General features: G+C 68.5%; 57 protein-coding genes and 1 tRNA gene (1 of these 58 cut by a window edge). 33 read left to right on the forward strand and 25 right to left on the reverse strand.

What is annotated here, in order from left to right:
- From Q7J39_RS14580 to Q7J39_RS14595, 4 genes are all read right to left on the reverse strand, one after another.
- On the reverse strand, nt 1-176 hold the start of the coding sequence (locus Q7J39_RS14580; RefSeq protein WP_304826438.1) for a glucose 1-dehydrogenase. Its footprint begins 625 nt before the window's first position; 176 of the gene's 801 nt are visible here — the first part of the coding sequence; the start codon lies at nt 174-176; its stop codon lies beyond the left edge, outside the window.
- A 218-nt stretch (nt 177-394) separates the two neighbouring features.
- Nucleotides 395-574, reverse strand: coding sequence for a hypothetical protein (locus Q7J39_RS14585; protein ID WP_215341417.1), 180 nt, complete (start codon nt 572-574; stop codon nt 395-397).
- A gap of 173 nt (nt 575-747) precedes the next feature.
- The gene (carB, locus tag Q7J39_RS14590) at nt 748-4,035 is read right to left on the reverse strand and encodes a carbamoyl-phosphate synthase large subunit (protein WP_304826442.1); all 3,288 of its coding nucleotides are present in this window, start codon (nt 4,033-4,035) and stop codon (nt 748-750) included.
- Between the two features lie 437 nt (nt 4,036-4,472).
- Complete coding sequence (locus Q7J39_RS14595; RefSeq protein WP_293497834.1) at nt 4,473-4,679, reverse strand: cold-shock protein; 207 nt, start codon at nt 4,677-4,679, stop codon at nt 4,473-4,475.
- Nucleotides 4,680-4,928: 249 nt separating this feature from the next.
- On the opposite strand from Q7J39_RS14595, the gene Q7J39_RS14600 reads away from it, so the two are divergent.
- The 5 genes from Q7J39_RS14600 to Q7J39_RS14620 all read left to right on the forward strand — a co-directional run bounded on the left by Q7J39_RS14600 (nt 4,929) and on the right by Q7J39_RS14620 (nt 8,925).
- Nucleotides 4,929-5,348, forward strand: coding sequence for a cupin domain-containing protein (locus Q7J39_RS14600; protein WP_304826445.1), 420 nt, complete (start codon nt 4,929-4,931; stop codon nt 5,346-5,348).
- An 81-nt stretch (nt 5,349-5,429) separates the two neighbouring features.
- Nucleotides 5,430-6,902: a tetratricopeptide repeat protein gene (locus Q7J39_RS14605; protein WP_304826448.1), complete on the forward strand. Its 1,473-nt coding sequence runs from the start codon at nt 5,430-5,432 to the stop codon at nt 6,900-6,902.
- An 89-nt stretch (nt 6,903-6,991) separates the two neighbouring features.
- Entirely contained in the window at nt 6,992-7,546 is a 555-nt protein-coding gene (locus tag Q7J39_RS14610) for a sigma-70 family RNA polymerase sigma factor (RefSeq protein WP_304826451.1), read from the forward strand.
- Nucleotides 7,543-8,256, forward strand: a complete 714-nt coding sequence (locus Q7J39_RS14615; protein WP_304826454.1) for an anti-sigma factor domain-containing protein — start codon at nt 7,543-7,545, stop codon at nt 8,254-8,256. Before Q7J39_RS14610 ends, Q7J39_RS14615 begins: the two co-directional genes overlap by 4 nt.
- Nucleotides 8,257-8,343: 87 nt before the next feature.
- Nucleotides 8,344-8,925 (forward strand): fasciclin domain-containing protein, encoded by a 582-nt coding sequence (locus Q7J39_RS14620; protein ID WP_304826457.1) that lies wholly within the window; start codon nt 8,344-8,346, stop codon nt 8,923-8,925.
- Between the two features lie 36 nt (nt 8,926-8,961).
- Here Q7J39_RS14620 and carA read toward each other — a convergent pair whose 3' ends face one another.
- Nucleotides 8,962-10,131: a glutamine-hydrolyzing carbamoyl-phosphate synthase small subunit gene (gene carA / locus Q7J39_RS14625; protein WP_304826460.1), complete on the reverse strand. Its 1,170-nt coding sequence runs from the start codon at nt 10,129-10,131 to the stop codon at nt 8,962-8,964.
- Nucleotides 10,132-10,261: 130 nt separating this feature from the next.
- Between carA and Q7J39_RS14630 the strand changes: the two genes are divergently transcribed.
- The 4 genes from Q7J39_RS14630 (at nt 10,262) to Q7J39_RS14645 (ending at nt 12,224) form a co-directional block, all read left to right on the forward strand.
- On the forward strand, nt 10,262-10,696 hold the full coding sequence (locus Q7J39_RS14630; protein WP_304826463.1) for a DUF1330 domain-containing protein: 435 nt from the start codon (nt 10,262-10,264) through the stop codon (nt 10,694-10,696).
- 79 nt (nt 10,697-10,775) lie between these two features.
- Nucleotides 10,776-11,021 carry a DUF1272 domain-containing protein gene (locus tag Q7J39_RS14635; RefSeq protein ID WP_304826468.1) on the forward strand — a complete coding sequence of 82 codons (246 nt, stop codon included), beginning with the start codon at nt 10,776-10,778 and terminating at the stop codon, nt 11,019-11,021.
- A gap of 79 nt (nt 11,022-11,100) precedes the next feature.
- Nucleotides 11,101-11,430: a hypothetical protein gene (locus Q7J39_RS14640; protein ID WP_304826471.1), complete on the forward strand. Its 330-nt coding sequence runs from the start codon at nt 11,101-11,103 to the stop codon at nt 11,428-11,430.
- Nucleotides 11,431-11,522: 92 nt separating this feature from the next.
- Entirely contained in the window at nt 11,523-12,224 is a 702-nt protein-coding gene (locus Q7J39_RS14645) for a hypothetical protein (protein WP_304826474.1), read from the forward strand.
- Nucleotides 12,225-12,234: 10 nt separating this feature from the next.
- On the opposite strand, the gene Q7J39_RS14650 is transcribed toward Q7J39_RS14645, so the two are convergent.
- Nucleotides 12,235-13,374 (reverse strand): response regulator, encoded by a 1,140-nt coding sequence (locus Q7J39_RS14650; RefSeq protein ID WP_304826477.1) that lies wholly within the window; start codon nt 13,372-13,374, stop codon nt 12,235-12,237.
- Between the two features lie 190 nt (nt 13,375-13,564).
- Between Q7J39_RS14650 and Q7J39_RS14655 the strand changes: the two genes are divergently transcribed.
- The 6 genes from Q7J39_RS14655 (at nt 13,565) to rpoD (ending at nt 20,101) form a co-directional block, all read left to right on the forward strand.
- Nucleotides 13,565-14,266: an HAD family hydrolase gene (locus tag Q7J39_RS14655; RefSeq protein WP_304826480.1), complete on the forward strand. Its 702-nt coding sequence runs from the start codon at nt 13,565-13,567 to the stop codon at nt 14,264-14,266.
- A gap of 59 nt (nt 14,267-14,325) precedes the next feature.
- On the forward strand, nt 14,326-14,709 hold the full coding sequence (locus Q7J39_RS14660; protein ID WP_304826484.1) for a hypothetical protein: 384 nt from the start codon (nt 14,326-14,328) through the stop codon (nt 14,707-14,709).
- Nucleotide 14,710: 1 nt separating this feature from the next.
- Entirely contained in the window at nt 14,711-15,259 is a 549-nt protein-coding gene (locus tag Q7J39_RS14665) for a hypothetical protein (RefSeq protein ID WP_304826487.1), read from the forward strand.
- A 5-nt stretch (nt 15,260-15,264) separates the two neighbouring features.
- The gene (sigJ, locus tag Q7J39_RS14670) at nt 15,265-16,122 is read left to right on the forward strand and encodes an RNA polymerase sigma factor SigJ (protein WP_304826490.1); all 858 of its coding nucleotides are present in this window, start codon (nt 15,265-15,267) and stop codon (nt 16,120-16,122) included.
- Nucleotides 16,123-16,161: 39 nt separating this feature from the next.
- Nucleotides 16,162-18,039: a DNA primase gene (dnaG, locus tag Q7J39_RS14675; protein ID WP_304826493.1), complete on the forward strand. Its 1,878-nt coding sequence runs from the start codon at nt 16,162-16,164 to the stop codon at nt 18,037-18,039.
- Nucleotides 18,040-18,142: 103 nt separating this feature from the next.
- Entirely contained in the window at nt 18,143-20,101 is a 1,959-nt protein-coding gene (gene rpoD / locus Q7J39_RS14680) for an RNA polymerase sigma factor RpoD (protein ID WP_304826497.1), read from the forward strand.
- Between the two features lie 77 nt (nt 20,102-20,178).
- Here rpoD and Q7J39_RS14685 read toward each other — a convergent pair whose 3' ends face one another.
- The 5 genes from Q7J39_RS14685 to Q7J39_RS14705 all read right to left on the reverse strand — a co-directional run bounded on the left by Q7J39_RS14685 (nt 20,179) and on the right by Q7J39_RS14705 (nt 22,936).
- Nucleotides 20,179-20,994, reverse strand: a complete 816-nt coding sequence (locus Q7J39_RS14685; protein WP_304826500.1) for an RMD1 family protein — start codon at nt 20,992-20,994, stop codon at nt 20,179-20,181.
- Nucleotides 20,995-21,046: 52 nt separating this feature from the next.
- A complete protein-coding gene (locus Q7J39_RS14690) occupies nt 21,047-21,667 on the reverse strand; it encodes a TIGR02466 family protein (RefSeq protein WP_304826503.1) in 621 nt (206 codons plus the stop codon).
- 18 nt (nt 21,668-21,685) lie between these two features.
- Nucleotides 21,686-21,907 carry a flagellar basal body rod C-terminal domain-containing protein gene (locus Q7J39_RS14695; RefSeq protein ID WP_304826507.1) on the reverse strand — a complete coding sequence of 74 codons (222 nt, stop codon included), beginning with the start codon at nt 21,905-21,907 and terminating at the stop codon, nt 21,686-21,688.
- Between the two features lie 73 nt (nt 21,908-21,980).
- Nucleotides 21,981-22,553: a DUF899 family protein gene (locus Q7J39_RS14700; RefSeq protein ID WP_304826510.1), complete on the reverse strand. Its 573-nt coding sequence runs from the start codon at nt 22,551-22,553 to the stop codon at nt 21,981-21,983.
- Nucleotides 22,553-22,936 carry a helix-turn-helix transcriptional regulator gene (locus Q7J39_RS14705; RefSeq protein ID WP_304826513.1) on the reverse strand — a complete coding sequence of 128 codons (384 nt, stop codon included), beginning with the start codon at nt 22,934-22,936 and terminating at the stop codon, nt 22,553-22,555. The genes Q7J39_RS14700 and Q7J39_RS14705 overlap by 1 nt, the downstream gene beginning before the upstream one ends.
- Nucleotides 22,937-23,067: 131 nt before the next feature.
- On the opposite strand from Q7J39_RS14705, the gene Q7J39_RS14710 reads away from it, so the two are divergent.
- Complete coding sequence (locus tag Q7J39_RS14710) at nt 23,068-23,415, forward strand: hypothetical protein (RefSeq protein ID WP_304826516.1); 348 nt, start codon at nt 23,068-23,070, stop codon at nt 23,413-23,415.
- A 5-nt stretch (nt 23,416-23,420) separates the two neighbouring features.
- On the opposite strand, the gene Q7J39_RS14715 is transcribed toward Q7J39_RS14710, so the two are convergent.
- On the reverse strand, nt 23,421-24,671 hold the full coding sequence (locus tag Q7J39_RS14715; RefSeq protein WP_304826519.1) for a serine hydrolase: 1,251 nt from the start codon (nt 24,669-24,671) through the stop codon (nt 23,421-23,423).
- Nucleotides 24,672-24,835: 164 nt separating this feature from the next.
- Here Q7J39_RS14715 and Q7J39_RS14720 point away from each other — a divergent pair, with 164 nt between their 5' ends.
- From Q7J39_RS14720 to Q7J39_RS14730, 3 genes are all read left to right on the forward strand, one after another.
- Nucleotides 24,836-25,696 carry an alpha/beta hydrolase gene (locus Q7J39_RS14720; RefSeq protein ID WP_304826520.1) on the forward strand — a complete coding sequence of 287 codons (861 nt, stop codon included), beginning with the start codon at nt 24,836-24,838 and terminating at the stop codon, nt 25,694-25,696.
- Nucleotides 25,697-25,908: 212 nt separating this feature from the next.
- Entirely contained in the window at nt 25,909-26,355 is a 447-nt protein-coding gene (locus Q7J39_RS14725) for a hypothetical protein (RefSeq protein WP_304826523.1), read from the forward strand.
- A complete protein-coding gene (locus Q7J39_RS14730) occupies nt 26,355-26,948 on the forward strand; it encodes a chloramphenicol phosphotransferase CPT family protein (protein WP_304826526.1) in 594 nt (197 codons plus the stop codon). Before Q7J39_RS14725 ends, Q7J39_RS14730 begins: the two co-directional genes overlap by 1 nt.
- 275 nt (nt 26,949-27,223) lie before the next feature.
- Here the strand turns inward: Q7J39_RS14730 and Q7J39_RS14735 are convergent, their stop codons facing one another.
- From Q7J39_RS14735 to Q7J39_RS14745, 3 genes are read right to left on the reverse strand one after another with little or no spacing between them, the layout of a single operon-like run.
- A complete protein-coding gene (locus tag Q7J39_RS14735) occupies nt 27,224-27,766 on the reverse strand; it encodes a sulfotransferase (RefSeq protein ID WP_304826529.1) in 543 nt (180 codons plus the stop codon).
- Nucleotides 27,763-28,677, reverse strand: a complete 915-nt coding sequence (locus tag Q7J39_RS14740; protein WP_304826532.1) for a M23 family metallopeptidase — start codon at nt 28,675-28,677, stop codon at nt 27,763-27,765. Before Q7J39_RS14740 ends, Q7J39_RS14735 begins: the two co-directional genes overlap by 4 nt.
- Before the next feature lie 3 nt (nt 28,678-28,680).
- Entirely contained in the window at nt 28,681-29,343 is a 663-nt protein-coding gene (locus Q7J39_RS14745) for a hypothetical protein (protein ID WP_304826534.1), read from the reverse strand.
- Between the two features lie 270 nt (nt 29,344-29,613).
- Between Q7J39_RS14745 and panD the strand changes: the two genes are divergently transcribed.
- Both panD and Q7J39_RS14755 read left to right on the forward strand, forming a co-directional pair.
- The gene (panD, locus tag Q7J39_RS14750; protein ID WP_304826537.1) at nt 29,614-29,970 is read left to right on the forward strand and encodes an aspartate 1-decarboxylase; all 357 of its coding nucleotides are present in this window, start codon (nt 29,614-29,616) and stop codon (nt 29,968-29,970) included.
- A complete protein-coding gene (locus Q7J39_RS14755) occupies nt 29,970-30,431 on the forward strand; it encodes a hypothetical protein (RefSeq protein WP_304826540.1) in 462 nt (153 codons plus the stop codon). Before panD ends, Q7J39_RS14755 begins: the two co-directional genes overlap by 1 nt.
- A gap of 292 nt (nt 30,432-30,723) precedes the next feature.
- Here the strand turns inward: Q7J39_RS14755 and Q7J39_RS14760 are convergent, their stop codons facing one another.
- Nucleotides 30,724-31,461, reverse strand: a complete 738-nt coding sequence (locus Q7J39_RS14760; RefSeq protein ID WP_304826543.1) for an SIMPL domain-containing protein — start codon at nt 31,459-31,461, stop codon at nt 30,724-30,726.
- 25 nt (nt 31,462-31,486) lie between these two features.
- Here Q7J39_RS14760 and Q7J39_RS14765 point away from each other — a divergent pair, with 25 nt between their 5' ends.
- Both Q7J39_RS14765 and Q7J39_RS14770 read left to right on the forward strand, forming a co-directional pair.
- Nucleotides 31,487-31,618, forward strand: a complete 132-nt coding sequence (locus Q7J39_RS14765) for a hypothetical protein (RefSeq protein ID WP_304826545.1) — start codon at nt 31,487-31,489, stop codon at nt 31,616-31,618.
- A tRNA-Ile gene (locus tag Q7J39_RS14770) sits at nt 31,609-31,684 on the forward strand. The genes Q7J39_RS14765 and Q7J39_RS14770 overlap by 10 nt, the downstream gene beginning before the upstream one ends.
- Before the next feature lie 29 nt (nt 31,685-31,713).
- On the opposite strand, the gene Q7J39_RS14775 is transcribed toward Q7J39_RS14770, so the two are convergent.
- Complete coding sequence (locus Q7J39_RS14775) at nt 31,714-33,282, reverse strand: carboxylesterase/lipase family protein (protein ID WP_304826548.1); 1,569 nt, start codon at nt 33,280-33,282, stop codon at nt 31,714-31,716.
- Between the two features lie 232 nt (nt 33,283-33,514).
- Between Q7J39_RS14775 and Q7J39_RS14780 the strand changes: the two genes are divergently transcribed.
- Complete coding sequence (locus Q7J39_RS14780) at nt 33,515-34,051, forward strand: hypothetical protein (protein ID WP_304826551.1); 537 nt, start codon at nt 33,515-33,517, stop codon at nt 34,049-34,051.
- A gap of 7 nt (nt 34,052-34,058) precedes the next feature.
- Here the strand turns inward: Q7J39_RS14780 and Q7J39_RS14785 are convergent, their stop codons facing one another.
- The 4 genes from Q7J39_RS14785 to Q7J39_RS14800 all read right to left on the reverse strand — a co-directional run bounded on the left by Q7J39_RS14785 (nt 34,059) and on the right by Q7J39_RS14800 (nt 35,916).
- Nucleotides 34,059-34,493: a group III truncated hemoglobin gene (locus Q7J39_RS14785; protein ID WP_304826554.1), complete on the reverse strand. Its 435-nt coding sequence runs from the start codon at nt 34,491-34,493 to the stop codon at nt 34,059-34,061.
- Between the two features lie 9 nt (nt 34,494-34,502).
- Nucleotides 34,503-34,844, reverse strand: a complete 342-nt coding sequence (locus tag Q7J39_RS14790; protein WP_304826557.1) for a cytochrome c — start codon at nt 34,842-34,844, stop codon at nt 34,503-34,505.
- Nucleotides 34,845-34,870: 26 nt separating this feature from the next.
- The gene (locus Q7J39_RS14795) at nt 34,871-35,569 is read right to left on the reverse strand and encodes an alternative oxidase (RefSeq protein ID WP_304826560.1); all 699 of its coding nucleotides are present in this window, start codon (nt 35,567-35,569) and stop codon (nt 34,871-34,873) included.
- A 92-nt stretch (nt 35,570-35,661) separates the two neighbouring features.
- Nucleotides 35,662-35,916, reverse strand: coding sequence for a hypothetical protein (locus Q7J39_RS14800; RefSeq protein ID WP_304826562.1), 255 nt, complete (start codon nt 35,914-35,916; stop codon nt 35,662-35,664).
- Nucleotides 35,917-36,230: 314 nt separating this feature from the next.
- Here Q7J39_RS14800 and ccoN point away from each other — a divergent pair, with 314 nt between their 5' ends.
- The 9 genes from ccoN to hemN are packed head-to-tail and all read left to right on the forward strand — an operon-like array spanning nt 36,231 to nt 45,263.
- Entirely contained in the window at nt 36,231-37,712 is a 1,482-nt protein-coding gene (gene ccoN, locus Q7J39_RS14805) for a cytochrome-c oxidase, cbb3-type subunit I (RefSeq protein WP_304826623.1), read from the forward strand.
- A 12-nt stretch (nt 37,713-37,724) separates the two neighbouring features.
- Nucleotides 37,725-38,462, forward strand: coding sequence for a cytochrome-c oxidase, cbb3-type subunit II (gene ccoO / locus Q7J39_RS14810; protein WP_370690072.1), 738 nt, complete (start codon nt 37,725-37,727; stop codon nt 38,460-38,462).
- Nucleotides 38,459-38,638, forward strand: a complete 180-nt coding sequence (locus Q7J39_RS14815; RefSeq protein WP_304826565.1) for a cbb3-type cytochrome c oxidase subunit 3 — start codon at nt 38,459-38,461, stop codon at nt 38,636-38,638. Before ccoO ends, Q7J39_RS14815 begins: the two co-directional genes overlap by 4 nt.
- Nucleotides 38,625-39,491, forward strand: coding sequence for a cytochrome-c oxidase, cbb3-type subunit III (gene ccoP / locus Q7J39_RS14820; protein WP_304826568.1), 867 nt, complete (start codon nt 38,625-38,627; stop codon nt 39,489-39,491). Before Q7J39_RS14815 ends, ccoP begins: the two co-directional genes overlap by 14 nt.
- A 6-nt stretch (nt 39,492-39,497) precedes the next feature.
- Nucleotides 39,498-41,006: a cytochrome c oxidase accessory protein CcoG gene (gene ccoG / locus Q7J39_RS14825; RefSeq protein ID WP_304826571.1), complete on the forward strand. Its 1,509-nt coding sequence runs from the start codon at nt 39,498-39,500 to the stop codon at nt 41,004-41,006.
- Nucleotides 41,003-41,488, forward strand: a complete 486-nt coding sequence (locus Q7J39_RS14830) for a FixH family protein (protein WP_304826574.1) — start codon at nt 41,003-41,005, stop codon at nt 41,486-41,488. The genes ccoG and Q7J39_RS14830 overlap by 4 nt, the downstream gene beginning before the upstream one ends.
- Nucleotides 41,479-43,650, forward strand: coding sequence for a heavy metal translocating P-type ATPase (locus Q7J39_RS14835; RefSeq protein ID WP_370690073.1), 2,172 nt, complete (start codon nt 41,479-41,481; stop codon nt 43,648-43,650). Before Q7J39_RS14830 ends, Q7J39_RS14835 begins: the two co-directional genes overlap by 10 nt.
- Nucleotides 43,647-43,838, forward strand: a complete 192-nt coding sequence (gene ccoS / locus Q7J39_RS14840) for a cbb3-type cytochrome oxidase assembly protein CcoS (protein ID WP_304826577.1) — start codon at nt 43,647-43,649, stop codon at nt 43,836-43,838. The genes Q7J39_RS14835 and ccoS overlap by 4 nt, the downstream gene beginning before the upstream one ends.
- A 30-nt stretch (nt 43,839-43,868) precedes the next feature.
- A complete protein-coding gene (gene hemN / locus Q7J39_RS14845) occupies nt 43,869-45,263 on the forward strand; it encodes an oxygen-independent coproporphyrinogen III oxidase (RefSeq protein ID WP_304826580.1) in 1,395 nt (464 codons plus the stop codon).
- 9 nt (nt 45,264-45,272) lie between these two features.
- Here hemN and Q7J39_RS14850 read toward each other — a convergent pair whose 3' ends face one another.
- The 4 genes from Q7J39_RS14850 to Q7J39_RS14865 form a co-directional block, all read right to left on the reverse strand.
- Nucleotides 45,273-45,650, reverse strand: a complete 378-nt coding sequence (locus Q7J39_RS14850; protein ID WP_304826583.1) for a response regulator — start codon at nt 45,648-45,650, stop codon at nt 45,273-45,275.
- A gap of 78 nt (nt 45,651-45,728) precedes the next feature.
- Complete coding sequence (fixJ, locus tag Q7J39_RS14855) at nt 45,729-46,337, reverse strand: response regulator FixJ (RefSeq protein WP_304826586.1); 609 nt, start codon at nt 46,335-46,337, stop codon at nt 45,729-45,731.
- Entirely contained in the window at nt 46,327-47,775 is a 1,449-nt protein-coding gene (locus Q7J39_RS14860; RefSeq protein WP_370690074.1) for a PAS domain S-box protein, read from the reverse strand. The genes fixJ and Q7J39_RS14860 overlap by 11 nt, the downstream gene beginning before the upstream one ends.
- Before the next feature lie 95 nt (nt 47,776-47,870).
- Nucleotides 47,871-48,053, reverse strand: a 183-nt coding sequence (locus Q7J39_RS14865; RefSeq protein WP_304826592.1) for an aminotransferase class I/II-fold pyridoxal phosphate-dependent enzyme, incomplete at its 5' end; no start/stop codon positions are given.

Consider the following 48,053-nt stretch of genomic DNA (forward strand, 5'->3'; position numbering starts at 1 on the left):
TGGGCCTTGCCGCCCTTGCCGACGATCTCGGCGGCCAGGGCCTGGCCCTTCTCATCCTGCAGGTCAGTCAGGACGACGATCGCGCCTTCCTCGGCCAACCGCTCGGCGCAGGCGCGCCCGATACCGCTCGAGCCGCCAGTGACCAGAGCCACCTTGCCTTGAACCCGTCCCGCCATGTCGTTTCCCCGTGGCTCTCTGTCCCGTGTTGCAAGACGCCTACCGTACGCTCGGCGCCTTGCCCAGCATCACGCAGCGTCATTCGCGCGCGGGCCTGCGCACAATGATCTCCTGCACCGCCGCGGACTCGTCGAGGCGGGGAAGGTCGGGGCGGGTCTAGGACGGCCCGGCGCTGGCGCCGACGCGGTGAAGCGTCAGGCCAAGCCGGGCCGAGGCCTCAGCGCATCCAGGCGGGCGTCGAGTCACCGGTGGTGACGACGCCGTAGATCAGGCCGATGGCCAGCACCACGATGGCGGCCACCATCAGGACGCCGAGCAGCCCTTCGAAGCGTTCGTAGAGGTGCCGGTTCTTGTGATGACGGACAGCCGTTTCGCCGGTCTTGAGCTCTTCTGACATGGCGTTTCCCTCGCGTTCTGTTGGGGGAACAAGTCCCCACGCCAGGCTGCGACAGGCGCCCTACAGGGCTAGTCCGGTCAGTCTTCAGGGGCCGCCGGAGACACGCCCACTTGCGCCTGCATCAGCAAGGCGACAACTGGAGGGTGATCCCAAAACGCGGTTCGGTCAATAAATCAGGCGTAGCTTTGCAGCGGCCGGACTTCGAGCGGCGCCTTGGCGGTTTCGGCGATGGCCTGGGCGGCGGCAAGGGCGCCGGCGGCGGTGGTGAAGTAGGGGGTCTTCATCATCAAGGCGGTGCGGCGCAGCTCGAAGCTGTCGGCGACCGACTGCTTGCCCTCGGTGGTGTTGAAGACCAGCTGGACCTCGCCGTTCTTCATGGCGTCGACGATGTGCGGACGGCCCTCCAGCACCTTCTTCACATGCTCCACGGCCAGGCCTTCGCCGGCCAGATAGGCCGCCGTGCCGCCGGTGGCGAGGACCCGGAAGCCCTGGCCCAGCAGCAGGCGGATCGGCTCGACGATCCAGGGCTTGTCGGCCTCGCGGACGGAAACGAACACGCAGCCGGTCTTGGGCAGGGTGACGCCGCCGCCCAGCTGCGCCTTGGCGAAGGCGCGGGCGAAGGCCGGGGCCAGGCCCTCGCCCTCACGCCGCCAGTCCAGGCCCATGACCTCGCCTGTGGAGCGCATCTCGGGGCCCAGGATGGTGTCGACCCCGGCGAAGCGGGCGAAGGGGAAGACGGCTTCCTTGACGGCGATGTGGTCGTAGGGCGGCTCGCTGGTGTCGAAGGACGATAGGGGTTCGCCGGCCATCACCTTGGCGGCGATGGCGGCCAGCGGCTTGCCGATGGTCTTGGCCACGAACGGCACCGTGCGGCTGGCGCGCGGGTTCACTTCCAGGACGAAGATCCGCGGGTTTTCGGAGTGCGGCTCCTCGATGGCGAACTGCACGTTCATCAGCCCCTTGACGTTGAGGGCCAGCGCCATGCGCACGGTCTGGGCCTTGAGCTCGGCGATGGTCTCCGGCTTCAGCGAGAAGGGGGGGAGGGAGCAGGCTGAGTCGCCAGAGTGAACCCCGGCCTCCTCGATGTGCTCCATGACGCCCGCCACGAACACGTCCTTGCCGTCGCAGATGGCGTCGACGTCCACCTCGGTGGCGCGGCTGAGGTACTGATCGATCAGGACCGGGCTGTCGCCGCTTACCTGCACCGCGGTGCGGATGTAGCGGTCCAGCTGCTCATCATCGCGGATGATCTCCATGGCCCGGCCGCCCAGCACGTAGGAGGGGCGGATCACGATGGGGTAGCCCACCGAGTGAGCGCCGGCGAAGGCCTCCTCGGCGGTGCGGGCGATGGCGTTGATCGGTTGGGCGATCTCGAGCTTGTGCAGCAGTTGCTGGAAGCGCTCGCGGTCCTCGGCCAGGTCGATGGCGTCAGGGCTGGTGCCCAGGATCGGAATCCCGGCGTCTTCCAGGGCCTGGGCCAGCTTCAGCGGGGTCTGGCCGCCGAACTGGACGATGACCCCCAGCAGGGTCCCATTGCGCTGCTCGACGGCGATCAGCTCCAGAACGTCCTCGGCGGTCAGCGGTTCGAAGTACAGCCGGTCGGAGGTATCGTAGTCGGTGGAGACCGTCTCGGGGTTGCAGTTGACCATGATCGACTCGATGCCCAGGTCAGCGAGCGCGAAGGCCGCGTGGCAGCAGCAGTAGTCGAACTCGATGCCCTGGCCGATACGGTTGGGGCCGCCGCCGAGGATGATGGCCTTGCGGGCGCCCGTGGGCTCGCTCTCGCACTGCGGTTCCTGGCCCAGCGAACCGGTCTCGTAGGTGGAGTACATATAGGGCGTGGCGGCGCGGAACTCGCCGGCGCAGCTGTCGATGCGCTTGTAGACGGGGCGCACGGCCAGGTCCTGGCGCAGGCTGCGGACTTTGGCTTCCGGCGTGTTGGTGAGTTTGGCCAGGCGGGCGTCGGAAAAGCCCTGCGCCTTCAGGGCGCGGAAGCCCTGGGCGGTGACCGGCAGGCCGGCGGCTCGGATATGACCCTCGGTGCGGACCAGGGTCTCCAACTGACGCAGGAACCAGGGCTCATACGAGCAGGCGCCGTGGATTTCCTCCACGGTCAGGCCGTGGCGGAAAGCCTGGGCGATGACGCGCAGGCGATCCGGGGTGGGCATGGCCAGGGCGCGCAGCACCGCGGCGCGGCCGGTGTCAGGATCTTCCGAACCCTCGATGTCGATCTCGTCCAGGCCGGTCAGGCCGGTCTCCAGGCCGCGCAGAGCCTTCTGCAGGCTCTCGGCGAAGGTGCGGCCGATGGCCATGACCTCGCCCACCGACTTCATGGCGGTGGTCAGATGGGGTTCGGAGCCCGGATACTTCTCGAAGGCGAAACGGGGGATCTTGGTGACGACATAGTCGATGCTGGGCTCGAAGGAGGCCGGCGTGGCCCCGGTGATGTCGTTCATCAACTCGTCGAGGGTGTAGCCCACGGCCAGGCGGGCGGCGACCTTGGCGATGGGGAAGCCGGTGGCCTTAGACGCCAGGGCCGAGGACCGCGACACCCGCGGGTTCATCTCGATCACCACCATCCGGCCGTCGGCGGGATTGACCGCGAACTGCACGTTGGAGCCGCCGGTCTCCACGCCGATCTCGCGCAGCACGGCGATCGAGGCCGCGCGCATGATCTGGTATTCCTTGTCGGTCAGCGTCAGGGCCGGGGCGACGGTGATGCTGTCGCCGGTATGCACGCCCATCGGGTCGATGTTTTCGATGGAGCAGACGATGATGCAGTTGTCGGCCTTATCGCGGACGACCTCCATCTCGTACTCTTTCCAGCCGAGCACGCTCTCCTCGATCAGCACCTCGGTGGTGGGGGAGAGGTCGAGGCCGCGCTCCACGATCTCGCGGAACTCCTCGACATTGTAGGCGATGCCGCCGCCGGTGCCGGCGAGGGTGAAGGACGGCCGGATGATGGCCGGCAGGCCGACGAACTCCAGGCCCTCCAGGGCCTCGTCCATCGTATGGGCGGCCTTGGACTTGGGGCTCTCAAGGCCCAGCTTGTCCATGGCGTCGCGGAATTTCTGGCGGTCCTCGGCCTTGTCGATGACGTCGGCCTTGGCCCCGATCATCTCCACGCCGTACTTGGCCAGCACGCCCGAGGCTTCGAGGGCCAGCGCCGTGTTCAGCGCGGTCTGGCCGCCCATGGTCGGCAGCAGGGCGTCGGGGCGTTCCTTGGCGATGATCTTCTCGACCATCTCCGGGGTGATCGGCTCGATATAGGTGGCGTCGGCCACATCGGGGTCGGTCATGATCGTGGCCGGGTTCGAATTGACCAGCACGATGCGGTAGCCCTCGGCGCGCAGGGCCTTGCAGGCCTGGACCCCGGAGTAGTCGAACTCGCAGGCCTGACCGATGATGATGGGGCCGGCGCCGATGATCAGGATCGAGGAAATGTCTGTGCGTTTGGGCATCGTTGCGTCCGCGCGTAAGGGCGGCAGCGCGTTGCCGCGCGCCGTTCCCGTTCAATCTGTAGGTTAAGGCGCCCGTTTAGAGAGGGAGTCGACCCGGCGCAAGCGGGCAGGCGCCACAGGGGCGCCTCGGGCCGCGTGGCCGGGCCGACTCGAGGTCAGTCCAGATCTTCGCCGTTCATGCCGGCGTTCTTGCGCGCCTTGGCCACCATCTCCTTGACGATGGGGCCGAGCTTTTTGGGATCGTCCACCGGCTCGACGGTGGGGCCGCGACGCCAGCCCTCGGCTGGGCCGCCGGTCGGCGATCTTTGTCATTTCGGCAAACTCGACAGCCAAAATCGGGTGCGTGCATGGGGTTTGAGCGCCCAAAGAAATGGGCCGGCGCGTGAGCGCCGGCCCATCCTTGGGTTTCCGTCGGGGCCTCAAGGCCCGCGGCGAAACTAGACCTGCAGGTTGCCCGCAGACATCTTGCCGCTGCGCTTGTCGCGCTCGAGCTCGAAGGTGACCTTCTGGCCTTCGTCCAATGAACGCAGGCCGGCGCGCTCAACGGCGGAGATGTGGACGAACACGTCCGCGCCGCCATCATCGGGTTGAATGAAGCCATAACCCTTGGTGCCGTTGAACCACTTCACGGTGCCGGTAGACATAGAGATATTTCGTCCTTGGATAGATATTCCCCCACCCGAAGCGCTCGGAGGGAGGATCAAAATTCGGGGGGATCGGGAGGCAGGTCCGGTGCGCCGTGAGACGCGTGGAAAGTCAGCCGAACCTACGAGTTTGACCCCGATATCCTGGCCGAAATGGGCTCCGAAAGCAAGATGTCGGGCCGTTGCTGTCTAGGGACTGATAAAGAGAACAACGCGCGTCCGCGCCGAACCAACCGGAGCCATCTGCACATGAAGTTCCTTCCCCTGGCCGCCGCGCTCGCTTTCGCCGCGGCGCCGGCCGCCGCCCAGGCGCCTCCGGGTTCGGTCGCCAAGCCCGTCGCCCAGATCAACACCACCATGTCGGGCCAGCCGATCCTGCTGCCCCAGGGTCCGGTGCAGGTCACCGTCACCGAGACCAGCGTTCCTGGCGAGGGCCTCATCGCGCCCCACAAGCACCCGTTCCCACGTTACGCCTACATCATGGAAGGCGCGCTCAAGGTGACCAATCTCGACACCGGAACGGTGACGATTCTGAAGGCGGGCGACTTCTCGGTCGAAGCCCTGGACCAGTGGCACAAGGCCGAGCCCCAGGGTGGCCAGGGCGCCAAGCTGCTGGTGATCGACCAGACCGCGCCGGGCCAGGTCAATATGGTCCGCAAGGCGCCCTGAGGAGTCTGAGGCGCGCGTTAACCATGATTTCATAGCCAAGCCCCAGCCTACGATTCCACAAACTCAGGCTGGAATTTTGTCATGTCCGCTTTCGCACGCGCGCTCGGGCTTCCGCCGGCAGACGCCGCGTCCCTCAAGGGGGATGGCGGCAGCGGAGCGCCGACGTCCCTCGTCGCCCTGACACGCTATGGCCTGGAACGGCAGGCGAGGGGCGATTTCCAGGCGGCCGTCGAAGCCTTCCGGGCAGTGGCCGACGCCGCGCCCCGCCAGGCCCTGGTCTGGAACAACCTGGCCTTGGCCCTGGGCGGGCTGGGAGACCATGAGCAGGCCGCTATCGCCCTGCGCAAATCGCTGGATATCGACGCCAGCCAGGTCTCGGCCTGGGTCAGCCTTGCCGCCTCACTCCTGCAACTGGGCCGTCCGGAGGAGGCCGAGAGCGCCTGCGACGGGGCCATCGCCCATGATCCGGACAATGGGGACGCCTGGCAGATTCGCGCCATGGTCCTGGCCGGACGCGACGACTTCGTCGGCGCATCGGCGGCATTCTCGCGCACCATCGAGATCGCCGGCGAGAACGGCGCCCTGCGCGCCAACCTCGGTGTGGCCCTGTTCAAGTCGGGCGCTTTCCACGAGGCGCAACGCAACTTCGACGCCGCCATGGCTCTGGAGGCCGACGCCGACGAGATCGTCGAGATGGCGCGCCTTTGCCGCTTTGTGGTGGCTGGCCTCGACGGCGACATGACCCGGGTCACCACCATTAGCCGGGAACTGACCGGCGCGGCCGAGACCGACACCCTCTTCAAGACCGCGCTGCTTTGCCTGGACTGGGCGGGGCACAAGGGGCCTGCCGCCCTGATAGGCCAGACCTGGGCCGCCCTGCGACCCGGCAACCTGGAGGCGCGTCACATGGCTGACGCCGCCATGGGCCGTCCGGTGGAGCGTCAGCCAGCGGCCTTCGTGGCCCAGCATTTCGACGGCATGGCCGAACAGTTCGACGAGAGGCTGGTGGGCCGCCTGGGCTATCGGGGGCCGGAGGAGATCCGCAACCTGATGGCCGCTTCGATCGCGGCGGATGGCTCACTGGACGTGCTCGACATCGGCTGCGGCACCGGCCTCTGCGGTCCGGTCCTGCGCCCCTATGCCCTGCGTCTGACCGGAGTCGATCTCTCCGACGGCATGTTGGCCAAGGCCCGCGAAGGCGGTCTCTATGACGAACTGCGCTGCGCCGATCTCGTGGACACCCTGCGTCAGCCCGGCGCGTGGTGGGACATGATCGTGGCCGGCGACACCTTCCCCTATGTCGGGACCCTGGGCGACGTCTTCGACGGCGCTGTGAAGACCCTGAAGCCCGGCGGCTGGCTGATCTTCTCCACCGAGGCCGCGGAAGGCGACGGTGTCACCCTCCGCGGCAATGGACGCTACGCCCATGGGCGCGGCTACATCGCCGACCTGGCCGCCGGCCGTTTCGAGATCGTCGAGCGCAGGTCCACCATGCTGCGCCGCGAGGCCGGCGTGGCTCTGGAAGGCGACTACTTCCTGATGCGCAAGATCTAGGGGCTAAACTCCGCGGCCATAGCCCTTGCCACCGACCCACGGCTTGGGGCAGCTTCGCCGCCAGCCTTCCGCCGGAAAAGACCCCTCACTTGCCCGCCACCGCCGTGATCGATCCGCTGACCGAGTTGATGCCCAGGATCGCCGCGGGCGACCGCGCGGCCCTGCGACAACTTTACCAGGCCACCTCCGCGAAGCTATTTGGCGTCTGCCTTCGTATCCTCTCCAACAGAGATGAAAGCGAAGACGTGCTGCAAGAGGTCTACATCACGATTTGGCGTCGCGCCGACCGCTTCGAGGCGGGCAGGGCCAGCGTCATGACGTGGATTTCGACCATCGCCCGCAACCGCGCCATCGACCGCCTCCGCGCCCGTGGGCCGCTGGCCTATGCCGAGCAGGTCGAGGAACTGGAGATCGACGACGGCCAGCCCCGCGCCGACGCCCTGCTGGAGGCCGCCCAGGACGGCGAGGCCTTGGGCAAATGCCTTTCGGAGCTGGACGAGCGCACGGAAAAGGTGATCCGCACCGCCTTCTTCGAGGGCGTGACCTATGAGGCCCTGGCCGCGCGCATGGACGCGCCCCTGGGCACGGTGAAGAGCTGGATCCGCCGGGGCCTGGCCAAGCTCAAGGGATGCCTTGAGTCATGAGCGAGCCCCTGACCCCCGACCTGCCCGAGGACGAGGCCTTCGCCGCCGAGCATGCCCTGGGCGTGCTGAATGCCGGCGAACGCGCCGCCGCCGAGCTGCGCATGGCCCGCGAGCCGGCCTTCGCCGCCCACGTTGAAGCCTGGCGTGAGCGCCTGGCGCCGATGCTGACCGCCATCGCGCCGGTGGCGCCGCCGGTCGGCCTGTGGCCCCGGATCGAACGCGGCCTGCCCGCCAACGACAATGAGGGCCGTGGGGTCAGGTTCTGGCGCGGCTGGGCCATGGGCGGGATGGGCCTCGCCGCCGCCAGCATGGCCGCGGTCGTGGTGCTCGCCACCCGCCCGCCGGAGATCATCGCCCCGCCTACTCCCGGTCAACTGCTGAACGCGCGCCTCGACACCAGCGGCGGGCAGCACCTGTTCGTCGCCGCCTACGATCCGGTGCGCGGGAAGCTGATCGTCACCTCGCTGGTGGCGCCGGGGGCCGATCCGGTTCACGTCCACGAACTGTGGCTGATCCCGGCCGATGGCAAGCCCCGGTCTCTCGGCCAGATCGAGCCCGGGACCTCCAAGACCCTGCCCATGCCGCAGGGCCTCTCGGCCATGGCCAAGGAGGGCGCGGCCATCGCCGTCTCGGTCGAACCGCTGGGCGGGTCGCAGAAGGACGGACCGTCCGGCCCGGTGGCGGCCATCGGCAAGTTGGCGAAGATTTAATTTCCCTCTCCCGCGTCTGGATAAGTTTTCCAGCCGTATTCCTGTCGTCGCCAAGCAGTGGTGAGCAGAAATTCAAGGGACCGGAACATGAAGATCAACAATATTGTCGCGCTTGCGACCGGCGTCGCCATCTCCTTTGCTGGCGTCAACATGGCATCTGCTCAAATGATGGGCCACAAGATGGCCGAGAAGACTGTCATGGTCGGCGGGGCCGCCATGTATCCGTCCAAGAACATCGTTGAGAACGCCGTCAATTCGAAGGATCACACCACCCTGGTGGCCGCCGTGAAGGCCGCCGGCTTGGTGGAAACCCTGTCGGGTCCCGGCCCCTTCACCGTCTTCGCCCCCACCAACGCCGCCTTCGCCAAGCTGCCCGCCGGGACCGTGGACACCCTGGTGAAGCCGGAGAGCAAGGCCGCCCTCACCAATATCCTGACCTACCACGTGGTCCCCGGCCGTCTGACGGCGATGGATCTCACCGCAAAGATCAAGGCGGGCGGCGGCAAGGCCATGCTGAAGACCGCGCAGGGTGAAAATCTCACCGTCACCGCCAAGGGCGACATGGTGATGCTCACCGACGCCAAGGGCGGCATGTCTCACGTCACCGTCGCCAACGTCATGCAGTCCAACGGCGTGATCCACGTCGTCGACACGGTCCTGATGCCGTAACTTGAAGCGGGGCCGGCGAGAGCCGGCCCTACGATTCTAGACCTTCGCCTTGTCCATCAGGCCCGCGAAGCGCTCGAACAGGTAAAGGCTGTCGGTGGGGCCTGGCGAGGCCTCGGGGTGGTGCTGCACCGAGAACACCGGGCGGCCTTCCAGTTCCAGGCCGGCGTTGGTGCCGTCGAACAGCGAGACGTGGCTCTCCTTCACCGGTGCCGGCAGGCTGTCGCGGTCGACGGTGAAGCCGTGGTTCATGGAGACGATCTCCACCTTGCCGGTGGTGAGGTCCTTTACCGGATGGTTCGCGCCATGGTGGCCCTGGTCCATCTTCACGGTCTGGGCGCCCAGGGCCAAGGCCATCATCTGGTGGCCCAGGCAGATGCCGAACACGGGGGTGCCGCTGTCCACCAGCTTGCGGATTTCCGGCACGGCATAGACGCCGGTGGCCGCCGGGTCGCCGGGGCCGTTGGAGAGCAGTACGCCGTCCGGCTTGCGGGCCAGGACCTCCTCGGCGGAGGTGGAGGCCGGCACCACGGTGACGCGGGCGCCGATGGAGACCAGCGAGCGCAGGATGTTGCGTTTGACGCCATAGTCCATGACCACGACCTCGTACTTGGGCGTCGCCGCGGGCTTGGCGTAGCCCTCGGGCCATGAATAGAGGCCTTCCTCAAAGACGAAGGGCTGCAGGCACGAGGCGTCCTTGGCCAGGTCCAGCCCCTCGATGCCGCCCCATTCGCGGGCCTTGGCCTTCAGGGCGGGGAGGTCGAACTTGCCGTCCGGAGCGTGGGCGATGACGCCATTGGGCATGCCCTTTTCACGGATGGCCAGGGTGAGGGCCCGGGTGTCGATGCCGGCCAGGCCGACGACGCCGCGCCGCTTCATCCAGCCGTCCAGGTCGCTGTCGGCGCGCCAGTTGGCGGGCGGGGTGGGCACGTCGCGGAAGATCGCGCCGCGGGCCGCCGTCGCCGAGCCGCCCGACATCTGCTCCAGATCTTCCACATTGGTCCCGACATTGCCCATGTGCGGGAAGGTGAAGGCGACGATCTGGGCCATGTAGGAGGGGTCGGTCAGGATCTCCTGATAGCCGGTCATGGCGGTGTTGAAACAGACCTCGCCCACCGCCTCGCCGGCCGCGCCGACCCCGATGCCCTGGATGACGGTCCCATCGGCGAGGACGAGAACTCCGGTGACGCCAGGCAGCAGCTCGCTCATGTTCCGGGGCTCCATCATCTTGTCGCAAAAGGGTGGGCGTCGCAGCCCGCCCGGCATAGCGTATGCGCCGGGTAAACGGGCGCGTAGGTAGTCAGTTCAAGCCCTTGGGTCAATGAGTCGGAGACCTGCCATGACCGCGCACATCGATCCCGACCGCCAGGCCTGGGACCTCTTCAAGGCCCTGCCGAAGGACCAACCGATCCAGATGCTCAACCTGGTGCGGGTCAAAGCTCTGGCCGACTATCCGCAAGACCACCCCGACCACGGCAGGGGGCTCACCGGCCTGGAGGCCTACCGTGCCTATGGCGCCACCACCGCGCCGATCTTCGCGCGCCTGGGCGGCCGCCAGATCTGGGCCGGCAAGCCGCAGGTGATGGTGACCGGGCCGCAGGACGAAGCCTGGGACCTGGCCTTCATCGCCGAGTATCCGAGCTCCGAGGCCTTCATCGCCATGGTCCGCGATCCCGACTACCGCGAGTTCGTCAAGCACCGCACCGCCGCCGTCGCGGACTCCCGCCTGCTGCGGCTGTCGCCGGTGGCGCCTGGGGCGGGATTCGGCGAATAGGTCTGAAAACGGGGGAAGCTTGTCATTTCCCACAGGCGGCCGCTCTGCCATCCTGACCGCCTGGCTACAGGAGGCTCCGATGCTCGCCCTTCGCCCCAACTGTGAATGCTGCGACCGCGACCTGGCGCCCGACAGTCCCGACGCCCGCATCTGCACCTTCGAATGCACCTTCTGCGCGGAGTGTGTGGACACCCGGCTGGGCGGGGTCTGTCCGAACTGCGGCGGGAACTTCAGCGTGCGGCCCGTGCGGCCGGCGGCGTTGCTGGCGAAGTACCTGGCCTCGACCGAGCGCGTGCTTGGCAAGCACAAGGCGTGCGCGGCATAGCCCTGCATTCGGCCTGGCGTCCCTGGCCGGCCGTTGGAACAGGGTGGCTTGGGCGCGCCGGGCGGGCTAACTCCCCGGCATGTCCCGCACCAAGCAACCTTCCGAGTTTGAGATCCTCGTCGACGGGGAGACCTATGTCTGGCGGTTTCACCGCCGGCCCCAGTGGTCTGGCCCCGCCGCGGAGTGGCGTGGCAAGGTGGTGGCGGTGCGCCATCGGGACGGCCAGCGCGAGGCCATGCTGGAGTTTCCGCCGGGCCCTCCGCCCCGGCACGGCGCCCCGCAGCCAAATGCCTCGTCGATCGCGCCGGAACTGGTGGGCAGGGCCATCGCCTCGGCCATCGCGGCGGGATGGGATCCACAGTCGCGCGGCAAGACGGTCGCGATCGTGGTGGATGAGGACGGCGGCTGAGGCGCTGAATTTGAGCGCCGCCTGAGGCGCAACTTAAGATTGCGTCCTGCTGTTGCGCACGCTAGCTTCCGTCTGGGTGATGGGGGGCTAGGATGGCGACGCTGGTCTATAACAACGCGGGCAAGACCCGGAACAAGAAGCTGAAGCCGCAGCTGGAACGCCTGCTGACGGACGCCGCCGGAGCCGTTGGCATCGACAAGGTGTCGGTGACCTCGGGCGGGCAGGACCGCATCGGCACGCCGAATGCGCGTCGGACAGGCTCCACCCGGCATGACGACGGCGAGGCCGCCGACATCCAGCTGCTGGACGACGGCGACGTGCTGGACTTCGACGCGCAGCGCTCCAGGTTCGAGGCCTTCGTCACCGAGGCGGCCAGGCTGGGGGCCACCGGCATCGGGGCCGGGGTGACCTATATGGGCACCAAGACCATCCATGTGGGGTTCGGGACCAAGCTGGTGTGGGGCGCCGGCGGCAGGGCCGTGAACGCCCCGGCTTGGCTGAAGGCGGCCGCCGCCAAGGGGTGGGACCAGCCGCCGGCGGTCGCCGCCCTCGCCAAGGCCCACATTGGGCGCAACGTCGTCATGGCCCGCAACGGGCTGAAGCTGCGCGGCGGTCCGGGCCTCGATTTCGGCCACAGCACCACGCTGAAGAGCGGCTTGGAGCTGACCGTGACGTCGTTCCACGGCGCGGAGGGCGAGTGGGCCCTGGTGGACCTGGACGATGACGGCCAACTGGACGGTTTCGTGTTCGCCGCCTTCCTGACGCCGGCCGAGCCCGAAGACGGTCCCAGCTAAGCGGGCGGCCTCAGTCCAGCACCCCGGAGATCGCCTCGAACAGGTCCTCAGCCCGCAGAGGCTTGCCGATGTGGCGGTCGGCGCCGGCGGCGGCGGAGGCCTCCACATCGGTGGCTGAGGTGTTGGCGCTGATTACGATGATCGGCGCGCGGGGCAGGCCCGCGCCCTCGGCCTTGCGGATGGCCCGGATGGCGTCCAGCCCGTCCATCACCGGCATGCGCAGGTCCATCAGCACCACGTCGAAGGCGCTGGCGCGCCAGGCGTCCACCGCCTCCTGGCCGTTCTCCACGCTCACCACCTGCGCGCCGGCCGCGCCCAGCATCAGCTCGACCACCTTGCGGTTGGTGGGGTTGTCGTCGGCGGCCAGCACCCGCAGGGGCGGCGCGTCGGGGGCGGGGTGGCCGTGACCGCCCGCCGGGGTGGCGTCGGCGGCGCGCGCGGCGTCGCCATAGTCCAGCAGGCCGTTGACCAGCCCGTCCAGGTCCTGGGCGCTGGCCAGCATGTCGGAGAGCAGGGCGCGCTGATCCTCGCTGAGGTCGGTCGCCGCCAGGGCCTGGCCCAGGCCCAGCACGCCATTCAGCGGGGTGCGCAGCTCGTGGCTCATGTCGGCGAGAAATTCGGTCTTGGCGTGGCTCGCGGCCTCAGCCCGGTGCAGGGCCTCCTCCAGGGCCTCGGCCTGCTGCTTCATGGCGGTGATGTCGACGCGCAGGCCGATGACGCCGCCGTCGGCGGTGCGCTTCTCCTCGATCATCAGCCAGCGGCCGTCGGAGATGCGCTGCTCGTGACGCTCCCCCGAGGGGTTCATCAGCTTGTGCATCCGCTCGGCCAGCCAGGCCTCCTCGCGGCCGATGGCCTCGGGATAGTCGCCCCGCGCGACGCCGATCTTCAGGGTCTCGGAGAACGGCGCGCCGGCCCGGAACAGGTCGGCCGAGCGATGGTAGATCTCGGCGTAACGCTTGTTCCAGAGGATGTAGCGGCCCTCGGGGTCCAGGAAGACCACGCCCTCGGGCAGCAGGTCGATGGCCTCGCGCAGGCGGTCGCGGGCGGTGGCGGCGTCCGCCTCGGCGGCGGCGACGGCGTGATCGCCGATCCTCCGGCCCAGGCCGCGCAACAGCCGTCCGATCCAGCCGGAAACCCCAGCTCCTGCCATGAAAACCCCGACGCGGAAGCACCAAATCAATGCTGGTCACGACAGGCTAAATTGGTTGCGAAAGTGCGACGCCGCCCATCTTGGGTCGCATTGCCGCATGGGCGCCTTGCGGCTGCATAGATCGCGGGCAGGGGGCGCCTGGGTTTTGACCGGCTTTCCCTTCCGCCCCGGCCCGGCGTATTCAGGCGCCATGCCCACGACCATCACCACCGTCGGCCTCGATGCCGATGATACTCTTTGGCACAACGAGACCCTGTTCCGGCTGACCCATGACCGGTTCAGCGCCCTGCTGGCCGGGGTGGCCGATCCGCAGGCCATCGAGGCGCGGCTGGCCGAGGTGGAGCGGCGCAACCTGCGGCTCTACGGCTACGGGGTGAAGGGATTCACCCTGTCCATGATCGAGACCGCCATGGAGCTGTGCGACGGCGAGGCGCCGGCCTCGGTGATCCGCGAGATCCTGGCGGCGGGCCGCGAGATGCTGAACGAACCGGTGGAGCCGCTGCCCGGCGTCGAGCGCTGCCTGGCCGAGCTTTCTGAACGCTACCGGCTGGTGCTGATCACCAAGGGCGACCTGCTGCACCAGGAGCAGAAGCTGGCGGCCTCGGGCCTGGGCGACCTGTTCGCCGCCGTGGAGATCGTCAGCGAGAAGGACGCCGGCACCTATGAGCGCGTCTTCGCCCGCCATGGAACCGGGGCCGCCAAGGCGGTGATGTGCGGCAACTCCATGCGCTCGGACATCCTGCCGGCCCTGGAGGCGGGCGCCTATGGCGCCCATGTGCCCTATCCCCTGACCTGGGCGCACGAGTTGGCCGACGCGCCGAGCGGCCATGACCGCTTTGTCGAACTGGCCTCCATCGTGGACCTGCCGGCCTGGATCGCGAAAATCGGCTGACCTGATGTCACAGCCGCCGGGTCGGCCCCGTCCTTGGGGTGTTGATCGGGAGGGTTTCGATGACACGCACCATCGCCATGGTTCTGGCTGTGATCCTGGGGGGCAACGGCCTCTTCATGCTGGGCGCGCCGCTCGCCTGGTATGACGCGGTGCCGGGAGTTCCGAGCACCGGCGCCTTCAACCCCCACTTCGTCCGCGACATCGGGGCGGCCTATCTGGTGACGGCGCTTGGCCTGGCCTGGTTCGCCTGGCGGCCCGTGCAGGGCTGGCCGGCCCTGGTGGCCGGTGCGCTGTTCCTGGCCCTGCACGCCGGCGTCCACCTGTTCGACGCCACCTGTTCGGCGAGCCCGCTGGCCAACCTGATCCGCGATTTCCCCGGGGTCTTCCTGCCGACCCTGCTGGCGGCCTGGATCGCCGTGGTCCGCAGACCCAAGGAGATTTGAGATGCTGCGCGCCCTGCTGAAAGGCCAGATCGACAAGATGGAGCGCACCTGGGGCTATGACGCCGCCTATATGCGCCGGGTGCTGAACGCCTCGCCGATGAGCTTCCTGAAGTTCGGCTTGGTCAGCCAGATGGTGGACCGCAGGGCAGCGCCCGCCGAGGCGCTGGCCGCCGCGGGGATCGCCGGGACGCTGATCGAGGACTGCGGGCCCTGCACCCAGATCTCCGTGGACATGGCCGCCGCCGGCGGCGTGAAGCCCGCCGTGCTGCGCGCCATCCTGGCCGGGGACGAGGCGGCCATGGGCGAGACCGCCGCCCTGGCCTGGCGCTTCGCCAAGGCCAGCCTGGCCCGCGACATGGAGGTCGCCGATCCCCTGCGCAACGAGATCGTGCGCCGGTGGGGCGAGCGGGGACTGGTGGCCATAGGCTTGGCCCTGACCACCGCGCGGATGTATCCGACGCTGAAATACGCCCTGGGCTATGGGAAGGCCTGCTCGCGTGTGACGGTGGCGGGCGAGGCGACCCCTGTGGTCCATCTGCTGGCGGCCTGAACCCCATGAGCGACACCGACGCCTTCGAAGCCCAGCGCCCCCGGCTCACCCGGCTGGCCTACCGCATGCTGGGCTCGGTGACCGAGGCGGAGGACGCGGTGCAGGACGCCTGGCTGCGCTGGACGCGAGCCGGGGAGGAGATCGCCGACCCCGCCGCCTGGCTGGTGCGGGTGACGAGCCGGCTCTGCATCGACCGTATGCGCTCGGCCAGGACCCAGCGCGACGCCTATCGCGGCCCCTGGCTGCCCGAGCCGCTGATCGAGGACCTCGCCGTCGATCCGGTGGAGCGGGCCGAGGACGTCTCGGTGGCCTTCCTGCTGGCCCTGGAGCGGCTGTCGCCCCTGGAGCGGGCGGTGTTCCTGCTGCACGACGTGTTCGACGCGGACTACGCCCAGGTGGCCGAGACCCTGGGGAAGACCGAGCCTGCCGTCCGCCAGCTCGCAACCCGCGCGCGGGCCCACGTCAAGGAGACCCGGCCCCGCTTCACCGTCAGCCAGGAGGACGCCGCCAAGCTGGCAGCCGCCTTCATGGTGGCCGCCGCGGAGGGCGACATGACGGCCCTGTCGGCGATGCTGGCGCAGGACGCGGTGATGGTCACCGACGGCGGCGGCAAGCGCAAGGCGGCCCTGCGTCCCATGGTCGGCCGCGAAGATATCGTGAGGCTGCTGGTGGGCCTGGCCTGGCGGGGCGGGGAGGGACAGTCCCTCAGCTTCCGATCGGTGCGGATCAACGGCTATCCGGGACTGGTGCTCGAGCGCGAGGACGGGCCCATGACGGTGGCGTTTCAGCCTGGCGAGGACGGCAAGCTGGCCGGCATCTACATGGTCCGCAATCCAGACAAGCTCGGGCGCCTGTCGCACTGAGCTTGTCGACCGGCGACCGCCTAGCGCCTAGATAGGGCCGTGCGCTTCGACGAACGCTTCCTCGACGAGATCAAGTCCCGCCTTCGCCCGTCCGATGTCATCGGCAAGACGGTGAAGCTGCGGAAGCAGGGGCGTGAGTATGTGGGCCTGTCGCCGTTCACCAAGGAGAAGACGCCCTCCTTCTACGTGAACGACGACAAGGGGCAGTTCTTCGACTTCTCCTCGGGCAAGACCGGTGACCTGATCAGCTTCCTGCAGGAGACCCAGCGGCTGACCTTCGTGGAGGCCGTGGAGCGGCTGGCGGCTGAAGCCGGTGTGCCGCTGCCCGCCGTCGATCCCCGCGCCGCCGAGCAGGAGAAGGTGCGCCAGAGCCTGTCGGACTGGCTGGAACTGGCGGCCCAGTGGTTCGAAGCCGAGCTGCGGCGCCCGGTGGGCAAGGCCGCGCGTGAGTATCTGGAGCGCCGAGGTCTGCCGGAGGCTGAGTGGGCCCGCTTCCGTCTTGGCTTCTCGCCGGGCGGTCGCACGGCGCTGAAGGACTATCTGATCGCCAAGGGCGCCCATCCCGGCGAGCTGGTGGAGACCGGCATGCTGATCGCGCCGGAGGAGGGCGGGGCGCCCTACGACCGGTTCCGGGATCGCATCATCTTCCCCATCACCGACGCCCGCGGCCGGGTGGTCTCGTTCGGCGGTCGGGCGATGGATCCCCAGGCCCGTGCCAAGTACCTGAACGGGCCGGAGACCTCACTCTTCCACAAGGGGCATCTGCTGTACGGCCTGGCCGAGAGCCGCAAGATCCTGGCCGCCGCGCCCTCGGGCGAGACGCCGCCGCTCGCGGTGGTGGAAGGCTATATGGACGCCATCGCCTGCCAGCGGGCCGGGATCGCCGCGGTGGCGCCGATGGGGACGGCGCTCACCGAGGAGCAGATGGAGCTGCTGTGGCGCCACCACGCCGAGCCGACCCTGTGTTTCGACGGCGACCGCGCCGGCATCCAGGCGGTGAGCCGCGCGATCGACCGGGCCCTGCCGATCCTCAAGCCCGGCAAGAGCTTCCAGTTCGCGGTGGTGGAGGGCGGCAAGGACCCTGATGAGGTGCTGCGTGAGCAGGGCCCCGCCGCCCTGCGCGGCCAGCTCGCCGCCACCATCCCCTTTGTCGAGGCCCTGTTCGCTCGCGAGCGGGATGCGGAGAACCTGGACACGCCGGAGCGCAAGGCCGGCTTCAAGGGCCGCCTGCGTCAGATCGCGGCGACCATCGCCGACAAGGACCTGCAGCAGGCCTATCGCGAGGAGCTGCTGCGACGGTTCGACGCGGCCTCCGGCCGCCAGCCCCAACAGGCCTTCCAGCCGCAACAGGCGCGCAGGCCCTACACCAAGGGCCGGTTCTGGAAACCGGAGGACGAAGCCATGCGGCCGCAGTCGGCCCTTGCCGAGACCCGGAACATGGTGGCGCAGAGTTCCAGGCTGGATCCGATCCTGGCGGCGCTCACCCAATACGCCATCCGCGATCCGGCGATTCTGGACGACCACCTGGAGGAGTCCTTCACCGCCCAGGGGTTCGGCGATCCGGTCCTTTCCGGATTGGCGAAGGAAATCATCCGCCTGCGTTTGGACGCTGAACACCTTGACTCTGCCACCCTGACACGCCATCTCGCATCCTGCGGGTTTAACGCGCTACTGACAGACATCGACCGGGCCGCATCGCAAGCGGGCGCGCCCTTCATGAAATCGGATGTCTCCCTCGAAGCCGCTAGATCGCAGTGGTCGCAGGCCTTCGCCCGCCTTTCCAGGCTGGCGGCGCTCGACGAGGCTATCGGATCCGCCAAGGGCAACCTTCGCGGTCGATCCGATATGGAGGTCCTCGAGCGCCTGAAGGGTGAACGCGACGCACTGAAACGCGCGATCAGAGAATGGAACGATTAGGGCGGATGACGGGTCGTACTTGGGTGCGATCCAGTTTTGACCGCCATTCACCATCTTCGGCCCAACCCTTGCATGAGGGTGGCGGCTGAAATCGGAGACCTAGATGAGCACGACCACGGCTGAAGCTGAACCCACTGAAACCACCGGCGGCGACGGGCCCCTGCTCGACCTGACCGATGCCGGGGTCAAGAAGTTCATCAAGCAGGCCAAGGCCCGCGGCTACGTCACCATGGACGAGCTGAACAAGGTGCTGCCGAGCGAGGAAGTCACCTCCGAGGCCATCGAAGACACCCTGGCCATGCTGTCGGAAATGGGCGTCAACGTCGTCGAGGCCGAGGAAGACGCCGAGGGCGGCGAGGTCGCGGTCCGCGAGGAGACCGCGGTCGTCGAGACCCCGAAGGAAGCCGCCTACGACCGGACCGATGACCCGGTGCGCATGTATCTGCGCGAGATGGGTTCGGTGGAGCTGCTGTCGCGCGAGGGCGAAATCGCCATCGCCAAGCGGATCGAAGCCGGCCGCGACACCATGATCCGCGGCCTGTGCGAGAGCGCGCTGACCTTCGAAGCCATCATGGTGTGGCGCGAGGAACTGGGCACCGGCCGCATCCTGCTGCGCGAGGTCATCGACCTCGACCTCACCTATAACGGCATCAACGCCGCGGCCGCCGCCGAGGCCCTGGCCAACGCGCCGCCCGAGGACGAGGAAGCCGAAGAGGCCGAGGCCGAGGTCACCGCCGACGGCGAGGCCGTGGCCAAGGGCGAGAGCGACGACGACGACGACTTCGACGATGGCGCCGGTCCGACGATCAGCGCCATGGAAGCCGAGCTGCGCGAAGGCGTGATGGTGACCCTGGACGCCATCGCGTCCGAGTTCGACGCCTTCCGCGCCCTGCAGGAAAAGCTGGTCGGCAAGCGCCTCAAGGGCGAGGACCTCTCCGACGCCGACCGCAAGGCCTATGAGACCGCCAGCCTGGCGATCGTTCAGCACCTGAAGACCCTGAAGCTGAACAACAACCGCATCGAGGCCCTGGTCGAGCAGCTCTACGCCATCAACAAGCGTCTGATGGGCCTTGAAGGCCGCCTGCTGCGCCTGGCCGACAGCTACGGCATCAGCCGCAACGAGTTCCTGAAGGCCTATTTCGGCTCCGAGCTGAACCCCGCCTGGGGCGATCAGGTCAAGCCGCTGGGCGTGCGCTGGACCAAGTTCGTCGAGAACGACGCCAGCCAGATCGGCGACATCCGCCACGAGATCGCCGCGCTCGCCACCGAGACCGGCGTGCCGATCGACGACTATCGCCGCATCGTCCAGACCGTGCAGAAGGGCGAGCGCGAGGCCCGTCAGGCCAAGAAGGAAATGGTCGAGGCCAACCTGCGCCTGGTGATCTCCATCGCCAAGAAGTACACCAATCGCGGCCTGCAATTCCTTGATCTCATTCAGGAAGGCAACATCGGCCTGATGAAGGCGGTCGATAAGTTCGAGTACCGCCGGGGCTACAAGTTCTCCACCTACGCCACCTGGTGGATCCGTCAGGCGATCACCCGCTCGATCGCCGACCAGGCCCGCACGATCCGTATTCCGGTGCACATGATCGAGACGATCAACAAGATCGTCCGCACCAGCCGCCAGATGTTGCACGAGATCGGCCGCGAGCCGACCCCGGAAGAATTGGCCGAGAAGCTGGCCATGCCGCTGGAAAAGGTCCGCAAGGTCCTGAAGATCGCCAAGGAGCCGATCAGCCTCGAAACCCCGATCGGGGACGAGGAAGACAGCCACCTGGGCGACTTCATCGAGGACAAGAACGCGATCCTGCCCATCGACGCGGCGATCCAGTCCAACCTGCGGGAAACCACCACCCGCGTGCTGGCCAGCCTGACGCCCCGCGAGGAACGCGTCCTGCGCATGCGCTTCGGCATCGGCATGAACACCGACCACACCCTCGAGGAAGTGGGCCAGCAGTTCAGTGTGACCCGGGAACGCATCCGTCAGATCGAGGCCAAGGCGCTGCGCAAGCTGAAGCACCCGAGCCGCTCGCGGAAGCTGCGCAGCTTCCTGGACAGCTAGGAACTTACTCCCGCGAGCTATTGAAAAGGCCCACCCTATGCACTTGCTGGGGTGGGCTTTTTCTTGAGCGCTGATCCTCAGTGCGTTGCGCCGGTGGCCATCTGGTAGAGGGTGATCGCCACCTCCAGCACGATCAGGCCCACGATGATCGCCTCCAGGCGCAGGGACCGTTCGGTGTCGATGAGGTCGGTCATGACGGTCACGGTGTCGCCGATCAGGTCCAGCTTGCGGCCCAGGGTCTCGGCCCGCTCCACCAGTTCGTACTCGTCCTCCAACCGGGCATAGAGGCGCTCCAGGTCGGGGCGATCCCAGAGGATGTCGGGCTTTTCCCGCACCGCCACCCGCTCGGCGACCCGATGCTGCACCAGGAGGGCTGAGCCGATCAGCCTGACCATGGCCCGGCGTCCGCTGGGGCTTCGGCCCCGCTCGGCTAGGAAGCGCGCCCAGGGCTCGATGGTGTCGAACACCTGGGCCACCTGGCGTTCGTCGTGGGCCAGGGCCGCGCTCTTGGCCACCGCGTCGGCCACCACCAGCAGCTTGTCCGGCGACAGGGCGCCGATCCGCACCACCCCATCGGGCTGGACGCCTTCGTCCAGGTCATCGCGCGCGGCCAGGCGGATGGTCTCTTCCTCGTGCAGGGCCAGGTGGCCCTGAACCCGGGGCTGGACACCGCGCAGGACTTCGTCCTCGGCGATGGGGTCGAGCCCGATCAGAACGGTCACGCCGTAGCGGAACACCACCACCAGCCCCGGTCCGACGCGGAACGACAGGGGAGATGTCGACAGGGCGTCGCGCCGTTCCAGCCCGGCCGTGTCGATCCGTTCGCCCAGGACGACCGCGCGGGCGGTCAGAAGGTCGGAGCCTTGCGGGATAGGCAGGGGCGCGGTGTCCATGCCTCACACCACCACATGTGGAGCCAAGGTAGAAGGCCTCCCAGGCGGCGCTCTAGCGCCAGCCGTAGTTGAAGCTGATGGAGATCCGCTCGCGCTTGGCGGCGTTGGGCGGCACTTCGTGGCGCAGCCAGCTTTCCCAGAGGATCAGGCTGCCGGGTTCGGGCTGCAGGTAGACGAAGGTCCTGGCGCTCTCGTCGGCGCCTGACAGCCGTGGCGGGGCGGCCATCATCAGCGGCAGGCGGGGGTCCTCCAGCTTCAGCGCGCTCGCCCCCTTGGGCGTGGCCACATAGACCGTTCCCGACAGCACGCTGTGCGGATGGATGTGGCCGGAGTGGGCCGCGCCGGGCTTGAGGATGTTCACCCACAGGCTGTCCAGCTTCAGCTTGCCGCCGCGCAGGTCCAGCTGCAGGTCCGCGGCGAAGGCCTTGGCGTGCTTGTCGAGCCTAGTCTTCAGGTCGCCGAAGACGCTGGCCCGCTGGGGCAGGTCGTCGAGGGAGGCGTAGGAGGTGTAGCCGCCATAGGCGTTGTCGCGGCACCAGCGCTGGCCGGCCACGTCCTCGTCGGCCAGCATGCGGCAGGCCTCTTCGAGCTCGGCGTTGAACGCGGCGAAGCCCTTCTCGGCGGCGAAGGAGGCCTCATAGACCTGGGTGACGAACAGCGGGCGCGTGGACATGGGTCCGCGCTAATCGCCCTAGGCCAGGATGTCCAGCAGGCTGTCGGTCATCTCGTCGGCGGTGCGGATCACCGCCAGGTTGGCGCTGAACTCGGTCTTGGCCGTGATCTGCTCGATGGCCTCGCGGGTATAGTCCACCTCGAAGGCCGGATCGCCCATCTGCGCCGTCCGCTGGGCGGAGGCTTCGAAGCGTTGGGATGCGGCGAACAGGCCGTACTGCGCGGTTGCGATGGGGTTCATGGCTCAGGCCCTCCGGAACCCTCACCCTGAACCCCATGCGGTAAAGCTTTCGCCTAGGAAGATGGTGAACGGGTCAGGCGTAGGCGTATTTCGGGCTCCAGGCGGTGACGCCCTCCGGGATCATGTCGAACAGGTGGTAGGTGATGCAGAAGTCGTCGCCGGGGCCGAGCTCGGCGTCGGAGACCCGGACGATCTGGTCGCCGCGCTTCTGGAACACCGAGACCCCGGGCTGCCAGCCGCCGCTCTGGCCGCGATAGCCCATGTCCTGCGCGAAGTTCGAGCCCTCATGGCTGACCATCGGGAATCGCCAGCCGCGGCCGGCGGCGAAGTCGCGCTGGACGGCGGGCGTATTGGGGCTGGAGAGCACGAAGGCCGCGCGGCTGGCCAGGTGGTCATAGACCCCGTTGAAGCCATCGGCCCACATGGTGCAGCTGGTGCAGCCGGTCCCCATGTTGTGGATCACGAACAGGTCGCTCTTGTCGCCGAACAGGTCCGACAGGGCGACCGGCCCGTCCAGGGTCTGGAAGAGGTAGTTCTCCACCGGCTGAGGCTCGATGGCGGCTTGGACCTCGCGCATCTGCGTGCGCAGGGCGGCGATCTGGGCGCGGTGGCCGTTCAGGGCCTCGGTCGCTTGGGCGTAGTTCATCACCGGTCATCCTTCTTGGATTGGGCGCGCTCGTCGTCGAGGCGCAGGAGGTGTTTGGCCAGGGTGTCGAAGCCGGCCTGCCAGTACTTGGCGTATCGGTTCATCCAGACCGCGGCGTCGTGGAGGGGGGCGGCGTCCAGGGTGCAGCGGCTGATGCGGCCGCTGCGGGCCTGGTGGACGAGGCCGGCGCGGACCAGGACCTGGATGTGGCGGGAGACCGCCTGGAGGGAGATGTCGAAGGGCGCCGCCAGTTCGGAGACCAACAGGGCGCCCTCGTCCAGGCGCTCCAGGATGGCGCGCCGGACGGGGTCCGACAGGGCGAAGAACACCGCGTCGAGGGCGACTTCTGGCGCCGGGTGAAGAGGTATAGGGGCCGGGGTCATGGCCAGATAATAATCAACTCATTTGTTGAGAGTCAACTAATTGGTTGATTATGTATCCGTCGAAAACCTGCCACCTTTGTCCTGTGTTATGTTGCCGGAATCGTGGAGGAAATTCGATGATGCGCGCTTTGATGATCGCAGGACTCGCCCTGGCGGCCTCGGCCGGCGTGGCCCTGGCCGGCCCGATGAGCAACCCGCCGACCGAACGAACAATTTGCATCGATGTGGGCGGACAGAGCCTGCCGGCGGTGTGCAAGGTCCCCTCGAGCCGGCTGGATAGGCGCGAGGACTTCTGCCTCTGCCACCAGGGGATCAAGGTCACCGCGCCGGTCTGCGGCCCGGGGGAGCGGGCGCCGTCAGAGAACATCGCCTATGAGAAGGCGCGCAAGGCCGCCGCCGGCGACGGCAGCCTGATCGGCGACCTGTATGAAGGCCGCTCGATGTGCGTCGCCCCCCGGGACCCGCTCAGCGGCAGCTGATCGGGCTATTTCCCGAGCGCGGCGTAGACCAGCTTCTGGAACACCGGCAGAGCCACCCGGCCGCCCATGCGCTGGCCGGTGGCGAGCTGGCTAGCGGCCTCGGGGCCGAGCGGCATGGAGTTCTGGATCAGGTAGAGCATGACCATGTCCTCGGCGGGGTCGGCCTGCCACCAGGTCCCGAAGGCGCCGGGCCAGCCGAAGGCGCCCGCCGAGCCCGCGCCCATCCAGGCCTGCTTCTCGGGATCGGTGATCACCGAGACGCCGAGGCCAAAGCCCTGGCCCATCCAGAACGGGATGCCCATGAAGGGGATCTCGCGCTGGGCGTCGGTCAGGCGGTTGGTGGTCATCTCGGCGAAGGTCTCGGGCGAGATCAGCCGCACGCCGTTCAACTCGCCCTTGTTCAGCATCGCCCGCGCGAAGGTCAGGTAGTCGTCGGCCGTGGAGATCAGGCCGCCGCCGCCGCCGCAGAAGGCCGGGGCCTCGTCTTCGTGGATGAAGGAGACGTCCTGCAGCTTGTCGGTCTCCGGATCGACCCGATAGAGCTTGGCCATCCGGTCGCGCTTCTCCGGCGGGCACCAGAAGTCGGTGTCGTTCATGCCCAGGGGTTTGAAGATCCGCTCCATCAGGAACTCGCGGAAGCCCATGCCGGCGATGCGGCCCACCAGGAAGCCCAGGACGTCGGTGGCGTGGCTGTAGTGGAAGCGGTCGCCCGGCGGGAAGGACAGCGGCAGTTGCGCCAGCCGGTCCATCCAGATGTCCGGCGCGTGCGGATTGCCGATGGGCGAGCCGAGCGCCTTCTCATAGGCGTGCGCGATCGGCCCCACCGAGGTGAAGCCGTAGGCCAGGCCCGAGCGGTGGGTCATCAGGTCGTCGATGGTGATGTCGCGGGGCGCGTCATAGACCTGATCCAACGGTCCGGTGGGGTCCTTCAGCACCTTCATGCCGGCGAATTCGGGCGCCCACTTGGTGATGGGATCGTCGAGCTTCACCTTGCCCTCTTCCATCAGCATCAGCAGGGCGACGGAGGTGATGGGCTTGGTCATCGAGGCGATGCGGAACAGGGTGTCGCGCGTCATCGGCTTGCCGGCGGCGATGTCGCGCATCCCGATGGTGTTGACCTGGGCGACCTCGCCCCTGCGCCAGAGCAGGGTGACGAAGCCCGACAGATCGCCGGCGTCGACGACGCCCTGCAGGTTGGGCGCGATCTGCGCCAGGCCCTGCGTGTTGAAGCCGCCCAAAGACTGATCGCCGTCCATATTCCTGCCCACCCTGCTGGCGCCGGGTCGAGACGCCCGCGCGGTTACCGGCTGATTGCGCCGGGTGACGCAGGCGCCGTCAAGCAAAAGGGCAGGCGGCCTTGCGTCCGGCCGGGGGCTCTGCGCGTAAAGGCCAGGACCCTGCAGCCGACCGGACGCCGTCCATGACCCATCCCCTCCGGCTTGGCCTGACCGCGGCGACCGCGGCCCTGACCGCGGCCTGTTCGCCCCTGACCCTGTTCTCCACCTTCACGCCCAAGGACCCCGCGACCCGGGCCGACGTGGGCCGGGCCTATGGTCCGCTGTTGCGTCAGAAGCTGGACGTCTATGCGCCGCGCAAGGCCAAGGCGCCCGCGCCGGTGGCGGTGTTCTTCTATGGCGGCTCCTGGGATTCCGGGCGTCGGCAGGACTATCGCTGGGCGGGCCAGGCCCTGGCGGCCCAGGGCTACCTGACCCTGGTGCCCGACTACCGGATCTATCCGGAGGTCACCTATCCCGGCTTCCTGGAGGACGGGGCCCTGGCGGTGAAGTGGGCGGTAGACCATGCCGGGGCGCTGGGCGGTGATCCCCGCCGCATCGTGCTGATCGGCCATTCGGCGGGGGCCTACAACGCCGTGATGCTGGGCTTTGATCATCGCTACCTGAAGGCCCAGGGGGTCGATCCCCGCGACATCAAGGCGGTGGCGGGTCTCTCGGGCCCCTATGATTTCATCCCGCTGGACGGGCCGATCACGCGGCGGACCTTTGGTGGGGCGGGCGATCTGGCCGGCACCCAGCCGGGGCTCTATGCCAGCCGGACCAGTCCGGCCGCGTTCCTGGCCACCGGCGACGCCGACCGCACGGTCTATCCGCGCAACACCCGCAAGCTGGCCGCCGCCATCCGGGCGGCGGGCGGCAGGGTCGAGGAGAAGCACTATCCCGGGGTGGACCACGCCGGCAGCGTGCTGGCCTTGTCGCGGCCGTTCCGGGGCAAGGCGCCGATCCTGGCCGACATGAGCGCCTTCCTGGACGCCGCCGCCAAATAGGCGCGGTTGACAGTTTCGCGCCGCGACGCCAAAGCGTGACCATGGCTTTCGCGTCGACCCACACCCAGCAGCAGCAGCACCGTCCTGCGGCGGTGCGGGGGCGCGCGATCTGTTCGGGGTAGACCCCGTCCACATCGATTGAGCCACCAACCCCGCCCGGCCGGCGGGGTTTTTCTTTGCCGTCCGGGCTTCCCCTGAAGGAGACCCAAGACATGACCCGTTTCTATGCCGGCGACGCCGCCGTGGCCCTGATCGCCCACGGTATGATCGACAAGACCCTGCCCAAGGCCGAGTGGACCCATGCCGCCCACTTCGCCACGGCCCTGTGGCTGCTGCGCGACCGGCCCCTGGCCACGGTGGTGGCCGACATGCCGGGTCTGATCCGCGCCTACAACCTGGCGGCCGGCGGGGCCAATACCGACACCGAGGGCTATCACCACACCATCACGCTCGCCTCGCTCGGCGCGGCGGCCGAGGTCCTGGGGCGGTATGGCGCCGACCATCCGCTGCACGCGATCGTCGATGACCTGATGGACTCGTCGCTGGGCCGTCCAGGCTGGCTGCTGGACTACTGGAGTAAGGGGCGGCTGTTCTCGGTCGAGGCGCGCCGGGGCTGGGTGGAGCCGGACCTGCAGGCCTTGCCGTACGCGGTCGGTTGATGCCGGCCGGGGATTGCCCCACGGTCGGGGTCATGTCGGGCGCGGTTCAGATCGTCATCCTCAACGGCGTGGGCAGCGTGGGCAAGAGCTCCACGGCCCGGGCGTTGCAACAGATCTGCGCCCGGCCGTTCCTGCACGTGGCCATGGACGCCTTCCTCGACATGCTGCCGGAGGCGATGTTCGGCCATGCCGACGGGATGATCTTCGAAACGCTGGAGGACGACGGCAAGCCCTCGGTGGCGATCCGCATCGGCCCGGTGATGGACACCGCCATGCGGGGCATGCGCCGGGCCATCGCGGCGATGGCCGCGCAGGGCGCCAGCCTGATCGTCGACGACGTGATCCTCGACCCCGCCGACGAGGCTGACTACCGCGCCCTGCTGTCGGGGTTCGAGACGCGCTTCGTGGGCCTGCTTGCGCCGCTGGAGGTTCTCGAGGCGCGAGAGCTGGCGCGGGGCGACCGGACGATCGGCCTGGCGCGCTGGCAGTACGGCCGGGTTCATGCGGGCCGGGTCTACGACCTGGAGCTCGACACGGCGGCGACGACGCCGGAGCGGAACGCGGTGATGATCCGCGACGCGTTCGGGCTTTGAACATATCGGTCCTTCTCCCCTTGCGGGAGAAGGTGGCCGGTCGGAGACCGGTCGGATGAGGGGTCGCTCTTCGCCCTCAGGACCAGAACTGCCGTCCTCCCGGGCGACCCGCAGGGGAGACCCGGGGCCCATTGGGATTGACTGCGGCCCCTGGGTCCCGGCTCTCCGCTTCGCTGCGGCCGGGATGACGTTGGAGGTTTGTCGATAGGTCTATCGACCCCTCATCCGACCCTGCTCCGCAGGGCCACCTTCTCCCGCAAGGGGAGAAGGACACGCTAGGTGGCCGCCAGGCCAGCGTTCAGCCTCGGGAACGCCGCCTCCGGGACGGGCACGCCCAGGAAGGGGCAGAGCTTGTCCCAGCCGTCGCCGGCGGTGATGTCCATCTCCAGCAGGTCGTTCGGGCGGCCGGCGAAATAGCGGCGGACATCGGCATGGTGGCGGTGGAAGGACGCCGTCAGGATCGCGGCGTCGTAGCCCACCGTCTCGTAGATGGCCATGCGTCGGGCGATGCGGTCGTGCTGGCCGGTGATGGGGCGTGGGTCGGCGGTGTGGGCATGGAGCATCGAGGCCAGCCAGGCCTCGAGCGGTCGGGTCATCAGCACGAACTTCGAGCCGGGGAAGATGTAGTCCAGGTACTTGTAGTGCAGGACGACGCCGTTCTCGCTGCCGCCCCGCAGGGTGCGCAACTGCTCGAATCTGGGGCTCTGGGCGACCGGGTCATAGCCCAGCAGGGTCAGGGCCTCGCAGAACGAGGTGTTTCCCGCCCGGACCAGGCCGACGCCCCAGCAGCGGGGCGGAAGGCCGTCGTCCCTCCTCACGGACACCCCTGTCCCGCGCGCTTGCGGTCGTAGGCGGCCACCAGGCTCTGATAGGGCGGCAGGAAGGTGTGCAGCTTCACCGGCTTGCCGTCCGTCGAGGTCCCGGCGACGCCGGAGCGGATCTCGAAGTGCATGTGGATGGTGGTGGGGGTGCCGCCGAAGTCGTTGGAGGCCTTGCCGAGGTTTTCGCCGGCCTTGACCGAGGCGCCTTCCTTCACCTCCAGCTGGTTCATCCGCATGTGCAGGTAGCGGTAGACCCGGTGGGGCGGCGCGGACGCCGTCAGGGTGACCGTATAGGTCCCCATGTCGGTGATGATCCCGTCCTCGGCGGCCACCACCCAGTGTTTGTCCTTCTTGCAGGTGGCCGGGCGGATGTCCTGGCCCTGGTGGCCCTTGCCGTTGGCGCAGAGGGGGCTGGCGTGGCCGCGGCTTTCACAGAAGTTGTCGCGCCAGGGCAGGCTGTAGTTGCTGGCGTCGCACTGGCTGGGCTTGTCCTTGGGGCCCATGCCGCCGCCGGCCCCATAGACCTGGGAATTGGCGAAGGCGTCCTCGGCGAAGGGGAAGCAGAGTTGCGGCGACCAGGTGGTGCGGTCGAGGTAGCCGGAGCCGGACTTCGGCAGCAGCTCGCCGGCCGGGAAGTGGCCGAAGGTCCCGGCGGCGGGGACGTCGGGGGTGTTGACAGGATCGACGGGGCCTTGCGCCTCAGCCTCGTCGGGAAGCTGTTCGAGGCCGCCGTCGCCGACCGGTTCGTCGGGCTCGGCCCCAGGGCCGACCGGAGCGCCGGGCAGGATATCGCCCGCCGTGGTGGGGCTGGGACCCGTCGCCGCGCTTCCGAACCAGCCGGAATTGTAGCCCACCAGGGCCAGGACTACGAGCAGGATGAGGATCAGGAAGATCAGCGGCGCGCGCATCTCTTAAGCCCCCAGCCCGGCGGCCTGGCGGGCGGCCTTGCCCATCACCACGACCGTGCTCTTGGCCACCAGGGACCGGACATAGGTGTCTGTCCGGCAGCGGGGGTCCGACGGCGCGTCGCAGCGCAGTTCGGCGGTGTAGAGCACGCCGTAGCGCACGAAGCTGGCCAGTTGGCCGTCCACCGTGCGCTGGATCACGAGTTGCTCGGGCCCGATGTTGAGCAGGGTCAGCCTGGAGGTCGCGGGCAGGGGGGTGGTCTCGGCGGCGCCGGTCAGCGACACCCGCGCGCCGGTCAGGTTGGCGGTGATCGAGTAGTAGTCGCCGAAGGAATAGATCCGCGCGCCGCCCATCAGGTCGGGGTCGGCGGGCAGCAGGATCGGCAGCCGGGTCTTGTCGACGGCGGCCGGGTCCAGGCGACGGCCCACCGGCGAATTGCCGCCGCCGCTCTGGCGCAGGCCGCCGACCGCGCCGGCCCAGTCGATGCCGCCCGGACCGCCCGGAAGCGGCGGGCGGGTGATGGGACCAACCGTGGGGCGGACCACGGCCGGGCGGGCGGCGCCAGGCCGTGTGGACGGCGTGGGGGTCGGCGCCACCTGGGCGCTGGCGGCGACGGCGGCAAGGGTCGCCCCGGCCACGATCAGGCCTCGGATCTTCGGATTTCGCATTGGCCCCCCGCCATCACGTCAATGTCAAAGTCTCGCGCAATTCCGCGGCGCTGTTAACCCGGGGTTGCATCCCCAATCTGGTTTTCCCGCCAAAACGGGCAAAAGGCCGGCGAATTCACCCGCTGATTGAGGCCGGGAGGGCGACTTTGGTTGACGCCGGGTCATCCTTGTTGCGTTGCGGCAATTGAACCGGCGCCACTTGCTGGCTATATGCACGTCCCTGTCGCGGGGCAGAGCTACAGCCCGCGCCCATGTGCTTAAGGACTGCCCATGCTGGTGACCCTGATGAAGGCCAAGCTGCACCGCGCGACGGTGACCCAGGCCGACATGGACTATGAAGGCTCCATCGCCATCGACCGCGAGCTGCTGGACGCCTCTGGAATCCTGCCGCACGAGCAGGTGGATGTGCTGAACATCACCACCGGCGCCCGCTTCACCACCTATGCCATCGAGGCGCCGCGCGGCTCCAAGGTGATCGGGGTCAATGGCGCCGCCGCCCGCCTGGTGCAGAAGGGCGACAAGGTCATCATCGTGACCTACGGCCTGCTGCCGGCCGAGGAGGCCCGCAACTATTCGCCCACCGTCGTGCTGCTGGACGACGCCAACGAGATGAAGAAGGCCGCGTGATGCGGCGGGCCCTCACCACGGCGGCCCTGGCGCTCAGCCTGGCAGGCTGTTCGCCGGCGGTGCTGAAGGGCGTGGACATCAACGCCCTGGACGCGGCGATCAACGCCACGGTGGGCGATCCCGGCACCTGCGTGCTGATCGGCGAGACCGGTTCTGGCGAGACGGTTCACCGCTTTGGCTCCAACGTCACCTGCGGCCGCGCCCTGCCGGCCTGCAGCGGCGCGACCCGGACCCTGGAAGACCTGCTGAAGGTGACCGCCAAGAGTCGGCAGCCGGTGAACATCAGCTGTCCCAGTTCGCCGGACGGCGGCCGCACCGTGGCCTGGGCCGCCGGTCCCATCGAGACCCATGATGAGCTGGTCTACGCCGCGGCCATGGAAGGCCCCAACACCCCGCCCGGCGTGGTGATCGCCGACAAGCTGACCAACGCCTTCGAGAAGGTCGGCCTGATCAGGCGATAGGGGGTGACCCCCCAATATTGATCGTCATAGCCGGGCTTGTCCCGGCCACCCATGATCACCGTGCATCAGCAACAGTCAGCGAAGTTCGCCGCGCGTCCTGCGGCGAGGCGGAGATCATGGGTCCCCGGGACAAGCCCGGGGATGACGATCTTTTGGACTAGAGCCTGATCCGTTGAGGAGGAACCGCTTGGCGGTTCCACCGATGCGGTGAATCAGGCTCCAGATATATGCGAGAGCATGATTCACGCTTCAGCCGGGACCGCGACGCGGTTCCGTCTAAAACGATCATGCTCTAGCGCGTCAGCTCGTAGAGGCCGGTCACGTCCACCCGCACCCGCAGTTCGCCGCCGGCGACGGGGGTGGAGCTGTCTTTTTCCATGCGCGCCATGGCCATCATCGGCATGGGGGGCGGGGCCGAATAGCCGCCGCCTTCGCTGAGGGTCACCAGCCGGCCGACGCGGTAGCCCGTGGCGCGCGCGTAGAGGTTGGCCTTGGCCGACAGCGCCTTGACCGCGTCCTCGCGCGCCGCGTTCTCGGCGGCGGTGGGATCGTTCAGGCCAAAGGAGATGCCGTTGACCTGATTGGCGCCGGCGCTGACCGTGGCGTCGACGGCCGAGCCCAGGCGGGCCAGGTCATGGACGGTGACGGTCACCTGGTTGGTGGCCTGGTAGCCGCGCAGGCGGGGCGGGTTGTTCTCCACATAGTCGTACTGCGCGTTCAGGTTCAGGCCCGAGGTCTGAATGTCCTTGTCGGCGATGCCGGCGCGGCGTAGGGCGGCGAAGATCTTGTTCATCTGGGTGGCGTTGGCGGCCATGGCGGCTGCGGCCGTCGGGGCCTCGGTGTTCACCCCCAGATTGATGGTGGCCATGTCCGGCGCGACGCGGGTTTCGCCATAGGCCGAGAGGTTCAGGGTGGTGGCCCGGAACATGCTGTCGGCGGCGGGCGGGGCGGCTTGGGCCAGGGCGGCGGGCGCCGCGACCGTGGTGGCCAGGAGCAGGCTGAGGGCGCCGGCGCGGACGAAGGTTTTCATTTTAGTCTCCCATGGGGGTGCGAGCTTGACTGTAACCACCCCGTCGCTGAACGGCGAGCGGGGCGGAGGGTTCCTTCATGACAAGGCCAAGCTGAACAGCGGCTTTAATGGTCGTGCTGCCCATGGTAACCCGCAGGCCGCGCTGCAGGGCCTGTAGCTCAATGGTTAGAGCCGACCGCTCATAACGGTCTGGTTGTAGGTTCGAGTCCTACCGGGCCCACCAGCCGCCTCTCTGCCGCCGCGGTCGGGGCGTCAGGCGCGCTTGGCGGCCGACGCCTGGGACCAGTACTCCCGGAAGAACCGGCGCGGATCGCTCTGGGTCTGGGTGGGCTGGCCGAAGACCAGGGTGTTGCGGGCCGTGAGATCATAGGCCGGCCAGGCCGGGGTCTTGGGGTTGGTCGGGTCTCCGGTGGCCGCCAGGGCGACCCAGGCCGAGGCGATCTCGTCGGCCAGCCGCAGATTGTCGGCGGTCGGTCCGGCCAGGGGGAAGCGGATGTCGTGCATGGAGTAGGCGACATCGATGCCGTGCACCGCGCCATAGCGACCGCCGAACGCCGGGCTGGGGCTGGCCCAGAGATAGGCCCAGGTCGGCGCGCCGCCGGCGGCCAGGCGCCGCTCGAGCATGGAGTCGGCGCCCAGTCGGAAGCTGGTGTCGGAGTTGATCCGGGCGTTGATGATGAAGGCGGTGGTGTTCGGATCCTCGTCGCGATAGGCCGAGAGCAGCCTGTCGGCGTCGGCGCCGACCCGGCGCTCAAGGTTCTTGCGGACCTCGTCCCAGCCCATGTCGAACCGGGTCTCGCGATAGGTCCGCTCGTCCAGGGCCGTGGAGACCACCAGGGGAATGTCGAGGGAGTCCTGCGGTGCGCCGGGGGTGAAGGGGTGGCGCGGGATGGCGTCGCCGATGACGGGGGCGAAGGACCTCGGCGCCTCGCCCCGCGCCCGGTCTTCGGCCTCGACCTCGGCCTGGGCGGCCAGCAGGGTGGAGTAGGGAACCGCCCGCAGCTCCTTGATCTGGTCGGCCCGCAGGCCAAGCTGGCGCAGCAGCAGGTCGGCGGCCTTGGCGGCCTGTTCGCGGGTCATGGCGGTGAGGCGTGATCCGCTCATCACCCCGGCGCTGGAGAACAGGCCCTTGGCGCCTGGCATGGCCAGCAGGTGGCTCACCTTGGCGCCCCCGCCGGACTGCCCGACGATCAGCACCCGTGAAGGGTCGCCGCCGAACGCCTCGACATTGCGCGCCACCCACCGCAGCGACGCCACCAGGTCCTGCATGCCGGCCGCGCCGGAGTCGGCCAGTGGGCCGTCGTCGCCCAGATAGAGGTAGCCCAGGGCGCTGAGGCGGTGGTTCACGGTCACCACCACGCAGTCGCCGAAGCGGGCCAGCATCTCGCCGTCGCCGCCGGGATTGTTGCTGGAGCCGCCATAGAAGCCGCCGCCGTGGAAGCGCACGATCACCGGACGCTTTGCGCCGGGGTTCGGATCGGGGGTCCAGAGGTTCAGGACCAGGCAGTCCTCGCCCATGCCGCCCGGCTGCACGTCGTTGAGGATCAGGTCGGCATAGGCGTGCCGCCGGTCGCCGGGGATCTGCGGCGCGATATTGCCGTAGTCCAGGGCGTCACGGATCCCGGCCCAGGGCGCCACGGGCTGCGGCGGCAGGAAGCGGTTCGCGCCGGAGGTGTCGGCGCCGTAGCGCAGACCCTTGAAGATGGCGATCCGGCCAGACCTCAGGCCCCGGACCTTGCCCTCGGCGGTTTCGACCACCGGAAACAGCTTGGACTCCGCGCTGCGGGCGGCGGGGGACGGTGGGGTGCGGTCGGCGGTCATGGTGGCTCCGGGCCCGGTTGGTGCGGTATGCGCGTGTGCAGGCCGCCGGATGAGGCGGCGCTGGGCGCGGAGACATGTTGGCACAGGCCGCCATCAGATTCCAACAAGCGGAATATCGTTCCGTCATGCGGAACAAGGCGGAGCTTTGCAGCGGGGCCGGCCGCAAGCCATCCACGCCTGCGGCGGCCGGTGAAACTGGCGGGAAAACCACCGCCATGAAATACTGACGCCCATGACCACCACGCCCGCGCCCGTGATTTCCGAAGCCTATCGCAAGCAGCAGCAGGCGCTGCACCTGAACCCCAACTATGGGGTCGCCTCCATCGGCTTCGCCAGCGTGGTGGCGCAGGTGCTCAGCCGGAACGGGGCCACGACGCTCAGCGACTACGGGGCGGGCAAGCAGAACCTTCGCAAGGCGCTGGAGGCTTATGGCGTCGAGGTCGGCTACACCGCCTACGATCCGGCCTTCCCCGAATATGGCGAGCCGCAGCCGGCGGACCTGGTCTGCTGTATCGACGTCCTGGAGCACATCGAGCCTGAGTATCTGGACAATGTGCTGTCAGACCTGGAGCGGATCACGGTCCGGCACGGCTTCTTCTCGGTCCACACCGGACCGGCGGGCAAGGTGCTGTCGGATGGCCGCAACGCCCACCTGATCCAGGAGCCGATCGCCTGGTGGCGGGAGCGATTGGAACGGCATTTCGCCATCGAGCACCTGGTGGAGGCGCCCGGCGGCTTCTTCGTCATCGCCACGCCGCGGCCGCGCTGACTGGCGGCTAGCCCGGCCTGTGCAGGGCCGGCAGCTCGCCGCGCCGAGCGGCGATCCCCAGCTGCAGGCTGCGGGCGATCATTTCTGACCTCGCCACGAACAGCGCCGCCGCGTCGGGCGGGCAGAGGCGTTCGGCGGTCTGGCGGAACAGCGCCAGCCAGGCGACGAAGTGGGCCGGGGTGATGTCGGGCAGGGCGGTGTGGGCGGCCATCGGCGAGCCCGCGAACCGTCCGGTCATCAGCAGGACTGACGACCAGAAGTCGCAGAGCTTCGCCAGATGCGCGTCCCAGCCATCGCCGATCTCGCGGTGGAAGATGGGGCCCAGCAGCGGGTCGGCGCGGACCGCGGCGTAGAAGCCGTGAACCAGCTCGACGATCATGGCCTCGTTGATTCCGACGACGGCGCCGGGACTGAAGCGGGACGAGGTGGCCTGGCCGGTCATGGGCCCGGCCTAGCGTGGGTCTGCGGGAGATTCCAGGCTATTGATATAGGCCACGATGTCCTGGACCTCATCGGCGTGGACGTTGGTCTGCGGCATGGACGAGTGGCCGGTCTCGGCGATCTCGGCGAGGTGGCGCTGCAGGGTGAGGGAGACGTAGCGTCCCGCCAGGGCGCGGAAGGGCGGGGCCTTGGCGTTGGGGCTGTTCCCCGTCGCCTCCACGCCATGGCAGGCGGCGCAGACACCGGCGGCCAGGGCATGACCGCGCGCCTGGGCCGCGGAGAGGGGATTCTCCGCGGCCGTCGCGGCGACCGGCGCCGCGAGGAGAACCAGATACAGCAGGCTGGAACGCATGATCGGTTCTCCCAGGCGGCCGAGGGTCAGGCCGCGGTCTTCCAGTGGGGGGTCAGTTCGACGTGGGGCGGGCAGGGGGCGATGGCGCCCTGAGGCAGGCCCCCCAGGTCGTTGGCGAAGCCGTGGTTCACATCGCGATGGTGCGCCTCATCGGCGCGGACCACCAGGACCACGTCGCGCAGGGTGGCGGTGGCTGGCAGGTCCCAGTAGCGGATGGCGATGGCCGGCGCCGCCACGTTGGGCGAGCGGCCCTCATCGATCTCGGCGAGGTAGTGGGTGTAGCTGATCACCGCCTCTTCCTCGAAATAGCCCACCAGGCGGTGCGCGGTCTTGGGCGCGACGAGGTAGAGGCCGAAGAAGAACAGGTAGAAGACCCACTGGGCGGCGATGACCATGAACCGCTCGAAGGCGGTGGGCTTGGCGACCTCGATGAAGGTCATCAGGTGCATGCGCTCGTTCTCGGCTTCGTCCATGAGCGTCCGGATCCAGCCGCGGTCATCCTCCATGCGGCGCAGGCACTTCAGGTGGTTGAGGGTCGCCCCCACCATGCCCGGCACGGCGGCGACGGTTTCCAGCACCACCGCCCGGTGGCCATAGCGCTTGGCGAAGAAGGTGTCGGCGAACAGCCGAAGGAACTTGGTGATCGCCAGCGCCACTCGGTCCGACATGTTGGTCGGCGGATGGTGGATGCTCAGATCGACCAGGGGCGGGGTGGCGAGGGTCATGGCGAACTCCGAAGACTGCGATGCAGCAGACCTACCCCCGGTGACCGTCCGCCGAAATTCGGGAGCGGTCCCTAGGGGACATTACGGAGGCTCTAGCGTAGCCGCGCCCTGGCGGGGGTGAACCGCCCGCGATGCGCGTGCCAGGCGGTGAGGGCGCTCATGGCCAGGAGGGGCGCGACATAGCAGGCCCAGCAGTGACCACCGTCCGAGGGGCCGCACATTGGGCCGCGCAGGGCGGTCAGCCACATGTGGACCGCGGCGATCGCGCCGGTCACCAGGGCCGAGGCGCCGAGGACGGCGGCGGCGGCCAGCAGGGGCGAGGGTCTGGGGCGGCGGGACTGCGCCATGGCGTGAAACTCCGAGCCGGAGATCGGCTTGAGCCCATTTGAAACCGCGACGCTTTGGCGGCCTTGATCTTCGTCAAAGCCCTCCGCCCCGAAGCCCGGCATTGCGGGGTCCACTTCGGAGTTTGGGTCGGGGATCAATGACACAACTAACTGTCCAACATGATGAGGGCGCGCCGTTCGACGTGGTGCTGCTCTACATCTTCACAGGGGTGGGGGCCTTCGCGGCGCTGCTGGCCGCGGCCTTCACCAAGGATCCCCTGTTCCAGTTCCACAGTTACATCTTCCTGGTCGCCTTCGTGCTGGGCGCCGGGGTGATGACGGCCGGTGTCGCTTACGGAAAGTTCCGGTCCGAGCCGACCCGCTATGCCGACGGGGTGATCCGCGCGGGCGTGATCGCCACCATGTTCTGGGCGGTCGTGGCCATGCTGGTGGGGGTGGTGATCGCCGCCCAACTGAGCTGGCCCACCATCTTCTACTTCCCCGAGGCCGGTTGGCTGAACTTCGGCCGGCTGCGTCCGCTCCACACCTCCGGGGTGATCTTCGCCTTCGGCGGCAACGCCCTGATCGCCACCTCCTTCTGGGTCGTGCAGCGCACCTGCCGCGCCCGCCTGGCCGGCGGCGTCGCCCCCTGGTTCGTGTTCTGGGGCTATCAGCTGTTCATCGTCCTGGCGGCCACCGGCTATCTGGCCGGCATCACCCAATCGAAGGAATACGCCGAGCCCGAGTGGTACGTGGACCTGTGGCTGACCGTGGTCTGGGTCGCCTATCTGCTGGTCTTCCTGGGCACCATCTGGAAGCGCAAGGAACCCCACATCTACGTGGCCAACTGGTTCTACCTGGCCTTCATCATCACCGTGGCGATCCTGCACCTGGTCAACAACATGGCCCTGCCGGTGAGCCTGCTGCACCACCGCAGCTACTCGCTCTATTCCGGGGTCCAGGACGCCCTGGTCCAGTGGTGGTACGGCCACAACGCCGTCGGCTTCTTCCTCACCGCCGGCTTCCTGGGGATGATGTATTACTTCGTGCCCAAGCGGGCCGAGCGGCCGGTCTATTCGTACCGCCTGTCCATCGTCCATTTCTGGTCGCTGATCTTCATCTACATCTGGGCGGGCCCGCACCACCTGCACTACACGGCCCTGCCGCAGTGGACCCAGACCCTGGGCGCCACCTTCTCGATCATGCTCTGGATGCCCTCCTGGGGCGGCATGATCAACGGCCTGATGACGCTCTCGGGCGCCTGGGACAAGCTGCGCACCGACCCGGTCATCCGCATGATGGTGGTGGCGCTGGCCTTCTACGGCATGTCCACCTTCGAGGGCCCGCTGATGAGCCTGCGGGAGGTCAACGCGCTCTCCCACTACACCGACTGGACCATCGGCCATGTGCACTCCGGCGCGCTCGGCTGGGTCGGCTTCATCTCCTTCGGGGCCGTCTACTGCATGGTCCCCTGGCTCTGGAAGAAGGACAGGATCTTCTCCAACACCTTGATCGAATGGCACTTCTGGATCGCGACGACGGGCATCCTGCTCTACATCGCCGCGATGTGGGTGTCGGGCATCATGGAAGGCCTGATGTGGCGCGAGTACACGCCGCAGGGCTTCCTCGCCAACAGCTTCGTCGAGACCGTCGCGGCCAAGCACGTCGAGAACATCATCCGCACGATCGGGGGCCTCATGTACCTCTCGGGCGCGGTGATCATGTCCTACAACCTTTGGCGGACCGTCAGGATGCCGGGTCATGAGGCCCAGCCTCAGGGCCTGGCCTCACTGCCCGCCCTCGCGGCGGCTGCGTAGGGAACCCTGACCATGTGGACCAAACACGCCAAGTTCGAGCGTCATTCGCTCTGGATGATCATCGGCATCGTCATCGTCGTCTCCATCGGCGGCCTCGTGGAGATCTCGCCGCTCTTCTACCTGGAAAGCACCGTGGAGGAGGTCGAGGGGATGCGTCCCTACACCCCGCTGGAGCTCGAGGGCCGCGACATCTACATCCGTGAGGGCTGCTACACCTGCCACTCGCAGATGATCCGCCCGCTGCGCGACGAGGTCGAACGCTACGGCCACTACAGCCTGGCCGCCGAGAGCATGTACGACCATCCCTTCCAGTGGGGCTCAAAGCGCACGGGTCCGGACCTGGCCCGGGTCGGGGGCAAGTACTCCGACAGCTGGCACAAGGACCACCTGACCGACCCGCGCTCGGTGGTGCCGGAATCGGTGATGCCGCCCTACGCCTTCCTGCGCGACAAGGACCTCGACTATCGCGAGGTCCAAGCCAAGCTGTCGGCCATGACCAAGGTCGGGGTGCCCTACACCCAGGACCAGATCGACCACGCCACGGACGATCTGGAGGCCCAGGCCGATCCCTTCGACAGCCGCGCCACGGCGCTGAAGAAGCGCTACGGCGCCAAGCTGGCCCAGCGGGACTTCGACGGTGATCCCGATCGGGTCACCGAGATGGACGCCCTGATCGCCTATCTGCAGATGCTCGGCGGCCTGGTGGACTTCCGGACCTATCGCGCCGAAGCCCCGGAGAACCAACGATGAGCGGTCTGTCCTACGAGGCGGTCGCCCGCTTCGCCCAGCAGGGAGGCACCGTCTACTTCGGCGTCCTCTTCCTGATCGTCGTGATCTACGCCCTCTGGCCCCGTCACACCGAGACCTTCAAACGCCTGGCGGCCCTGCCGCTGGAGGACTGCGAGGACGACCATGTCCCATCGTGAAACCGACGAACATTCCGGCGTCGAGACAACCGGCCATGAGTGGGACGGTATCCGCGAGCTGGACAATCCCCTGCCGCGCTGGTGGCTCTACATCTTCTACGGCTGCATCGTCATCGCCGCGATCTACTGGGTGTTCATGCCCTCCTGGCCCGGCGTGAATTCCTACGCCAAGGGGGTGCTGAACCAGTCCGACCGGGTCGACGTGGCCAGGCAGCTGGACGCCCTGCAGACGCAGCGCGGCGCGGAGGGGGCGATGCTGCGCAGCGCCTCCCTGGAGACCATCGAGACCGATCCCAAGCTCCAGGCCTATGCGCTCGCCGTCGGCCAGTCGGTGTTCGGCGACAACTGCGCCACCTGCCACGGCGTGGGCGGCACCGGTTCGAAGGGGTATGCCAACCTTCGCGACGACGTCTGGCTCTGGGGCGGCGCCCTGGAGGACATCCAGCACACGATCCAGGTGGGCGTGCGCTCGGAGAACCCCCACGCCCGGCAGTCGCAGATGCCAGCCTTCGGCCGCGACCAAATCCTGAAGCCGGCCCAGGTCGATGATCTGACCGAATACGTGGTCGCCCTCTCGCGGCGTCCGGCCAAGGCCGCCGCCGTGGCGCGCGCCGCCCCGGTGTTCGCCGAGCAGTGCGTCGCCTGCCACGGTCCTCAGGGGAAGGGTAATGTCACCCTGGGCGCGCCCGACCTGACCGACGCCGACTGGCTCTACGGCTCGACCCAGGCCGACATCCGCGAGCAGATCTGGAACGGCCGCGGCGGCGTCATGCCCGCCTGGGAGGGGCGTTTCAGCCCCGAGACCATCAAGGCCCTGGCCGTCTACGTCCACGCCAACGCCGGCGGTCAGTAGGCGCCCATGACCGTCGTCATCGATCGGACCAAGCCCACGCCACCCCCGCCCGGAGAGGGCTCCGGCCCCATCTCCGCGGCGGCCAAGGCGAGGGCCAAGGGTTTCACCCTGGGCCTCTACAAGCCCCGGACCCCGATCTACCCCAAGCTGGTCCATGGCCAGTGGCGGCGGATCAAGTGGATCCTGCTGATCGTCATGCTGGCGATCTACTACGTCACCCCCTGGATCCGGTGGGAACGCCCCGGCGTCCTTCCGGACCAGGCGGTGCTCGTCGACTTCGCCGGCGGCCGGTTCTACTTCTTCTGGATCCAGCTCTGGCCGCAGGAGGTCTATTTCATCACCGGCCTGCTGGTGATCTCAGCCCTGGCCCTGTTCCTGGTGACGGCCATGTTCGGCCGCCTGTGGTGCGGTTACGCGTGCCCGCAGACTGTGTGGACCGATCTGTTCATCTATGTGGAGCGCGCCTTCGAGGGCGACCGCAACGCCCGCATGAAGCTGGACGCCGATCCCTGGTCCTTCAACAAGGCCTGGCGCAAGATCGGCAAGCACTCGGTCTGGTTGGGCATCGGCTTTGGCACCGGCGGGGCCTGGATCTTCTATTTCCATGACGCGCCGACCCTGCTCAGCAATTTCTGGATCGGCCAGGCGCCGGCCACCGCCTACATCTTCTGCGCCCTGCTGACGGTGACCACTTACGCGTTCGCGGGCTTCATGCGCGAACAGGTCTGCACCTATCTCTGCCCCTGGCCCCGCATCCAGGGCGCCATGCTGGACGAGCACTCCCTTCAGGTCACTTACCGCCGCGACCGCGGCGAGACCCGCGGCCCCCACAAGAAGGGCTCGACCTGGGAAGGGCGCGGCGACTGCATCGACTGCAACGCCTGCGTGGTGGTCTGCCCCGCCGGCATCGATATCCGCGACGGCTCCCAGCTGGAATGCATCAACTGCGGGCTGTGCATCGACGCCTGCGACGAGATCATGGAGAAGGTCGGCCGGCCCAAGGGGCTAATCGCCTATGACACCGACGCCGCCGTGGCCGCCCGCGTCGTCCGCCAGACGCCCGTCTACAAGCTGCTGCGTCCCCGGACGGCCTATTACGCGGTGGCGCTCACCCTGGTCAGCGCCTTGATGATCTGGGGTCTTACGCACCGCAGCGCCCTGGACGTCCACGTGCTGCGCGACCGCAATCCGATGTTCGTGCGCCTGCACGACGGCGCGATCCGCGACGGCTACACGCTGAAAATCGCCAACCGCGGCTTCGAGCCGGAGGAGGTCCAGGTGTCCTTCGTCGGCCCGGCCGGCGCGAAACTGCGGACCCCCGGCGCCAAGGCGGCGGGCGAGACCCTGAGCTTCCGCGTCGAGCCCAACGAGGTCCGCGCCGTGCGGGTCTTCGTCACCGTTCCTGCCGCGGCCATCGACGCGACCAACATGCCCGCCGCCTTCTCCGTGCGGACTGGGCGCGACGCCATGAGCGTCAAGACCAACTTCCTCTCGGGAGCCGCGAACGCGCCATGACCGACATTCCGCAACACCAATTCCGGCTGAACGGTCTGCACGTCCTGGGTCTGTTTGTCGGCTTCTTCCTGGTGGTGATCGCCGTGAACGTCGTCTTCACGGTGATGGCCATCCGCACCTATCCCGGCCAGGTGTCCAAGACGCCCTATGAGGACGGCGTGGCCTACAACGCCAAGCTGGCCCAGCTGGAGGCCCAGTCCCGCCTCGGCTGGCGCGCAGCGGCGCAGGCGCGACCCGAGGGCGTGGTGGCGGTGACGTTCCAGGATGCGCTGGGGCGTCCGGTGACCGGCCTCAAGGTCGCCGCCAAGCTGGAGCGCCCGGCCACGGAGGCCGGGCGCAAGACCGTCTTCCTGACCGAGACCTCGCCCGGCGCCTATTCCGCGCGTCCCGGCGTCCTGAGCGGCGTCTGGGATCTGAGCCTGGTGGCCCATGACCGCGCCGGCGCGCGCTTCGAGGCCGAGCGGAGGCTCACGTGGCCCTGACCTATGACGCCGCGCCGGACTATTCGGCCTTCCTGAAGCCCGCCAAGGACGGCGGCGCCACCTTCGACCTGCTGGTCAAGGGCGCTCGCTGCGCCGCCTGCATGGCCAAGATCGAGGGCGGGATCGCCGGCCTGCCGGGGGTGCGCAGCGCGCGCCTCAACCTCACCAGCGGCAAGCTGTCGGTGGACTTCGAAGGCCGGTCCGGCGATCCGGGCCGGGTGATGTCGACCCTGGAAAAGCTGGGCTACGATTCCGCGCCCTATGATCCGGGCCAGGCCGCCGCCGCGCAGGACCGCGAGGGCCGCCGCCTGACCATGGCGCTTGGCGTCGCGGCCTTCGGGGCCGGGAACGCGATGATGTTCTCCGTGCCCATCTGGGCGGGCCTGTTTGGCCAGGAGCTCGGCCCCGCCGCCCTGATCATGATGCAGTGGGCGAGCGGCCTGATCGCCACCCCCTGCGCCCTCTATGCGGGCATGCCCTTCTTCCAGTCGGCCTGGCGCTCGCTGCGCGTGGGCCGCGCCAACATGGACGTGCCGATCTCCATCGGGGTGATCCTGACCCTGGCGATCAGCTTCGCCGAGACCCTGCTGCACGGCCGGGACACCTATTTCGACGCCGCCATCTCGCTGCTCTTCCTGCTGCTGATCGGCCGCTGGCTGGACCACAAGCTGCGCAGCCGGGCGCGGGGCGCCGCCGCCGACCTGCTGGCCATGCAGGCGCCGGCCGCCACGGTGCTGAGCGCCGACGGCGCCCAGCATCGCCGGCCCCTGGCCGACATCGTGGTGGGGGACCTGATCCTGGTGCGGCCGGGGGAGCGCCTGCCCGTGGACGCCCGGGTCGAGGCCGGAGCCTCCGAACTGGACAACGCGCTGCTGACCGGGGAATCGCGGCCGGTTCCGGTGGGCGTGGGCGAGCTTTGCCGGGCCGGGGCGCTGAACCTGTCGGGGATGCTCACCCTGCGGGCCCAGGCTCGTTCCGATGACTCCGCCGTCGCCGCCATCGCCCGCCTGGTGGAGGCCGGGGCGCAGTCGAAGTCGCGCTATGTCCGCCTCGCCGACCGCGCGGCGGCCATCTATGTGCCGGTGGTTCACACCGCCGCCGCCCTGACCTTCGTGCTGGGCTGGGGCCTGGGCCTGGGGCCGCGCGAGGCGCTGCTGCGAGCTGTCGCGGTGCTGATCATCACCTGTCCCTGCGCGCTCGGCCTGGCGGTCCCCGCCGTGCAGGTGGCGGCCTCGGCGCGGCTGTTCCGCAAGCAGGTGCTGGTGAAGTCCGGCGCGGCGCTGGAGCGCCTGGCCGAGGTCACCCATGTGGTGTTCGACAAGACCGGAGTCCTGACTCTCGGCCGCCCGACCCTGATCGATCCTATTCCGGAAGCCGTGGCCCTGGCCGCTCCGCTGGCGCGGGCCTCGTCCCATCCCCTGGCCCGCGCCCTGGCGGCGCAGGACGGTGGAACAGCCCTGGCCGAGGAGGTGGTGGAGACCGCCGGACAGGGCGTCGAGGGGTTGATTCACGGGCTGCGCGCCCGGCTTGGCCGCGCCGCCTTCGTGGGCGTCGAGGGCGCCACGGGTTCGGAGACCGAACTCTGGTTCGCCTTCGAGGGTGACACCAAGATTCGTTTCCAGTTCGCCGACAGCCTGCGTCCCGATGCCCGCGAGACCATCGAGGCCCTGCGCGCGCGCGGTCTGAGCGTCGAGATCCTCTCCGGCGACCTGCCCGGCGCGGTCCGTTCGGTGGCCGAGGCCCTGGACGTTCGCCAGTGGCGGGCCGGCATGACGCCCGGCGACAAGGCCGCCTGGGTCAAGAGCCTGGCCACGGTTGGCCACAGGTCGCTGATGGTGGGAGACGGGCTGAACGACACCGCCGCCCTGGCGACGGCGCATGCCGCGATGGCCCCCGGGACGGCGCTGGACGCCAGCCAGAACGCCGCCGACCTGGTGTTCTCCGGAGAGGGACTTTCCGCTGTGGTCACCGCCATCGACGTGGCCCGGGCGGCACGCCGCCGGGCCTTGGAGAACTTCGGCTTCTCGGCGCTCTACAACCTGATCGCGGCGCCTGCGGCCATGCTGGGCCTGATCAACCCCTTCGTCGCGGCCCTGGCCATGTCGGGGTCGTCCCTGGTGGTGACCCTGAACGCCCTGCGCATGCACAGGGCCGGCCGATGACCATCTTCTTCCTTCTGGCGCCCTTCTCGGTGCTGCTGGCCCTGCTGGGCCTGGCCGGCTTCTGGTGGACGGTGCGCAGCGGTCAGTACGACGACCCGGCCGGCGACGCCGCCCGCATCCTGATGGACGATGTCGATGATGCGCCGGCTTTGATCCAGGTCAGGGCAGGGAAGGCCGATCCCGGCTGAATAGACGGAACCTAGCCTGGAGATTCCGCCGTGACTTCGCCTTCCGTCCTGCACGCCCCCAAGCCCGTGACCCTGGCGCTGGACGAACTGATCGCCAAGTACGACGGCCGGGCGCCACGCTACACCAGCTATCCCACCGCCGTGCAGTTCACGCCGCAGGTGGACGCGACGACCTATCGCGGCTGGCTGGCGGACCTGCCGCTGACCGACCCGGTCTCGATCTATCTGCATATCCCCTTCTGCGCGCGGCTCTGCTGGTACTGCGGCTGCAACACCCGCGCGGTGAACCGGCATGAGCCGGTCAGCGACTATGTCCAACACCTGCTGGTCGAGGCCGACCGGCTGCAGGGCGCCCTGCCGGGGCGGCTGCCGGCCAACGCCATCCACTTGGGCGGCGGCACCCCCAACATGCTGGCGCCCGAGGAGATGGACGCCATCTTCGGCGCCCTGCGGCGGATCTTCGACGTCGCGCCCGACGCCGAGATCGCCGCGGAACTTGATCCCGCGGTGCTGACACGCGACTGGGTCCGGGCGGCCGCCTCGCACGGCATGTCGCGCGCCAGCCTGGGGGTGCAGAACCTGACCCCTCAGGTCCAGGCGGCGGTGAACCGCCAGGAGAGCTTCGAGGAGATCGCCCAGTGCGTCGCCTGGCTGCGGGAATTCGGGATCGCCTCGATCAATCTCGACCTGATGTATGGTCTGCCGCACCAGACCACGGTCAACACCCTGGCCACCGTCGACCAGATCGTGACCCTGCGGCCCGAGCGCATCGCCCTGTTCGGCTATGCCCACGTGCCGTGGATGAAGGCCCATCAGCAGCTGATCGACGAGTCCGCCCTGCCGGGCGCCGCCGCGCGCCTGGACCAGAGCGAGGCCGCCGCCGAACGTCTCGTCTCGGAGGGCTATGTCCGCATCGGTCTCGACCATTTCGCCCTGCCCACCGACAGCCTGGTGGTCGCCCAGCTTGAAGGTCGGCTGCGGCGGAACTTCCAGGGCTACACCACCGACAGCGCGCAGACCCTGCTGGGATTGGGGGCGTCCTCGATCGGCAGCCTGCCCCAGGGCCTGGTGCAGAACATCGCCCAGGAGCTTCCCTGGCGAGCCGCCGTGGTCGCCGGCGACCTGCCGATCGCCCGTGGCGTCGTGGTCACCGATGAGGACCGGTTCCGGGGCGAGATCATCGAGCGGCTGATGTGCGACCTGGCGGTGGATCTGGGCGCGGTCTGCGCCCGCCATGGCCGGAACCTGGCCGGGTTGGCCGGCGAGCTTTCCGACCTGCGGGCCTTCGCCGACGACGGCCTGGTGGTGATGCAGGGCGACCAGCTGACGGTGACGGACCTTGGCCGGCTGGTCGTGCGCTCGGTGTGTGCGGTGTTCGACACCTATTTCGCCCCCGAGGCGGGCCGGCACTCCAAGGCGCTGTAAGGCGGCGCCTCAGGCCAGCATCGCCGCGTTGATCGCGGCGTTGAGGGAGTCTCCCAGCAGAGGCTTTTCGACGATGATCGCGCCGAGGGCGGCGGCGGCGTCGCGGACGCTGGCGCGCGGGTGGCTGGTGATCAGCAAGGCGGGCACGGTCTGGTTTTTGGCGCGCAGGGCGGCCAGCGCCTCCAGGCCGGTGAGGCCGCCCATGTTCTGGTCCAGGACAAGGCAGACCGGGGCGGGCGGCAAGGCCGCCTGAAGAAGGGCCTCGCCGCTATCGAGGGCGGTGACCACAAAGCCGTCCAGTTCGAGCATGAAGGTCAAGGCCAGGCGCAAGGCGCTGTCGTCATCGACGAGCACGACATTGCGGGAATAGGACAGAGGCGAAAGCAAGGGCGAGCTCCAGACGATCCGGAAACCCTAGCCGCCGATGCAACGCCCGGCTTTGACACAGCGCAATCGCCTGGGCGGTCAGGAGAAGCCGGCCGTCAGCGCCATGCGGATCAGTTCGGAGAGACCCGAGGCGCCGGTCTTGGTCATGACGTTGGCGCGATAGACCTCGACCGTTCGCGGGCTGATCCCCAGCTCGAAGGCGATCACCTTGTTGGCCTTGCCTTCCACCACACCGCGCAACACCTCGGTCTCGCGCGGCGACAGACTGGCCAGCAGCGCCTGGAAAGGTTCGGCGCCGGCGCGGACGGCGCCGGGCCGCGCCTGGTCGATGGCCACGCGGATGGCGCGCAGCAGGGCCTCGTCGTCGAAGGGCTTTTCCAGGAAGTCGGCCACCCCGGCCTTCATGGCCTCCACCGCCAGGGGCACGTCGCCGTGGCCGGTGATCATGATGATGGGCAGGTCGACATGGAGGCTCTTCAGATGCCGGGTCATCTCCAGGCCGTTCATGCCGGGCATGCGAACGTCGGTGACGATGCAGCCCCCCGACAGACGCGCCGCGCCTTCGATGAAGGCGGAGGCCGAATCGTAGGTGCGCGCTTCGAAACCGGCGCTATCCAGCAAGAAGGACAGGGACTCGCGCATGGCCTCGTCGTCGTCGATCACATGCACGAGAGCCTCACTCGCCACCGTTCAGTTCCTCCTCGGGGATCGTTCGCAGCGTGAACGAGAAAATGGTTCCGCCGCTCGGCGCGGACTCGGCCCAGATGCGCCCGCCGTGAGCTTCGATGATCGTGCGCGAAATGGAAAGGCCGACCCCCATTCCGTTGCTCTTGCTGGTGACGAAGGGTTGGAACAGCCGGGCGGCGACCTCCGGGCTGATGCCGGGACCGGTGTCGGTCACCTGGATCAGGACCGTGTCGTCCTCCCCGGGCGTCGAGGAGACGATCAGGTCGCGGCGGGGGCTTTCCTGCATGGCCTCGACGGCGTTGCGCATCAGGTTGAGCAGGACCTGCTGGACCTGCACCTTGTCGGCCAGGACGTAGGGCGTTTCGGCCGAGATCGCGAAGGTCACCCGCACGCCGGTTTCCTTCGCGCCGATCATGGCCAGGGCGCCGGCCTCCTCGATCAGCTTGGCCAGGGGCTCGACCCGCCGCTCCGCTTCCCCCTTGGAGACGAAGTCGCGCAGCCGGCGGATGATCTCGCCGGCGCGCAGCGCCTGGTCGCCGGCCTGGACCAGGGCGTTGCGGACCTTGGCGGCGTCCGGCTGGTCCTGGTCGAGAATGCGGACCGACCCCTTCACATAGTTGGCGATGGCCGAGAGCGGCTGGTTCAGCTCGTGCGCCAGGGCCGAGGCCATTTCGCCCAGGGCGGTCAGGCGGGAGACGTGGACCAACTCGGCCTGCAGATCCTGCAGCCGCCGCTCGGTGGCCTGGGTCTCGGAGAGGTCGCGGACAAAGCCGGTGAAAAAACGCTCGGCGCGGGACTGCATCTCGCCCACCGAGAGCTCCATGGGGAAGGTCGAGCCATCCTTGCGCTCGCCCACCACGACCCGGCCGATGCCGATGATCCGCCGCTCGCCGGTGGTCAAATAGCGCGACAGGTAACTGTCGTGCGCGTCACGGTAGGGTTGCGGCATCAGGATGCTGACATTGCGCCCGATCACCTCCTCGGCCCGCCAGCCGAACAGGCGCTCGGCGGTGGCGCTGAACGACTGCATGATCCCGTGCTCATCGATCACCACCATGGCGTCGGGCACGGTGTCGAGGATGGATCGCAGATGGGCTTCGCGTTCGCCCAGGTGGATCAGGGCGTCGGCGGTCTGATCGGTCTGACGGCGCAGACGCCAGCCCCCGAAGGCGAGGGCCGGGCCCATCGCCAGGAACAGCAGGGCGTTGACCACATCGGCCGGGTGGGAGTGCAGGGTGATGTCGCCCAGCACGACGCCGGTGACCAGGGTGAGGGCGGTGGCCAGCAGGGCCGGGCCGGGGCCCCAGAAGGCGGCGCTGAGGATGACCGCCGGCATGAACAGCAGGAATAAGGGCCCGTCCTGGAAGACCGGGGTCAAGGCCCATTGGACAGCGATGGCCAGGCCCGAGAGCAGGGCCGCGCCCCCATAGCCACTCAAGACCGCACCAGGGGACCGAACGACGGGAAGCGACATTCGCATCCGCCTGGGCTAGGCCGCTCGCCCGGCCCGCGCAAGGGCCAACTGAGTGGGGTTCAGGCGGCCAGTCCGCCCATGCGAGCGATGTTGCAGCGCGTCCACAGCATTTCCAGGGTCCTGGCCAGGTCGTCCATCATCTCGTCGGTGTGGGCCGGCGAGGGCGTGAAGCGCAGGCGCTCGGTCCCGCGGGGCACGGTGGGATAGTTGATCGGCTGGACGTAGACGCCGTGCTCTTCCAG

Origin of the sequence: Phenylobacterium sp., assembly GCF_030651185.1 — a bacterium.
Taxonomy (GTDB): Bacteria; Pseudomonadota; Alphaproteobacteria; order Caulobacterales; family Caulobacteraceae; genus Phenylobacterium.

What these genes read in the sequence shown, in the direction of transcription:
- Q7J39_RS14585 (WP_215341417.1), bottom strand. Translation starts at nt 574, where the DNA reads ATGTCAGAAGAGCTCAAGACCGGCGAAACGGCTGTCCGTCATCACAAG.
- carB (WP_304826442.1), bottom strand. Translation starts at nt 4,035, where the DNA reads ATGCCCAAACGCACAGACATTTCCTCGATCCTGATCATCGGCGCCGGC.
- Q7J39_RS14595 (WP_293497834.1), bottom strand. Translation starts at nt 4,679, where the DNA reads ATGTCTACCGGCACCGTGAAGTGGTTCAACGGCACCAAGGGTTATGGC.
- Q7J39_RS14600 (WP_304826445.1), top strand. Translation starts at nt 4,929, where the DNA reads ATGAAGTTCCTTCCCCTGGCCGCCGCGCTCGCTTTCGCCGCGGCGCCG.
- Q7J39_RS14605 (WP_304826448.1), top strand. Translation starts at nt 5,430, where the DNA reads ATGTCCGCTTTCGCACGCGCGCTCGGGCTTCCGCCGGCAGACGCCGCG.
- Q7J39_RS14615 (WP_304826454.1), top strand. Translation starts at nt 7,543, where the DNA reads ATGAGCGAGCCCCTGACCCCCGACCTGCCCGAGGACGAGGCCTTCGCC.
- Q7J39_RS14620 (WP_304826457.1), top strand. Translation starts at nt 8,344, where the DNA reads ATGAAGATCAACAATATTGTCGCGCTTGCGACCGGCGTCGCCATCTCC.
- carA (WP_304826460.1), bottom strand. Translation starts at nt 10,131, where the DNA reads ATGAGCGAGCTGCTGCCTGGCGTCACCGGAGTTCTCGTCCTCGCCGAT.
- Q7J39_RS14630 (WP_304826463.1), top strand. Translation starts at nt 10,262, where the DNA reads ATGACCGCGCACATCGATCCCGACCGCCAGGCCTGGGACCTCTTCAAG.
- Q7J39_RS14635 (WP_304826468.1), top strand. Translation starts at nt 10,776, where the DNA reads ATGCTCGCCCTTCGCCCCAACTGTGAATGCTGCGACCGCGACCTGGCG.
- Q7J39_RS14640 (WP_304826471.1), top strand. Translation starts at nt 11,101, where the DNA reads ATGTCCCGCACCAAGCAACCTTCCGAGTTTGAGATCCTCGTCGACGGG.
- Q7J39_RS14645 (WP_304826474.1), top strand. Translation starts at nt 11,523, where the DNA reads ATGGCGACGCTGGTCTATAACAACGCGGGCAAGACCCGGAACAAGAAG.
- Q7J39_RS14650 (WP_304826477.1), bottom strand. Translation starts at nt 13,374, where the DNA reads ATGGCAGGAGCTGGGGTTTCCGGCTGGATCGGACGGCTGTTGCGCGGC.
- Q7J39_RS14655 (WP_304826480.1), top strand. Translation starts at nt 13,565, where the DNA reads ATGCCCACGACCATCACCACCGTCGGCCTCGATGCCGATGATACTCTT.
- Q7J39_RS14660 (WP_304826484.1), top strand. Translation starts at nt 14,326, where the DNA reads ATGACACGCACCATCGCCATGGTTCTGGCTGTGATCCTGGGGGGCAAC.
- Q7J39_RS14665 (WP_304826487.1), top strand. Translation starts at nt 14,711, where the DNA reads ATGCTGCGCGCCCTGCTGAAAGGCCAGATCGACAAGATGGAGCGCACC.
- sigJ (WP_304826490.1), top strand. Translation starts at nt 15,265, where the DNA reads ATGAGCGACACCGACGCCTTCGAAGCCCAGCGCCCCCGGCTCACCCGG.
- rpoD (WP_304826497.1), top strand. Translation starts at nt 18,143, where the DNA reads ATGAGCACGACCACGGCTGAAGCTGAACCCACTGAAACCACCGGCGGC.
- Q7J39_RS14685 (WP_304826500.1), bottom strand. Translation starts at nt 20,994, where the DNA reads ATGGACACCGCGCCCCTGCCTATCCCGCAAGGCTCCGACCTTCTGACC.
- Q7J39_RS14690 (WP_304826503.1), bottom strand. Translation starts at nt 21,667, where the DNA reads ATGTCCACGCGCCCGCTGTTCGTCACCCAGGTCTATGAGGCCTCCTTC.
- Q7J39_RS14695 (WP_304826507.1), bottom strand. Translation starts at nt 21,907, where the DNA reads ATGAACCCCATCGCAACCGCGCAGTACGGCCTGTTCGCCGCATCCCAA.
- Q7J39_RS14700 (WP_304826510.1), bottom strand. Translation starts at nt 22,553, where the DNA reads ATGAACTACGCCCAAGCGACCGAGGCCCTGAACGGCCACCGCGCCCAG.
- Q7J39_RS14705 (WP_304826513.1), bottom strand. Translation starts at nt 22,936, where the DNA reads ATGACCCCGGCCCCTATACCTCTTCACCCGGCGCCAGAAGTCGCCCTC.
- Q7J39_RS14710 (WP_304826516.1), top strand. Translation starts at nt 23,068, where the DNA reads ATGATCGCAGGACTCGCCCTGGCGGCCTCGGCCGGCGTGGCCCTGGCC.
- Q7J39_RS14715 (WP_304826519.1), bottom strand. Translation starts at nt 24,671, where the DNA reads ATGGACGGCGATCAGTCTTTGGGCGGCTTCAACACGCAGGGCCTGGCG.
- Q7J39_RS14720 (WP_304826520.1), top strand. Translation starts at nt 24,836, where the DNA reads ATGACCCATCCCCTCCGGCTTGGCCTGACCGCGGCGACCGCGGCCCTG.
- Q7J39_RS14725 (WP_304826523.1), top strand. Translation starts at nt 25,909, where the DNA reads ATGACCCGTTTCTATGCCGGCGACGCCGCCGTGGCCCTGATCGCCCAC.
- Q7J39_RS14730 (WP_304826526.1), top strand. Translation starts at nt 26,355, where the DNA reads ATGCCGGCCGGGGATTGCCCCACGGTCGGGGTCATGTCGGGCGCGGTT.
- Q7J39_RS14740 (WP_304826532.1), bottom strand. Translation starts at nt 28,677, where the DNA reads ATGCGCGCGCCGCTGATCTTCCTGATCCTCATCCTGCTCGTAGTCCTG.
- Q7J39_RS14745 (WP_304826534.1), bottom strand. Translation starts at nt 29,343, where the DNA reads ATGCGAAATCCGAAGATCCGAGGCCTGATCGTGGCCGGGGCGACCCTT.
- panD (WP_304826537.1), top strand. Translation starts at nt 29,614, where the DNA reads ATGCTGGTGACCCTGATGAAGGCCAAGCTGCACCGCGCGACGGTGACC.
- Q7J39_RS14755 (WP_304826540.1), top strand. Translation starts at nt 29,970, where the DNA reads ATGCGGCGGGCCCTCACCACGGCGGCCCTGGCGCTCAGCCTGGCAGGC.
- Q7J39_RS14760 (WP_304826543.1), bottom strand. Translation starts at nt 31,461, where the DNA reads ATGAAAACCTTCGTCCGCGCCGGCGCCCTCAGCCTGCTCCTGGCCACC.
- Q7J39_RS14775 (WP_304826548.1), bottom strand. Translation starts at nt 33,282, where the DNA reads ATGACCGCCGACCGCACCCCACCGTCCCCCGCCGCCCGCAGCGCGGAG.
- Q7J39_RS14780 (WP_304826551.1), top strand. Translation starts at nt 33,515, where the DNA reads ATGACCACCACGCCCGCGCCCGTGATTTCCGAAGCCTATCGCAAGCAG.
- Q7J39_RS14785 (WP_304826554.1), bottom strand. Translation starts at nt 34,493, where the DNA reads ATGACCGGCCAGGCCACCTCGTCCCGCTTCAGTCCCGGCGCCGTCGTC.
- Q7J39_RS14790 (WP_304826557.1), bottom strand. Translation starts at nt 34,844, where the DNA reads ATGCGTTCCAGCCTGCTGTATCTGGTTCTCCTCGCGGCGCCGGTCGCC.
- Q7J39_RS14795 (WP_304826560.1), bottom strand. Translation starts at nt 35,569, where the DNA reads ATGACCCTCGCCACCCCGCCCCTGGTCGATCTGAGCATCCACCATCCG.
- Q7J39_RS14800 (WP_304826562.1), bottom strand. Translation starts at nt 35,916, where the DNA reads ATGGCGCAGTCCCGCCGCCCCAGACCCTCGCCCCTGCTGGCCGCCGCC.
- ccoN (WP_304826623.1), top strand. Translation starts at nt 36,231, where the DNA reads ATGACGGCCGGTGTCGCTTACGGAAAGTTCCGGTCCGAGCCGACCCGC.
- ccoO (WP_370690072.1), top strand. Translation starts at nt 37,725, where the DNA reads ATGTGGACCAAACACGCCAAGTTCGAGCGTCATTCGCTCTGGATGATC.
- Q7J39_RS14815 (WP_304826565.1), top strand. Translation starts at nt 38,459, where the DNA reads ATGAGCGGTCTGTCCTACGAGGCGGTCGCCCGCTTCGCCCAGCAGGGA.
- ccoP (WP_304826568.1), top strand. Translation starts at nt 38,625, where the DNA reads ATGTCCCATCGTGAAACCGACGAACATTCCGGCGTCGAGACAACCGGC.
- ccoG (WP_304826571.1), top strand. Translation starts at nt 39,498, where the DNA reads ATGACCGTCGTCATCGATCGGACCAAGCCCACGCCACCCCCGCCCGGA.
- Q7J39_RS14830 (WP_304826574.1), top strand. Translation starts at nt 41,003, where the DNA reads ATGACCGACATTCCGCAACACCAATTCCGGCTGAACGGTCTGCACGTC.
- ccoS (WP_304826577.1), top strand. Translation starts at nt 43,647, where the DNA reads ATGACCATCTTCTTCCTTCTGGCGCCCTTCTCGGTGCTGCTGGCCCTG.